The organism is Yersinia canariae (genome assembly GCF_009831415.1).
In the GTDB taxonomy this organism is placed as follows: Bacteria; Pseudomonadota; Gammaproteobacteria; order Enterobacterales; family Enterobacteriaceae; genus Yersinia; species Yersinia canariae.
In genome coordinates this window covers 749,729-807,399 of sequence record NZ_CP043727.1, presented here as the reverse complement: position 1 = coordinate 807,399, position 57,671 = coordinate 749,729, and the positions used below count along the sequence as shown (strand labels likewise).

The following is a 57,671-nucleotide window of genomic DNA, read 5'->3' as shown; positions in this document are numbered from 1 at the left end:
TCACTCTTTTATAACCCAGTTCAATATTTTGGAACCCAGAACTACAGCAAGACTAGATAACTCATAAAAACAATATAAAACAATAAATTACAATGTATGTTCAGTGCGGGCGATAATGTCATCCTGTGCATCCGGTGACAGTGCGGTGAAAAATGCCGAGTAACCCGCGACACGAACCACTAAATCACGGTAGCGATCTGGATGCTGCTTGGCCTCAAGCAAAGTCTCACGCGACACAATGTTATATTGCACATGCCAGCCCAGATACTCCTCAAAGAAGGTACGCAGCATCATCATCAACTTCTCGCGGTCCCGCGGATTATCTAACGTGGACGGATTCAATTTCTGATTGAGCAACACTCCCCCCAAAATCGAGGCGGTCGGTAATTTCGATAGCGAGTTAAACACCGCCGTTGGCCCGAGATGGTCAGTACCAGAGGCCGGGCTTGCGCCTTCCGCCAATGGGCTATGAGCTTTACGACCATCGGGTGTCGCCAGGGTGGCCGCACCAAATGGCACGTTGGCAGAAATGGATGACGTCCCAGCATAATAGGTGCCACCGATAGGGCCGCGACCAAAACGGGTATTGTGATATTGCTTCAACTCATCAATATAAGTCTGATAAGCCCGCACCAACAGTTGGTCGACATCATCAACATCATTGCCATATTTCGGCGCTGAATTAATCAGGTGCTGGCGTAGTTGCTCACCATTCAAGCCGGCAAAGTCATTGGCTAATGCTGTAGCCAGTTGTTGTTGGCCGATAAGTTGTTGTTCAAACACTAATTTCCTTACCGCTGCCAAACTGTTCCCCAAGTTGGCAATCCCGACTTGCAAACCAGAAACCCAGTCGTAGCGCGCCCCGCCTTGTTTGATACTTTTACCGCGCTCAATGCAATCATCTACCAGCGCTGAACAGACAATATCGTGGGCGTTCTCTTCCAATACCGTATCCACCACACACTCTATTTCGATGGATTTGCGGGTGTAATAGCGAATCTGCGCATCCCATTGCGCCATAACTTGCGCGAAATCGGCAAAGTTCCCCTTCGACAACCCCTGCTCTTGCGGCAAGAATATCTGACCGGAGGTCGCATCGCGGCCTTGCTCCAGCGCCGCCAACATCACTCTGGCAAAGTTGATGAAACTCATGCCAGTACAACGATAGCCCCACTTGCCGCCGACCGCAGTTTCAATGCATCCAATTGCTGCGTAATCATAGGCATCCTGTGGATCAACACCCAGTTTGATAAATTCGGGAATAACAATTTCATCATTATTGAAAGCGGGCATACCAAAACCACAGCGAATAACTTGCACACAAGCATCGAGGAAATCATCACTGATACCAGCATGATAGCGGACACTGAGATTTGGCTGGGTTGAACGTAGACGCCCACAAGATTCCAGCACCGCATAAGAGAGCGGATTGACCGCATCAATAGCTTTGCCCTGAACCAGTTTTTGCCCACCGATTGTGACGTTTTGGTAAAGCGGGCTGCCCGCGGATGCTTTGGAGTGTGAACCGGAGCGAATTTTGTTCACTTCCAGCAACTTAAGCCAACAGCTATGCAGCATTTCGATGGCTTTTTCGCGGCTGAGTGTGTTTTCTAACTCAACATCACGGCGATACCATGGGTACAGATATTGGTCGAGGCGACCAAAAGAAACCGAGTGGCCATTGGATTCAATTTGCAAAATCAACTGAATGAAGTAGCACAGTTGCAGTGCTTGCCAGAAAGTCTGCGGCGGCTGATGGGCAATTAATTCACAGTTTTCGGCAATAGTCTGTAGCTCAGCCCGCCGCCATTCGCGAGTTTCTTCCTCCGCCATTTTCCGGGCCACAGCACCATAGCGCTCAATATGTTCGCTCAGTGCAACCAGCGAGATATCAATAGCTTTCAGGAATTGCTCCTTATGCAGGTCACTCCAGTCTGTCAGTTGAAGGCGAGAACGGCGATCCGTAACTTTACTGCGTAGGCCATCCAGCCCTTTTTCCAACAATAACGGGAAGTTAACCGCCAGGTGCGCATCACCGGAGGTCATATTTCCTTCCGCTTTGATGATGCCGGTCGCCAGTAAAGCTTTTTGTTCGTCAGTAAACATGCCATAGCAGCGATCTTGCACTGTTTGGCCGCGCCACCACGGGCACAATTGATGTAATACTGCTTTGTCTTCTTCACTGACCGAGAAACCTGCTCCGGGCCGGTCGGCTAGTTCGTCAATTTCGTTTTCAATCCAACTCACTGTGTATTCAGGGAAAATCGGAGCGGCCCGCAATTGACTGGCCTGATTACCAATAATCAGCTCATCATTTTTAATCCAGACAGTGCGAAGCTGTAAGTGGTGGGCCAACGCCAGCGCACGCCGGACCGGCAGCGGTTTATCCTGATGCTGTTGATAAGCTTCGGTATAGTGCAAAGCTCGCTCAGTACAAACCGGCGGTTTTACAATATGAATCAGTGCATTTTTATGCTGTTTTGTCCGTTCGCTTAAGGTTACCAAATCGAGAGTCGTCATTGCGTCATCCTCTTAAAATTGCGGTTAGGCCCTTATCACGGGCATAACTTTCCGCGAAGGCCAGCAGAGCAGGTGAATCCAACGGTGTACTGGCAGCCAAATACTCTTCACCCAGCAGTGAATATTTGTTGATACCTAAGGTGTGATAAGGCAAAAAGTGGATTTCTTTCACACCAATCTCATCAGCAGCAAAATCGACAATCCCTTGTACCGAGCGGCGGTCAGCATTGAAATCCGGGATTAAGGGCACTCTCACCGTAATACGGGTGCCTGCCGCCGCTAATTTGCGGAAATTATCCATCACCCGCTTAGCTGAACCGCCGGTCCACTGCTGAAAACGGCGCTCATCTGTGTGTTTCAAATCCGCCAACATCAAATCAAGCCACGGCAAAGAACGGGCGATATAGCGCCATGGCGTATGCAAACAGGATTCCACCGCGGTATGGATGCCTTGCTGATGACAACGCTGTAATAATTCAGCGGCCACATCCGGCTGCATAAAAGGTTCGCCACCGGATAAAGTCACCCCACCGCCACTGCGCCGATAAAATGGCAAGTCGCGCAGTAATGTCTCCATGGTGGCATCAATATCAATTGGGTTGCCACATACTGTTAATGCCCCACTGGGGCAGCGAATGCTCAGTGCCTGAATGTCGTTTTCTGCCAACAACTGACGATGAATAACAACTTGATCATCAATACGTTGGATTGCTTGCGGGCAAGTCTGATGACACAAATCACAGCCGGATAAACACAGGCGCGGGTCAAATAACACCTCTGGATGACGTGAGCGGCTTTCTGGGTTTTGGCACCAGCGGCAGCTCAGCGAGCAGCCTTTGAGAAATACCACACTGCGAATACCAGGGCCGTCATGAGTGGAATAACGTTGTAAGTTGAAAATCATCTTATTCCTCCCCTAGGGTGTGATCTCGCCGCTATTGCCACAATAAGCTGCTGTTATTGATTGCCAGTATCTGCGTAATATAGGGAAAGAAAAATTGATGAAATTTGCCGCGGAGTTCCTCTTTTATGTCTGCCTCACGCCTGCAACAACAGTTTATTCGCCTCTGGCAACGTTTTAACGGTTTAGCCACAGAGACCACCTTGCAGGAGCTTGCTGACGTGCTCTGCTGCTCTCGCCGCCATGTGCGATCCTTACTGGGCAGTATGCAGCAAGAGGGGTGGCTGAGTTGGCAAGCGGAAGCTGGCCGTGGTAAGCGCTCACAACTAACCTTCCTCTATTCCGGCTTAGCGCTGCAACAGCAGCGGGCCGAAGAGTTACTCGAACAAGACCATATTGACCAACTGGTGCAGCTAGTTGGGGATAAGAAAGCCGTCCGCCAAATGCTGCTATCCCAATTAGGGCGCAGCTTCCGGCAAGGTAAACATATTCTGCGCGTGCTCTATTACCGGCCATTACACAACTTATTGCCCGGCACTGCACTGCGCCGCTCAGAGACGCATATGGTGCGGCAGATTTTTAATGGCCTGACGCGGATAAATGAGGAAAATGGGGAACTCGAGCCGGATTTATCTCATCACTGGCAGGCGATCAGTCCACTACACTGGCGCTTTTATTTGCGCCCCGCCATTCATTTTCATCATGGCCGTGAGCTGGAAATGAATGATGTGATTACCAGTCTGACCCGGTTAATCCCTCAGCCCTTGTTCTCACATATCACGGCGGTGCGTTCGCCCACGCCGTATGTGATTGATGTGCATCTCAGTACCCCAGATAGCTGGCTGCCGTGGTTATTGGGCAGTGTGCACGCCATGATCTTGCCGCAAGAGTGGGAAAATCAACCGGACTTCCGGCGACATCCTATTGGTACAGGCCCTTATTCGGTGATCCGGAATCACCACAGCCAATTGAAAATTCAGGCGTTCGACAACTATTTTGGTTTCCGAGCACTGATTGATGAGGTCAATATCTGGGTATTACCGGAGCTGTCTGAAGAGCTGGTTTATTCGGGAGTACAATTACAAGCTGACGATACCAGTAAAAATGAGCTCGAAAGCCGGCTGGAAGAAGGCTGTTATTTTTTGTTATTCGACCAACGGTCTCCCCAGACCAGCCATCCCGAGATCCGCCGTTGGCTCTGTGAACTGATAACCCCGGTGGCGCTGCTCAGCCACGCCGACCCTTTTTATCAGCGCTATTGGTCACCAGCTTATGGCATGTTACCGCGCTGGCATCACAACCGGCTCACCGCATTGGAACCGAAGCCAGAAGGTCTGACCGAGCTAACACTGACTTTTTACAGCGACCATTCAGAATTTGATGCTATCAGCCAAACTCTGACCCATTTGCTGGCCGCTCAAGGGGTGACCTTAAAAATACAAATAGTGGATTACACTGAGTGGTATCAGGGTGATGCGCAGAGCGACATTTGGCTTGGCAGCGCCAACTTTTATTTACCACTGGAGTTTTCCCTATTCGCCACCTTGTATGAACTGCCGCTACTGCAATATTGCCTGGACGAAGAATTAAACCAAGATGTTGAATTATGGCGAAATAACACCCTCCCCATGGCGGATTGGAGCCAACGATTGGTTAGCCAGAATCAATTCCACCCGCTGTTCCATCACTGGCTAGAATTATATGGGCAGCACAGTATGCGCGGGGTGCGCATGAACACATTGGGATGGTTTGACTTCAAATCAGCCTGGTTTACGCCGCCAGAGGGTTAAAGCCGCTTTCACCCGCCCAGATTAATCTCTACAATAGCGCCGTCTCAACGGGGTGCTAAATTGCAGCAAAACCGCCATTTAGCTGAGAGTAAACCCGTCGAACCTGATCCGGTTAACACCGGCGGAGGGATTTGAGAAAAATAACGCCGTATCATCATGATACTCATGTTATTTACTGCCTCAGATACCTTTGCCACCTTTATTTTTAAGGAGTGCAAAGTGTTTAAACGCATTATTCCCTGCTTGTTTTTGTTATCTGCGGCGGCCGTGGCGGCTGATAAACCGACACTGACAGTCTACACCTATGATTCCTTTGCTGCCGACTGGGGCCCTGGGCCGGCCATAAAAAAAGCCTTTGAAGCCGAGTGCGATTGCCAGCTTAAATTTGTCGCGCTGGAAGACGGTGTTTCGCTGCTAAACCGCCTGCGGATGGAAGGTAAAAATAGCCAGGCCGATGTCATTTTAGGGTTGGATAACAATCTGGTGCAGGCCGCAGAACAAACTGGATTATTTGTTCAAAATCAGGTGGATACCAGCAACCTGACTTTACCAGAAAAATGGCAGAATAAAACTTTCGTCCCATACGATTATGGCTATTTTGCTTTTGTGTATGACAAAAACAAATTGAAAAACCCGCCCAAAAGCCTGCAAGAATTGGTCGACAGCAAAGAGCCGTGGAAAGTCATTTATCAAGACCCGCGCACCAGCACACCTGGCCTCGGTTTAATGTTGTGGATGCAAAAAGTGTATGGCGATAAAGCCCCACAAGCATGGCAGCAACTGGCGAAGAAAACCGTCACCGTGACCAAAGGCTGGAGCGAAGCTTACGGTTTATTCCTTAAAGGTGAAGGAGATTTAGTGCTGAGCTACACCACCTCCCCGGCTTATCATCTGATTGAAGAAAAGAAAGACAACTATGCCGCTGCTGATTTTAGCGAAGGCCACTATTTGCAGGTGGAAGTGGCCGGTGTGGTCGCGTCCAGCAAACAACCCGAACTGGCACAGCGCTTTATGCAATTTATGGTCACCCCGGCATTCCAAAATAATATTCCGACCGGTAACTGGATGTATCCAGTGATAAAAATGGATTTACCGGCCGGATTTGACACCCTGACAGTGCCACAAAAAGCATTGCAATTTGATGCAAAAGACGTGGCTGATAATCGTGGCAAATGGATTAAAGCATGGCAATCCGCCGTCAGCCGCTGATACCCGCGTGGTTGTGGCCAGGGTTACTGGCCGCTTTGCTGATAGTCGGTGTCGCCTTGCTGGCGTTCACCGCTATCTGGCGTCATGCCCCTGAGGCCGACTGGCAAAGTATCTGGCATGACAGCTATTTGTGGCATGTGATTCGTTTCACATTCTGGCAGGCATTTCTCTCTGCACTGCTGTCCGTCATCCCAGCCATTTTTTTGGCTCGTGCCTTATATCGTCGCCGCTTTCCTGGCCGCCAACTGATGTTGCGCTTGTGTGCGATGACGTTGGTGCTCCCAGTGCTGGTCGCCATATTTGGCATCCTGACAGTCTATGGTCGTCAAGGGTGGTTGGCGGGGTTATTTGGCTGGCTTGGTGTGGAGTACCGCTTCTCACCTTATGGTTTACAAGGGATTTTACTGGCGCATATCTTTTTTAATATGCCGCTGGCGACCCGCTTGTTATTACAGTCACTAGAAAGCATTGCGGTTGAACAACGCCAGTTAGCCGCCCAACTGGGTATGAATGGTTGGCAGCATTTTCGTCTGGTCGAGTGGCCTTATCTGCGCCGCCAAATTCTGCCAACTGCCGCGCTGATTTTTATGCTGTGTTTTGCCAGCTTTGCCACCGTGCTTTCTCTGGGGGGCGGGCCACAAGCTACCACTATCGAACTGGCTATCTATCAAGCGCTCAGTTATGACTACGATTTGGGGCGCGCGGCATTACTGGCACTGATTCAACTGGGTTGCTGCCTGGGATTGGTGGTGCTGAGCCAACGGCTAAGCTCAGTGCTGGCGGTGGGCAATACCCACGGGCAAATCTGGCGCAGTCAGCAAGATAGCGCGTGGTCACGTATCAGCGACACACTGTTAATCGGAGCGGCATTATTATTGATGGTGCCGCCATTGCTGGCGGTCGTGATTGATGGCAGCAATAAAACAATATTCAGCGTGCTACAGCAACCGGCGCTGTGGCAAGCCTTCTTTACCTCACTGACCATCGCCATTGGGGCCGGATTATTGTGTGTCACCCTGACCATGATGCTGTTGTGGAGCAGTCGTGAATTGAAACTGCGCCAACACGCGGCTTACGGGCAAGCATTGGAAATCAGCGGGATGGTGATTCTGGCGATGCCGGGCATTGTGTTAGCGACCGGTTTTTTCTTATTGCTCAATGACACACTGGGTTTGCCGCAATCCCCTTATGCGCTGGTGATTTTGACTAACGCATTGATGGCCGTGCCCTATGCTTTAAAAGTGTTGGATAACCCGATGCGCGATCTGGCAGAGCGCTATACGCCGCTGTGCTTGTCACTGGATATTCGCGGCTGGCACCGTTTACGCCATATTGAACTTAGCGCGCTGAAACGCCCGCTGGCGCAAGCTCTGGCCTTTGCCAGTGTGCTTTCTATCGGGGATTTTGGTGTCGTGGCACTGTTTGGTAATGAGCATTTCCGTACCTTGCCATTTTATCTTTATCAACAGATAGGCTCCTATCGCAGCAATGATGGTGCTGTGACCGCCTTGCTGTTACTGCTGCTGTGTTTCCTACTGTTTACTCTTATTGAAAGACTGCCGAGCCGCCATGCTAAAGCTTGAGAAAATCACTTATTTGTATGACCACTTACCAATGCGTTTTGATGTGTGCATTCAGCCCGGTGAGCGGGTGGCCATTCTTGGCCCAAGTGGGGCGGGTAAAAGCACTCTGCTGAGCCTGATTGCCGGTTTTTTAGCGCCCGCCAGCGGCCGTATGTTGCTGAATAATCAAGACCATACCATAACGCCGCCCGCCCAAAGACCGGTGTCGATGTTGTTTCAGGAGAATAATCTGTTCTCACATTTGAATGTTGAGCAAAACATTGGGTTGGGATTGCACCCGGGGCTAAAACTCAATCATGAGCAGAAAGCACTACTCGGCCTGATAGCACAACAGGTGGGATTGGAAGAGTGCCTCGACCGACTGCCCGCACAACTTTCTGGCGGCCAGCGCCAGCGGGCAGCACTCGCCCGCTGTTTGGTGCGCAGCCAGCCCATCCTGCTGTTGGATGAGCCGTTTTCCGCGCTCGATCCAGCACTGCGCAATGAAATGCTGCAATTGGTCGAAAACGTCTGCGAAAATCGGCAATTGACCTTGCTGATGGTGTCACACAATCTGGATGATGCCGCCCGCATTGCCGAGCGCACTTTATTAGTGGTGGATGGGCGCATTTACTACGACGGCCCAACAGCAGCACTGGTCAATGGCAGTGCGCCAGAAGCCAGTGTGCTGGGCATTGCTGCCGCCCGGTAAATTAGCCGGCTAATACTTTCCACAACAGATGTCGATAAAGCGGCATTATTGGCTGCATATGTAGCCAGGTAAAACTGGCAATTGCCACGACAATAGAAAGCCCCGCCACCCAGCGCAAGCGGGCCAAAGGCAGCCATTGAGTCAAACGATCCGGGCTGCGTTTACCAAAACGCCACCAGCGCCATGACAACCACAATGCCAGCCAAATCAGCATCACCACCGCGAACAGCAGCCACTTAAACATGTAACTGTTGGCGCTATGTGGGATATCAATGGCAACGCCGGCCAGTATGCCGGGGAAGAAATAGACCGGCGGCCATGTCAGACAGCCAATCACATTCGGTAAGGCAAATTTTACCGGCGGTAAATTTAGCATCCCCGCGACCATCGGAACGATAGGTCGGGCCGGGCCAATAAAACGCCCCAGTAAAACGGTAGCCATACTGTGGTTATGCAAGGCGTGCTCGGTTTTATTCAACAGTGATTTATGTTTTTTCAAGAAAGACCAGCGATGCAGCGGCTCTTTAAAACGGCGACCAATAAAATACGAGGCCCAATCGCCCACCAGACAGCCCACCGTGGCGGCAGCCCAGGCAGAATAAAAGCCCACTTCTCCGCTGCCAATCAACGCGCCCACGCTGGTCATCATTACCGTGCCGGGCAGTAACATTCCCACGAGTGCCAAAGACTCAAGAAAAGTGACTAACATGACGACAAATAGCGTGAAAGCCAGAGATTGCGTCAGTAAATGTAATAAATAGGCTTCCATAAATTTGTCCGTTGGTTAACACCCAAAACTCAGGCGCGGGGGATTGTCCAGCCCACAGGGAAATGAGTCAATCAGCGAATTCTATGAATTAATAGTAAATCATCATTGAAATAGACAATTACTGTATAAATAACCATACTAACGAAACTAGATATCCCAGTGTGATTCATTTCTTTATTATAGGACAGCCGCGTGGCGCAACCCCGTCAGGGCTTCCTGCTCACCCGCCACTGGCGAGACACGCAGGCAGGCACCGAAGTTGAATTCTGGTTAGCGACCGATGAAGGCCCGCAGCAAATCCGGCTGCCGCCTCAACCCTCGGTGGCATTTATCCCGGCCGAACAACGGCAGCGGGCTGAAACCGTGCTACGTAACGAACGCCGCTGGCAACTGCGCCCTCTTGAACTGTCCGATTTCCACCAACGCCCCGTGTTGGGCCTGTATTGCACCCAACATCGCCAATTAATTCGCCTAGAAAAACTGCTCAGGGAAAGCGGTGTGAATGTCTATGAAGGTGACATTCGCCCGCCAGAGCGATTTCTCATGGAGCGCTTTATTACCGCGCCGGTTTGGTTTAGTGGCGAAGACAATGGCAACGGCCCGCTGCTCAATACTCAAATGAAACCTGCCGATGACTATCGCCCGGCTCTAAAACTGGTGTCACTGGATATTGAAACCAGCGAACACGGCGAGCTTTATTGCATCGGTTTGGAGGGCTGCGGCCAGCGGCAGGTTTACATGCTGGGGCCACCCAATGGCAATTTGGCGGATGAAACTGCGCTGGATTTCAATCTGGAATATGTCACCAGCCGCCCACTGTTGTTGGAAAAACTCAACCAGTGGCTGGAGATACATGATCCTGATGCCATTATCGGCTGGAATTTGGTGCAATTTGACTTGCGAGTCTTACAAAAACACGCCGACCGCTATCAAATTCCACTGCGCTTTGGCCGTGGCGCTAATGTGCTGGAGTGGCGCGAGCATGGTTTTAAACAGGGGCATTTCTTTGCCTCCGCCGCTGGTCGGCTGATTATTGATGGCATTGAAGCACTGAAATCCGCCACTTGGAATTTCCCGTCGTTCAGTTTGGAATCGGTCTCGCAAACCTTATTGGGCGAGGGTAAAGCCAGTGATAGCCCCTATCAGCGGATGGATGAAATCAACCAGCGCTTTGCCAATGATAAACCGGCATTAGCCCGCTACAACCTGAAAGACTGCGAGTTGGTGACACGGATTTTTGCTAAAACTGAATTGCTCAACTTCTTACTTGAGCGCTCAACAGTCACCGGGTTAGCAGCGGATCGCAGTGGCGGCTCAGTCGCGGCTTTTACCCATCTTTATGTGCCACGAATGCACCGTATTGGCTATGTTGCGCCCAACTTGGGCGAGTTACCGGAAGAGCACAGCCCCGGCGGTTTTGTGATGGATTCTCAGCCAGGATTGTATGACTCGGTATTGGTGCTCGACTATAAAAGTCTGTATCCCTCGATTATCCGCACCTTTCTGATTGACCCGGTTGGGTTGGTGGTGGGGATGTCCCAGCCTGATGAACAGCATTCGGTGCCCGGTTTTCGTGGTGCCTGGTTCTCGCGAGAAAAGCACTGCCTACCGGCTATTGTTAACCAAATATGGCAGGGCCGAGAAGCTGCAAAGCGTCAACAAAACAAGCCGTTATCTCAAGCATTGAAGATAATAATGAATGCCTTCTATGGCGTATTGGGATCCAGCGGTTGCCGTTTTTTCGACCCGAGACTAGCCTCATCAATCACTATGCGCGGCCACGACATCATGCGCCAAACCCGCGAATTGATTGAAGCACAAGGCTATCAGGTCATCTATGGCGATACCGACTCAACCTTTGTTTGGTTGAAAAATGCCCACAGTGAAGAGCAGGCATCGCGTATTGGCAAAGCGCTGGTGCAGCATGTTAATCAATGGTGGCAAACCCATATTCGTGAAACCTATGATTTACCCTGCGCACTGGAATTGGAATTTGAAACTCACTATCGGCGCTTTTTGATGCCGACCATTCGGGGCGCAGAGCAAGGCAGTAAAAAACGCTATGCCGGGCTGATTTCAACCCCCACGGGTGATCAAATGGTCTATAAAGGGCTGGAAACCGTGCGCACAGACTGGACACCGCTGGCCCAGCAATTCCAGCGCGAGTTGTACCTGCGGATTTTCCAGCAGCAACCCTATCAAGACTATGTGCGAGATTATGTCGCCCGAACGTTAAATGGCGAATTAGACGAGCAGTTAATTTACCGCAAGCGCCTACGCCGACGGCTGGATGATTATCAGCGTAATGTTCCGCCACATGCCAGAGCAGCGCGTCTGGCCGATGAGTTTAATCGCAAGCTTGGCCGACCGTTGCAATATCAAAATGGCGGCTGGATAAGCTATGTCATGACCACCGCAGGCCCCGAGCCTCTCGAAACCCGCCAATCCCCCATTGACTACGATCACTACCTGACACGCCAGCTACAGCCAGTGGCAGACGCTATACTTCCCTTTATGCATGATGACTTCACAACACTGATAACCGGTCAGATGGGGCTATTTTAATCGTGATTGCGCTGTTTTACAGGTGACGAAGCGCTCGCCATCCATTACCATAGCGCCCTTGCCAAAATTCGCATCCATCACATTTACATAACCGACTGGCCGTCATCATCCGTGTAACCGGATTCTGTCTTTTCAGACAGACTTGTCAGCCACGTAAACTGCGTGGGCGCTAAACTATTGCCAGCAATTTTATTTTTGTCTCTATAAGCACTTATTTTACAAAATTTTTTTACCAATAACTGTCCAACAAAAAAATCGAGCCGATAATTTATGCCTTTTACACTTGGTCAACGCTGGATCAGCGACACAGAAAGCGAACTTGGATTGGGTACTGTCGTTGCCATTGACGTACGCATGGTCACCTTACTGTTTCCCGCAACCGGTGAAAACCGCCTTTACGCCAGAAATGACTCGCCCATCACCCGCGTCATGTTCAATCCGGGTGATACCATCACTAACCACGAAGGCTGGCAGCTGAAAGTGGAAGAGGTCTCTGAGGAAAATGGGCTGATTACCTATATCGGCACCCGCCTGGATACCGAGGAAACCGGCGTTTCCATGCGTGAAGTTTTGCTCGATAGCAAACTAACCTTTAGCAAGCCGCAGGACAGACTATTTGCCGGTCAAATCGATCGTATGGATCGATTCGCCCTGCGTTTCCGCGCCCGTAAATACCAAAGTGAGCAGTTCCGTCTGCCCTGGAGTGGTTTGCGCGGTATCCGTGCCAGTCTAATCCCACACCAATTACATATTGCTTATGAAGTGGGCCAGCGCCATGCGCCGCGCGTATTACTGGCCGATGAAGTGGGATTGGGTAAAACCATCGAAGCCGGCATGATTATCCATCAGCAACTGCTGTCAGGCCGCGCTGAGCGCATCCTCATTGTGGTGCCGGAAAGTCTGCAACATCAGTGGCTGGTCGAAATGCTGCGCCGCTTCAATCTGCGCTTCTCACTGTTTGATGACAGCCGCTATTCCGAAGCGCTACTCGACAGCACCAATCCATTTGAAACCGAACAAATGGTCATTTGCTCACTGGATTTCGTTCGTCGGAATAAACAACGTCTGGAACAGTTGGCAGATGCATCCTGGGATCTGTTGGTCGTGGATGAAGCGCACCATCTGGCCTGGAGCGAAGAAGCCCCGAGCCGTGAATATCAAGTCATTGAGCAACTGGCAGAACATATCCCCGGCGTATTGCTATTGACCGCAACCCCCGAGCAATTGGGTCAGCAAAGTCACTTTGCCCGCTTGCGCTTGCTGGATCCAGACCGCTTCCACGATTACGAAGAATTCGTAAATGAGCAGCAAAAATATCGTCCAATCGCGGATGCCGTCACATTGCTGCTGGGCGGCGAACACTTAGCTGACGACAAACTGAATCTGCTAGGCGAGCTTATTAATGAGCAAGATATTGAACCGCTGCTGAAAGCGGCGAACAGCCAAAGTGAAGATAGCGAAGCCGCACGCCAAGAACTGGTAACAATGCTGATGGACCGGCATGGTACCAGCCGTATCTTGTTCCGTAACACTCGTAATGGGGTAAAAGGCTTCCCGCACCGTGTCTTGCACCAGATTAAGCTGCCATTGCCGACTCAGTATCAAACAGCGATTAAAGTGTCCGGCATTATGGGGGCCAAGAAAACCCTGGAAGCGCGAGCCAAAGATATGCTTTACCCAGAGCAAATCTACCAAGAATTTGAAGGCGAAAACGCCACTTGGTGGAACTTTGACCCACGAGTTGAATGGTTGCTTAACTACCTGATTGCCAATCGCGGCGAAAAAGTGCTGGTCATCTGCGCACAAGCCGCCACGGCATTGCAGCTCGAACAAGTGTTACGCGAGCGCGAAGCTATCCGTGCTGCGGTGTTCCACGAAGGTTTATCGCTGATTGAACGCGACCGCGCGGCGGCCTATTTCGCCTCTGAAGAAGACGGCGCACAAGTGCTGTTATGTTCAGAAATTGGCTCCGAAGGACGTAACTTCCAATTTGCCTGCCAATTGGTGATGTTCGACCTGCCCTTCAACCCAGACTTGCTCGAACAACGTATTGGCCGTCTGGACAGGATTGGTCAGAACCGTGAAATCCAGATCATGGTGCCTTATCTGGAAAATACCGCGCAGGCCATATTGGTGCGCTGGTATCACGAGGGTTTGGATGCTTTTGAACACACCTGCCCGACTGGCCGCACCATCTATGACAGCGGCTATCAAGAGCTGATTGGGTATCTGGCCACACCGAATGAGCAGGAAGGATTGGATGAATTTATTCACGCCTGTCGCCAACAGCATGAAGGGCTGAAACTCCAACTGGAGCAAGGCCGAGACCGCCTGCTAGAAATGCACTCCAATGGCGGTGAGCATGGGCAAGAACTGGCGCAAATCATTGCGGATCAAGATAATGACGTCAATTTGGTCAGTTTCGCGCTGAATCTGTTCGATATTGTGGGTATCAATCAAGAAGATCGCAGTGACAACTTGATTGTGCTGACGCCATCTGACCATATGCTGGTACCGGACTTCCCGGGCTTACCACAGGATGGCTGCACAGTGACATTCGATCGCGAACAGGCCTTATCACGCGAAGATGCTCAGTTTGTTAGTTGGGAACATCCGATCATCCGTAATGGTTTGGATCTGATCTTGTCAGGTGATACCGGTAGCTGCGCGGTTTCTTTGTTGAAAAACAAAGCATTACCAGTGGGTACTTTGCTCGCTGAGCTGGTCTATGTGGTTGAAGCACAGGCGCCGAAACACCTGCAACTGACTCGCTTCTTACCACCAACACCGGTGCGGATGCTGATGGACAGAAATGGCACTAATTTGGCGGCTCAGGTTGAATTTGAGAGTTTTAATCGCCAACTGAATGCCGTCAATCGCCACACCTCTAGCAAGCTGGTCAACGCGGTTCAGCAAGAAGTGCATGCCATGTTACAACAAGCAGAAGCACTGATTGAAGAGCAAGCGCGAGTGTTAATTGATGCGGCGAAACATGAAGCCGATGATAAGCTGAGTGCCGAACTGGCGCGTCTGGAAGCCCTGAAAGCCGTAAATCCGAATATCCGCGATGACGAAATAGAGGCTCTGGAACATAACCGTAAACTGGTGCTGGAAAACCTAAATCAGGCCGGCTGGCGTTTGGATGCCATCCGTCTGGTGGTAGTCTCACATCAGTAATCATTATTAATAACAACCAGTTACTTGGATATACCCTGCATTTCGAAAGATGCAGGGTATAAGTAATGGAGTAGTAATGGAACCCTATAATCCCCCCCGCGACCCATGGCTGCAAATCCTGTATCAGGATGAACACATCATGGTGGTGAATAAACCTAGCGGGCTACTTTCTGTGCCCGGCCGTGCTCCGGAAAATAAAGACAGCATAATGACCCGAGTTCAAGCTGATTTCCCTACGGCAGAATCCGTACATCGGCTAGACATGGCGACCAGTGGTGTGATGGTGGTTGCGTTGACCAAAGCCGCTGAGCGCGAGCTTAAGCGCCAATTTCGTGAGCGTGAGCCGAAAAAGTCTTATGTTGCACGGGTATGGGGCCATTTGGCACAAGATGAAGGGTTGATTGACCTGCCTTTAATTTGCGACTGGCCGAATCGTCCAAAACAAAAAGTGTGTTACGAAACCGGAAAATCCTCGCAAACTCAATATCAAGTGTTATCACGCGATGCTGACGGCAGTACGCGAGTCAAATTATCCCCTATCACGGGCCGTTCACATCAATTACGGGTTCATATGCTGGCGATGGGTCATCCGATCCTTGGCGACGGCTTCTACGCTCCCCCAGAGGCCAAAGCAATGGCACCCCGGTTGCAGTTACATGCGCAAGAATTATGTATTACTCACCCGGAATTTGGGACGGTAATGCATTTTAAATGCGAGGCAAGTTTTTAATATTTATTAATATGAGACTTTATGGGCCTTTTTATGACTCCATCAGGATATAGTCTCATTAACTATAAAGTATATAAGAATAAATATAATATTTTAAAGATATAAATAAGCACAATAAAAAAAGCACAGTGATAATATGCCTTCATTATAGTAAAATGAAGGTTTATTATGTTTAATATCGAACTTTGCACTAAGCCCTTTGAAAACTTAAAACCCAATGAAATTGATAAAATAAGAAGCCATATACATAGATTTGATCAAAATAGTGTGACAGCATTATCAGGATACTCAGTCAGTATGAATACCGACACACAAAACTGGCACTCTAAAAATAACACCCAAGCAGCAGAAAGAAAAAACGAAATTGCCAAGGCTCTTGAATCGAAAAATATTACTATCCAGCCCAAAAATGGAACACTTGAAAACGATAATGATATAACTTTTTATTTATCCAAAGAAAAAGGGAATTATCGATCTGAAATATCTAATTTTAGGCCAATCAAAATAGATGCAAAATCAACCTATTCTTTTGACTTTAAACCTGTATCTCTACCCAAGAGTCTAGTCCTATTCCAAGTAAGGGAACTGCATGGCAGTATGAAAAAATTAGGCGGGGACCGCCCTTCGTTTTCACTGCATATACAACAAAATGGCATGTTAGTGGCAACAACAAATACCGTCAATGAAAATGCAGTCACTACTGAGTCTAATACCAAAACTTATCAGAATGAGAATGCACTGCTAAAGAAAATTGAATTAGGCCAATATCACCACGTCACTATAGAAATAATAATGCATAGAGATTACCCATCAATTAAAGTCTCTATTGATAATGAAATGATATATCAACGTAACACTGACTTTGGTGCTTTGGATTCAATGACTTTCTATAACAAACTGGGAGTTTATGTTCCACAACAGCGGCGCACTGAGGGGCTAAATGATTCTGAAGTCAGTTTTGATAATATTAAAGAAACACATTACCAATATACTTCGCCAGAAATAACTGACGAAAATAATATTTGTCTGACTGTCTTAAAAAATGATAATTCATTACCCGATGCTATTGCGACTTTCGAGGCGAATCAAAATAATCTGATAAATGGAGAATTGTCCGGCATTGGGAAATTCTTAGTTATATTTGCAACTCCCTCTCTCATTTCTTCTCCAATCTTTTAATCGCGCTTTTGGTCTTTAAAAATGCAAAAGATGCCTGATAATCGGCATCTTTTGCATTAAATTATGAAGCTTTACTTAAATCCCTTCTCGCGCTTAATCAAATCATACGCAGCCTGAATCTCTTGGGCTTTTTGCTTCGCCATCTCCATCATTTCTGGCGGCAAACCTTTTGCCACCAATTTATCCGGATGATGCTCACCCATTAACTTACGGTAAGCACGTTTGATGGTCACACTATCATCTGTGCTGCTGACGCCCAGCACTTTGCAGGCGTCCTCTACTGTCGGACCATTTGGCGCTTGCTGGTAACCCCCCTGAGAGTATCCTCTCTGCTGGTCTTGCCAACCACCGCCACCGCCAAACTGACGCCCACCTTCAATCATGCTCAGGAACTGATCAAACTGACCACGAGAGATCCCTAATTCTTCAGCAATCACATACAGCACTTGTCGTTCATTAGGATGCAAAGAACCGTCAGCAAATGCGGCCTGCAACTGAATTTCCAGAAACATCCGAATTAAATCAAAACGACCAAAGCAAACACCGCGTAATTCCTGCAATCTTTCACGTAATGGGAACCCACTCTCTTTCCCCTCCCGAAACGCTTGTTGTGCAGCGGTTCGGGCTTCGCCATGCAATTGCATTCTATCCATCAATTGGCTGGCAAGTTGAATATCAACCTCCGTCACTCGCCCTTTGGCCTTGGTTAAATGCCCCATGACCTGAAAAGTGGCGCGGAAAAAAATTAATTGTCGTGTTTGTTGATCGGCAAAATAGCCGCGGCGCTTAGTGCTGCGCGCCTTGTCGACCATATGGCCAACAAGCAACCCCAAGATTGCACCCCAGCCGCCACCGGACAGAAAGCCCAGTATCAGACCGAGCAGTTTTCCCCAATACTGCATATACTCCTCAATTCATCATGCCGTCAGTCAAAATTTGCATTATCATACTCGGCATTCAGCTCAGCGCCTAACAGCGAGACGTGTAAGCGGCCGGATTTAACACTAGCGCAACTGTGATGAGTAATATAGTCTCAGACCGTTTGCCGGCATGATGCCCCCCGATGACGGAACACCAAAACCGCGTATGAAAAAAAGATTCCCAACACTGCTGGCCACATTGATATGGACGGCACTATATAGCCAGCACACTCTGGCTGACCTAGCCGAGCAATGCATGCTTGGCGTACCGACTTATGACCAACCTTTGGTCACCGGCGATCCGAATCAGCTACCGGTCCGTATTAATGCGGATAAAACCGAGGCTAATTATCCGGATAATGCCTTGTTCACGGGCAATGTGGTTGTCCAACAAGGCAATAGCACTCTGACGGCTAATCAGGTTGAACTGAATCAAGTACAGAAACCGGGTGAAGCTATCCCGCTTCGTACCGTCACGGCCACCGGTGACGTTAATTACGATGATCCGCAAATTAAGCTGAAAGGCCCCAAAGCTTGGTCAAACTTGAACACCAAAGATACTGATATGGATAAAGGCAAATATCAGATGGTCGGGCGTCAAGGGCGTGGCGATGCGGATTTAATGAAATTACGAGGTCAGAACCGCTATACCATTTTGGATAACGGGACTTTTACCTCCTGCTTGCCCGGTGATAATAGCTGGAGCGTAGTGGGCTCAGAAGTTATCCACGACCGCGAAGAGCAAGTTGCAGAAATCTGGAATGCCCGTTTTAAAATTGGCAAAGTACCGGTGTTCTATAGCCCGTACATGCAATTACCGGTTGGCGACAAGCGCCGATCAGGTTTTTTGATCCCTAATGCCAAGTACACCAGTAATAACGGCTTTGAATTTATGCTGCCGTATTACTGGAACATTGCGCCAAACTTCGATGCCACCATTACGCCTCATTACATGGAGCGGCGCGGTTTGCAGTGGCAGAATGAGTTCCGCTACTTGCTGGCCCCAGGATCCGGCACCATGGCGTTGGACTGGCTGCCCAGCGACCGCCTATACACCGGAGTCGATGGTAACGATAAAGATGCAACTCGTTGGTTGTACTACTGGAGCCATTCGGGTGTGATGGATAAAGTCTGGCGCTTCAACGTCAACTATACCCGCGTCAGTGACCCAACTTACTTTACTGATTTAACATCACAATACGGTTCGACCACTGACGGCTATGCCACACAAATTTTCAGTGTTGGCTATGCTAATGAGAACTGGAATGCCACTTTGGCCTCCAAACAGTTCCAGGTATTTAATAATGCCGGTAACAGTAATGCTTACCGCGCCCAGCCACAGCTGGACATGAACTATTACAAAAATGACATTGGGCCATTTGATTTACATATCTATGGTCAAGCAGCCAAATTCACCAGCGTCAATCCAGATAATCCGAAAGCTGACCGTTTCCATATCGAGCCATCAATTAATCTCCCTTTGTCCAACGGTTGGGGTAGCTTGAATACAGAAGCTAAATTACTGGCGACACATTATCAGCAAGATATTTCAGACGGCTTTGCCAATTATTATCAAAGCCAGAATGGTGGTGAAACTGCACCAAACTTAAAAGACTCAGTTGACCGCGTGATGCCGCAATTTAAAGTGGACGGTAAAGTGGTCTTTGACCGGCCAATGGACTGGGCAACGGGCTTCACACAAACATTAGAACCACGCGCACAGTATCTGTATGTCCCTTACCGGAATCAGGATGATATCTATATTTATGACACCACGCTGATGCAGTCGGACTACTCCGGTCTGTTCCGTGACCGTACTTATAGTGGTCTGGACCGTATAGCTTCAGCGAATCAAGTGTCTACCGGTTTAACTTCTCGCATTTATGATGATGAGCTGGTTGAACGTTTTAACGTTTCAGTAGGTCAAATCTATTACTTCAGCCGTTCGCGGACTGGTAACAGTGAAACCATCGATAACAGTGATGATACTGGTAGCTTGGTTTGGGCTGGTGATACATTCTGGCGGATTAGTGATCAACTGGGCCTGAAAGGCGGCGCACAGTATGATACCCGTTTGGGGAGTTTGACCCTGGGTAATGCGGTAATGGAGTATAGGAAAGACTCCGAGCGTATGATTCAATTGAATTATCGCTATGCCAGCCCGGAATATATTCAAGCAGCAGTACCGAACGTGAAAAGCCCGGGTTATCAACAGGGCATTTCTCAAATCGGGACTACCGCCAGTTGGCCGATTGCGGACCGCTGGGCATTGGTTGGCGCGTATTACTACGATACCAAAGCCAATCAGCCCGCAAGTCAATTGGTTGGCGTGCAGTACAACACCTGCTGCTGGGCCATTAACTTGGGTTATGAACGGAAAATTACTGGTTGGAACGCACAAAATGAAACCAGTAAATATGACAACAGAGTCAGCTTTAACATTGAATTACGCGGTCTGAGCAGTGACCATAGCTTGGGTACTGCACAGATGTTAGGCTCAGGTATCCTGCCTTATCAAAGTGCATTCTGATACTGTGTAACACACTGAATACAGTGAATTTTAACCCGCGAAAGCGGATTACATAAATGGAAAAGGTATGAAGAACTGGAGAACGCTTATTCTCGGATTGGTTGTCTGTGCCAATACCGCGTTCGCAGCACCACAAGAAGTTGATAAAGTTGCCGCTGTGGTTGATAACGGCGTAGTTCTACAAAGTGATGTCGACGGCCTGTTACAATCAGTGAAACTGAATGCGCAGCAAGCTGGACAACAAGTTCCGGATGATGCGACATTGCGTCATCAAATTCTTGAGCGCCTGATCATGGATAATATCCAATTGCAGATGGCCAAGAAGATGGGGATCACCATCAGTGACGAAGCGCTGGATAAAGCCATTGCTGATATCGCTGCGCAAAATCGAATGACATCAGCGCAAATGCGTAGCCGTTTAGCTGCCGATGGCCTCAATTACGACACCTACCGCGAGCAGATCCGCAAAGAAATGCTGACGTCAGAAGTGCGTAACAATGAAGTGCGCCGCCGTATTACTATTCTGCCGCAAGAAGTTGAGTCGTTAGCCAAGCAAATTGGCAACCAAACCAGCGGTGATGCAGAACTGAACCTCAGCCACATTCTGATCCCTCTGCCAGAAAACCCGTCTCAACAACAGGTTGATCAGGCTGAAGATCTGGCTAACAAATTAGTTTCCGATATTAAAGGCGGCGCTGATTTTGGTAAATTGGCTATCGCCAACTCCGCTGATTCACAGGCGCTGAAAGGCGGCCAAATGGGTTGGGGAAAACTGCAGGAACTGCCTTCTTTGTTTGCTGAAAAACTACAGTCAGCTAACAAAGGTGATGTTGTCGGCCCAATCCGCTCCGGTGTTGGCTTCCATATTCTGAAGGTCAATGATATCCGCGGTGCGGATAAAACCATTTCAGTTACTGAAGTCCATGCCCGTCATATTTTGCTGAAACCATCACCGCTAATGACTGATGATCAGGCCCGTGCCAAGTTAACGGCGGCGGCGGCTGAGATTAAGAGCGGGAAATCCAGCTTCGCCAACATCGCCAAAGAAATTTCTCAGGACCCAGGTTCTGCTGTGCAAGGTGGTGACTTGGGTTGGGCATCACCAGATATTTATGATCCCGCATTCCGCGATGCGCTAATGAAGCTGCAAAAAGGCGAAATCAGCGCGCCGGTTCATTCCTCTTTCGGCTGGCATTTAATTCAGGTTGTTGATACCCGTCAGGTAGACAAAACTGATGCAGCGCAGAAAGATCGGGCGTACCGTATGCTCTTTAGCCGTAAGTTTGCAGAAGAAGCTCAAACTTGGATGCAAGAGCAACGCGCCGCAGCTTATGTGAAAATTCTTGATGGTAGTGATGCAAAGCCACAATAATCGTATTGTTATCACCCCCGGCGAACCTGCCGGGGTGGGTCCGGATTTAGTCGTCGCCTTAGCGCAGCAGGATTGGCCTGTTGAGTTAGTGGTGTGCGCTGATCCGGCCATACTCCTTGCTCGTGCCAGCCAACTTAATCTGCCATTACAGCTACGCGAATATCAGCAAGATAAGCCTGCATTAGCGCAGCGTGCAGGAACACTGACTATTTTGCCCGTAAAAATAGCCACTGAGGTGATCCCCGGCCAGCTTGATATTCAAAACAGCCGCTATGTGGTGGAGACACTGGCTAAAGCCTGTGATGGTGCCATCAGTGGTGAATTTGCCGCATTGGTCACCGGCCCAGTGCAAAAAAGCATTATCAATGATGCAGGTATCCCTTTTATTGGGCATACCGAGTTCTTTGCTGACCGCAGCCACTGCCCACGGGTCGTGATGATGTTGGCAACAGAAGAGCTGCGCGTAGCGCTAGCAACCACTCACTTGCCTTTACTGGCGGTGCCTGGCGCCATAACACAGGCTAGCCTTCACGAGGTCATTACTATTCTTGATAATGACCTGAAAACCAAATTTGGCATTAGCCAACCACAGATTTATGTGTGCGGGCTTAATCCTCATGCGGGTGAAGGTGGTCATATGGGCCATGAAGAGATCGATACGATAATTCCTGCGCTCGATGCTCTGCGTCAGCAGGGGATAAACCTTATCGGCCCACTTCCCGCAGACACATTATTTCAACCCAAATATCTGCAACATGCAGATGCTGTTCTCGCCATGTACCATGACCAAGGGCTGCCGGTGTTGAAATATCAAGGGTTTGGTCGGGCGGTGAATATCACTCTCGGGTTACCTTTTATCCGCACATCTGTGGATCACGGTACCGCTTTAGAACTCGCCGCAACCGGTTCTGCCGATGTCGGCAGTTTCATTACGGCATTAAACTTAGCCATTAAAATGATAAATAACAGCAATGAATAATAGAGTCCACCAAGGGCACTTTGCCCGCAAACGCTTTGGACAAAACTTTTTAAACGATCAGTTTGTCATCGACAGCATTGTATCCGCTATCCATCCGGTTCCAGGGGAAGCGGTTGTTGAGATTGGCCCCGGTTTAGGTGCATTAACTGAGCCCGTAGCCGCCCGAATGGATCACATGACGGTCATCGAGTTGGACCGCGACTTAGCCGCGCGTCTGGCCAGCCATCCTCAGTTGAAAGACAAGCTCACCATTCATCAAGAAGATGCGATGAAAATCAATTTTTCTGAGTTGGCCGAGCGCGCTGGGCAGCCATTGCGGGTGTTTGGTAACTTGCCATACAACATCTCAACCCCGCTGATGTTCCATCTTTTCAGCTATACTGATGCGATACGTGACATGCATTTCATGTTACAAAAAGAAGTGGTTAACCGCTTGGTTGCTGGGCCTAACAGTAAAGCTTATGGTCGCCTGACTGTCATGGCGCAATACTATTGCAACGTCATCCCTGTGCTGGAAGTGCCGCCAACTGCGTTTACCCCAGCCCCGAAAGTGGATTCTGCTGTCGTGCGCCTGATCCCTCACGTCCAAATGTCGAATCGTGTGGGTGATGTTCGTATGCTTAGCCGCATTACGACACAAGCCTTTAACCAACGCAGAAAAACCGTGCGTAACAGCTTGGGTGACCTATTCACTCCAGAGCAGTTAATCGAATTAGGTATTGACCCAATACTTCGGGCAGAGAATATTTCGGTAGCGCAATACTGTAAGCTGGCTAACTGGCTTTCAGCTCAATCGACACCGCAAGAATAAGCAGGAGCACATTATGATTGAACAGCCCCGCGTTTGTGTACAGGTGCAAAGTATCTATATTGAAACCCAATCGATACCAGACGAGGAGCGTTTCGTCTTTGCCTATACCGTGACGATTCGTAATTTGGGCCGTTCAAATGTGCAACTTATGGGCCGCTATTGGTTAATCACCAATAGTAATGGCCGGCAGACAGAAGTTCAGGGCGAAGGGGTTATCGGCGAGCAGCCGCTAATCCTGCCAGGTAACGAGTTCCAATACACCAGCGGCGCTGTTCTAGAAACACCGCTGGGTACCATGGAAGGGCATTATGAGATGGTTGATCATCTTGGTCAGTCTTTCCGTACTGTGATTCCGGTGTTCCGTTTAGCGATTCCAGCACTTATCCATTAACCTGACCTCAACTATGTCTACTTACCTTATTGGCGATGTTCATGGCTGCCTCGATGAATTACTTGCACTATTAGCGCAGGTGAACTTTGATCCACAGCAGGATACCTTGTGGCTGACCGGTGATTTAGTTGCCCGCGGCCCGGCTTCACTGGATGTTTTACGTTATGTTCGCTCATTAGGGCCTGCCGTTCGTATGGTTCTGGGTAACCATGACCTGCATTTACTGGCAGTTTATGCTGGCATTAGTCGTAATAAGCCCAAAGACCGCATTACGCCGCTACTTGAAGCACCTGATGCTGACGAACTGATTAATTGGCTACGCCGCCAACCGGTTTTGCAGGTTGATGATGAGCTGAAGTTAATTATGGCTCACGCCGGTATCACCCCTCAATGGGATATCGAGACTGCTCAGATGTGCGCCCGTGAAGTCGAGGCCGTCTTAAGCAGCGACACCTACCCACTTTTCCTTGATGCAATGTACGGTGATATGCCCAACAACTGGTCACCAGAATTGATGGGGTTAGCACGTTTGCGTTTTAGCACTAATGCATTGACTCGCATGCGTTTTTGCTTCCCAAATGGGCAACTGGATATGATCTGCAAAGACACACCAGAGAATGCCCCGGCCCCCCTTAAACCCTGGTTTGAGCTACCGAGGCTGGTCAGCCCCGAATATTCAATCATCTTTGGTCACTGGGCATCACTGGAAGGAAAAGGTGTCCCCGAAGGGATTTACGGGCTGGATACGGGTTGTTGCTGGGGTGGCAATTTAACGCTACTCCGCTGGGAGGATAAACGTTATTTCACACAACCGGCCTTCAAAGTTGAAGCAGAAATAAATACCGTTGATGGCGTAGCTGAAACATCAGACGATCCCCCTAATTATCTGTAAAATACAATAATCATCTTAAAGGCGCATATTCATAATGCGCCTTTAATTTTACTACATTAATAAATCATCTACTTACACAAGAGTAGAAATACTGTATCAGACATCAATTAGCAGTGGCTTTTTTAGGTAAAAGAACCGGAATGTCAGACGTAATCGCGGCAATGGTGGCATCGGAAACACGATTAAATCCGCAGTTTTTAGCATTATCTGCACGACAAGTATAACTCGCGTAAGGTGCTGTATCTTCATTTTTAACCCAAGCGGGTTTATCTACTATAGAAATATATAATCCGTTATTAACCAGCACTTTGTTATCTCTTAATTTCATTTGCAAAATACCGGCATCAAGCTGATAGCTGCATTGTACTAATGTGCCAAGCGCCCGGTCATGTATGCCATGTGGAGAGTAAAATGCCTGAAGAAAACGAACTGTATTACCTTTATTTTCACCACCTTGCGCAGTTCCATACCAACGCTGATTATCTGATACATAAGCACTCAGCACCCGATGAATCTCATTCGACTCCGGACAGGCTGTTATTTCTAGTGCAGAAGCCATAGGTGATAATAAGAGCAAACAAGAAATTGCTATATTATTTATTTTCTCCATCTCATACCTCATTGATAATATCCGTAACCTAGAGTGACTTTCTGTGAAAATCCAACGAGAGCAGAGCGTAGCATTTGAAATGGGTAGTGAAAAACCTCCAAAAATAATAGTGCAATACTATTAACTAACATGTCATTTATTTAAAATAACAAAAAAGCCCATAAAAATGGGCTTTTAAAGTTCAATACGAGAATATATTAACTCACTTTTAGCGTCGTTCCAAAATCTCGAAACAATAACTGTGCGAATTAGCCTCGTCTGCATCATGGAACTCACTAAAAATACTTTCCCATTCATCTGGCTCATAATCTGGGAAGTGAGTATCGCCCCCAACTTCAGCATCAATGTGAGTGAGATACATGCGGTTAGCCCGGTCTAAGAACTGCTTGTAGACACGCCCACCGCCCATAACCATCACTTCCTCCACATCACCCGCTAAAGCAAGTGCATCATCAATAGAAGTTGCCCATGTCACTCGGTCATCAGTGCCCGGTTGGCTACTAATCACAATATTCAACCGCCCTGGCAGAGGGCGACCAATAGATTCGAAAGTCTTACGACCCATTATTACCGGTTTATTTAACGTGTTACGTTTGAACCACGCCAAATCAGCCGGTAAGTGCCATGGCATGGCGTTTTCCATACCAATCACGCGATCCGCTGCCAATGCAGCGATCAGGCTGATAATCATTATTAAACCCTGTAGGCTGCAAGAGCCAGTGCCGAAAAATTGCTGACACTATACGTAAAGCCGAATCCAGCGTCGATAGCGATAAGCAGGCTAATCACACATATAAGACGGCTCCTAGCCCGGCCAGAAAAACAGGAAAGAAAAAAACCTTATACACCAGGATGTTTGCGATATAACCATAATCCTGGCAAGGATAAACCAATCGACAACGCACCAACAATAAATGATGCTTTTAAGAAGTTGGTCATCATCGTGGACATTAAAGCCTCGCTGTAGCCCAAATGAGAAATTTCCACTACCGATATCATCGCGGTATAGGCAGAAATTCCCGGAAACATAGGAATAACAGCGGCAACAGTGAATACTTTCGGATGTGCCAGCAACCAGCGTGACCAATTAATCCCAATCATCCCGATCATGATTGAAGCGAGTAATGAAGCGGGTTCGATATCCATACCAAAATGAATCATCAACATGCGCGAACCATGTCCGACGGCGCCCAGCAATGCACAATAGCGTAGTGCCCGCACCGGCACATTAAATACCATAGCAAAACCCAGCGCCGGAATAGCAGCCAACACCATGTCTTGCAATAATGCCCAGAGTAAACTCATCACCACCCCCGCAATCCCCACATCGCCATTGCGAATATCACCCCAATACAGGTTGATAGCGTTAATAAACTCGCCATTGCCCAGCGAGCAAGGCCAGTATTAACATGCCCTTTAAACATATCGGCGACCGCATTTATTAGCGGGAATCCGGGAACTAACAGCAACACGCTAGCGGCCATTGCCACACTGGAAGCCTCTTGGAAAAATGGCAAACGCATCAATAACCCCGAAACGGATGTCGCGACAAACGCCGTGATACAGAAGTTAATCAGCGGGTTCATATGGCGAGCCGTTAAACTTTGGCGCACAAACATCGCCAATCCGCTGGCTAAGAAAGTGATAGTAAATGCATCCCAACCGCCACCATTTAACTTGCTAAAACAGCCACATGATAAAGCAACCATCACCACAACTAACCAGCGCGGATAACGCATCGGCTTAATATGCTCAAAGCGTTTTTCCACATCTTTTATATCTAACAAATGATGTTCCACCATAATCACAATATGCTGCACCTCCGTCACGACATGCATATTGATACCCCGGTCAATATTCTTGCGGGTGGATGTCAGGCAATTGCCTTGGCTGATGGTGGTTAACACCACAGCATTTGCGGAGATGGAGCTTTCAACACTGTCCATTCCCAACGCCATACCAAGACGGGCGGATAATTGCTCCACCAGCATACTTTCTGCCCCGTGTTGCAGTAGCAGCAACGCACATTTAATACACAACCGTGTAATTTCGCGCTGCTTCTGATCCGGTGCCTCACTACTTATTACATTATCCAAGCTCATATTCGTGCATCACTATCCGTCAAAAGAGTAAAAGATAAATGCAGGGAAACCTCAGTGGCGCTATTATCGTCAAACAGCACCACTTTCACTCGGTAATCCTTATGCTTGAAACCTCTTTATTTGTCGCGACAATTGCTACGTTGGGGATGCTCTCCCCCGGCCCCGATTTCTTTTTGGTGATTAAAAACGCCGCCCGCTATCGCCGCCCCGCAGCAATGATGACCGCGCTCGGCGTAATTTTGGGCGTTGCTACACATATGTCTTACTGCGTGGCGGGTCTGGCGGTAGTTATCACCACCACGCCCTGGCTGTTCAATTTTCTGAAGTATGCCGGTGCCTGCTATTTGATATGGATTGGTATTCAGGCACTGCTGTCGCGCGGAGAAAGTAAACTCAGCATCGATAACGCCACACAATCCCCCATTTCACTGAAAGCCGCCTTCTTGCAGGGATACCTTTGCAACTTATTGAATCCCAAAGCGACTCTCTTCTTCCTCGCCGTTTTCACACAAATATTACAGATTAACTCCGGCGTGGGTGAAAAACTGTGGTACGCCTCAATCATCTGGGTACTGGCCGTTATCTGGTGGCCTTTGCTGGTTATTCTGATTCAAAGTGCACCTGTGCGCCGTGGTTTGGCGAAAGCGCAAAAAGTTGTCGATAAATTACTCGGCGGCCTGTTGATTGGCTTGGGTATCAAAGTCGCGCTGAGCTGACTCTACTTGCTATTAACTATTTCAACTGCCATCCACTATCTACATAAGTGTTAGCCGTAACATTGATCTTCACCAATGTTGTTTATGAACAATATTATTGTTTATGAATAATACTGTTCTTGTGGTTAAAAGCCGCAATTCACTTAATAGCGAGCATAAAAAAGGGCGATGTTTCCATCGCCCTATTATTTACAACCAAAACTAACCTTTCATATTCTTAATCTTGGCATGCATCTCTTGTACTGAAATCACTTGATCGGTTGGGTCAGCATTCAATGCCATTGCTGTCGCAAAGCCGCCATTCAAGGTCGTGTCGTAATGCACCTTATATTGCAAAGCACTACGGCGGATCAGTTTGGAGTCTTCAATCGCCTGACGCCCTGCCGTGGTATTCACAATATAAGTGTATTCACCATTTTTGATACGGTCCTGAATATGCGGGCGGCCTTCATGCACCTTATTGACCAGGCGTGGATTTATTCCGGCCTCACCCAACACCACCGCAGTACCGTGTGTGGCATCCAGTTCAAAACCCTGTTTCAGCAATTTCGCGGCCAGATCAACCACCCGATGCTTATCACCCTCGCGAACAGATAACAGCGCACGGCCACTCTTTTTCATGCCGGACTGACTGCCCAACATGGCTTTCGAGAAAGCTTCTGCGAAAGTGCGGCCAACCCCCATGACTTCACCGGTAGAGCGCATTTCTGGCCCTAAAATCGGATCAACCCCTGGGAATTTATTGAATGGCAATACCACTTCTTTTACTGAGTAGTAAGGGGGAATAATCTCTTCCAGAATACCCTGCTGCGCTAATGTCTGCCCCACCATCACACGCGCGGCAATTTTCGCCAATGGCATGCTGGTTGCTTTAGACACGAATGGCACCGTACGAGCAGCTCGTGGGTTAACTTCAATCAGGTAAACTTCGTTATTCTTCACGGCAAACTGCACATTCATCAAGCCGCGGACACAAAGCTCAAAGGCCAGTTTTTCCACTTGCTGGCGCATAACATCCTGAATTTCCTTGCTCAGGGTGTAGGCTGGCAATGAACATGCTGAGTCACCGGAGTGAACCCCGGCTTGCTCAATGTGCTCCATAATGCCGCCGATTAACACGCGCTCACCGTCACAAATGGCATCCACATCCACTTCTACCGCATCATCAAGGAAGCGGTCGAGCAACACTGGCGCATCATTTGACACACTAACAGCATTTTGGAAGTAACGGCGCAGGTCAACTTCGTCATAAACGATTTCCATTGCGCGGCCACCCAATACATAAGATGGGCGCACCACCAGCGGATAACCCAAACCCGTCGCTTTTTCAACGGCTTGCTCGATAGTCGCTACTGTGGCGTTAGCTGGCTGCTTCAAGCCCAGACGGTTTACTGCCTGCTGGAAACGCTCGCGGTCTTCGGCGCGGTCAATAGCATCCGGGCTGGTGCCGATAATCGGTACACCGGCGGCTTCCAACTCACGTGCCAATTTCAATGGCGTCTGTCCACCGTACTGCACGATAACACCTTGCGGTTTCTCGATGCGGACGATTTCCAGTACATCTTCCAGTGTGACTGACTCAAAGTAGAGGCGGTCAGAGGTATCGTAGTCAGTAGAAACCGTTTCAGGGTTACAGTTCACCATGATGGTTTCATAACCGTCTTCACGCAGTGCCAGAGACGCATGCACACAGCAGTAGTCGAACTCAATCCCTTGACCAATACGGTTCGGCCCGCCACCCAGCACCATGATTTTTGGGCGGTCGCTGGTTGGGTTGGACTCACACTCTTCCTCGTAGGTCGAGTACATGTAGGCAGTATCGGTAGAGAATTCGGCCGCACAGGTATCAACGCGCTTATAAACCGGGTGCAAACCATATTTATAACGTAGCTTGCGCACTTCGCTTTCAGCCGCACCGACCAATTTTGCCAGACGGGCATCAGCAAAGCCTTTACGTTTCAAGTGCCGCATGAACTCTGCCGTCAGGCTGTTGATACCACATTCCGCCACGCTCTCTTCCAGACGAACCAGTTCTTCAATCTGCACTAGGAACCAGCGGTCAACGTTGGTCAGATTAAAGACGCCATCAACCGACATACCGGCACGGAATGCATCAGCGATATACCAGATACGATCAGAACCAGCTTCTTTCAATTCGCGGCGAATTTTGGTCAGCGCTTCAGGATCATCGAGGCTGACTTTAGGATCAAAACCCGTCACGCCAACTTCCAGACCGCGCAGTGCTTTTTGCAATGACTCTTGCTGAGTGCGGCCAATAGCCATCACTTCACCGACAGATTTCATCTGAGTTGTCAGGCGGTCATTGCTACCGGCAAATTTTTCGAAGTTAAAACGTGGGATTTTGGTGACCACATAGTCAATGGATGGCTCGAAGGAAGCCGGAGTGCGGCCGCCGGTGATGTCATTCATCAACTCATCCAGCGTATAACCCACCGCTAACTTGGCCGCAATCTTGGCAATCGGGAAGCCGGTAGCTTTAGACGCCAGAGCAGAAGAGCGGGATACACGTGGGTTCATTTCAATCACGATCAAACGGCCGTTTTTCGGGTTAACCGAGAATTGCACGTTGGAACCACCGGTTTCTACACCGATTTCACGCAATACTGCCATCGAGGCATTACGCATGATTTGGTATTCTTTGTCAGTCAGGGTCTGCGCCGGGGCAACGGTAATGGAGTCACCGGTATGGATGCCCATGGCATCGAAATTCTCGATAGAGCAGACAATGATGCAGTTGTCGTTTTTATCGCGGACAACTTCCATTTCATACTCTTTCCAACCAATCAGTGACTCATCGATAAGCAATTCTTTGGTTGGCGATAAATCCAGGCCGCGCTCGCAGATTTCTTCAAACTCTTCGCGGTTATACGCGATACCGCCGCCAGTGCCACCCATGGTAAAGGATGGGCGGATAATGCACGGGAAGCCGACATCAGCCGCAACAGCCAGCGCTTCTTCCATATTATGTGCGATACCCGAACGGGCGGTATCCAGGCCAATTTTCTTCATCGCGATATCAAAGCGACGGCGGTCTTCGGCTTTGTCAATGGCATCAGCGGTTGCACCAATCATGGTGACACCGAACTCAGCCAAAACCCCCTGACGTTCCAATTCTAATGCGCAGTTCAGCGCAGTTTGGCCGCCCATGGTTGGCAATACTGCATCTGGGCGCTCTTTTTCAATGATTTTGCGCACCACTTCCCAGTGAATCGGCTCGATATAAGTCGCATCTGCCATCTCTGGGTCAGTCATGATAGTCGCGGGGTTAGAGTTCACCAGAATAACGCGGTAACCCTCTTCACGCAGTGCCTTACAAGCCTGGGCACCGGAATAGTCAAACTCACAAGCCTGGCCGATAACAATTGGGCCTGCGCCCAAAATCAGGATGCTTTTTATATCTGTACGTTTTGGCATGGTATTCGCTCCTGATTATTTATTGGTGTGGCTAGCGGTCGCGCGATAAGCTTCAATCAGCTCGATAAAGTGATCAAACAGCGGGGCGGCATCATGCGGCCCAGGGCTGGCTTCAGGGTGACCCTGGAAACTGAAAGCTGCTTTATCGGTACGGTGAATCCCTTGTAAGGAACCATCGAATAAAGAAACGTGTGTGGTACGCAGGTTAGAGGGCAATGAAGTTTCATCAACCGCAAAACCGTGGTTCTGCGCGGTGATCATCACGCAATTGGCATCCAAGTCTTTTACCGGATGGTTGCCACCATGGTGGCCGAACTTCATTTTTACCGTTTTTGCGCCGCTCGCCAGTGCCAGCAATTGGTGACCTAGACAGATACCAAATACCGGAATGTCGGTGTCCAGGAAGCGTTTAATCGCCGCGATAGCATAATCACATGGCTCAGGGTCCCCAGGGCCGTTGGACAAGAAAATACCATCAGGATTTAACTTCAGAACATCTTCCGCCGGGGTCTGTGCCGGTACAACAGTCAGACGGCAACCTCTGTCAACCAGCATGCGCAGAATATTGCGCTTTACACCGTAGTCATAAGCAACAACATGGAATGGTAAGTCTTCAGGTTGCTTCGCCGCAGGTAAGTCCCCTTCCAGAGTCCAACTGCCTTGCAACCAGTGGTAAGCCTCTTTGGTGGTCACTTCTTTGGCCAAATCCATCCCTTTTAATCCCGGGAATGCTTTTGCTTTTTCCAGCGCCAATGCAGCATCAGACAAATCACCCACAATAATGCAGCCGTTTTGAGCGCCTTTCTCGCGCAGTAACCGTGTCAACTTACGCGTATCGATATCCGCAATCGCGACAATATTATGGCGTTTGAGATACTCAGCTAAGCCTTCTTCATTACGGTAGTTACTGGCAATCAGTGGCAGGTCGCGAATAACAAGACCTTGGGCGTGTACTGCGGAGGATTCTTCATCGGAGGCATTGGTGCCGACATTGCCGATATGAGGATAAGTAAGAGTGACGATCTGGCGGGAGTAGGAAGGATCAGTGAGGATTTCTTGATAACCGGTCATCGACGTATTGAAGACCACTTCCCCCACTGCCGTACCCTCTGCCCCGATGGCCCGACCGTGAAATTGGGTTCCGTCTTCGAGAACCAATAGCGCTGACTTAATCAAAACATCCTCCAAGGAATAAACAGTCACATTATCTGCATATTAATTCATATCTAGCGACCTAAATCAATGCAAAAACCGCCCTCAAAGCTAATTTTTGGCAAATTGGGCGCATTTTAATGATGAGTGACGCTCTTGTCTAGCCAAAGTGCCATTTTTTCTCTGTTTTTTACCGTTTTCATTAAAATGAGCGGATTATAGCGGTAAAAACACATGCTAACTTAACATAGTAAACGGTTGCGAGAGTGCGTGACTGAAAAAAATCGTTCTGGCGTGATGAAAATGAGTTCTGATACATAGCGGAGAGAATAAAAGACCAAAAATAGAGACAAAACATCACAAAACTGGCAATAAAATAAAAAATGTCGATCAAACGTGTTATTTATCATTTTAATAAAAAAGGACAATAAAATATTGTCCTGTTATCATATGATTATGATAAAAACAACCACATCACGGGTTGTGCTTTACACCTTTAAAGTTCATTCAAATTCAATACATCGCGCATATCAAACAACCCATTATCGCGGTCAGAGAGCCATATAGCAGATTTAACTGCCCCATTGGCAAAAGTCATGCGACTGGTGGCTTTGTGCGTAATTTCAACTCGCTCGCCAATATCAGCGAACATCGCCGTATGCTCCCCGACAATATCGCCTGCGCGCACAGTGGCGAAACCGATAGTGCCCGGTTGGCGTTCTCCGGTGTGGCCTTCGCGGCTATAAACGGCACAATCTTTCAGTGACCGACCCAAAGATTCCGCTATCGCCTCGCCCATCGCCAATGCCGTCCCGGATGGCGCATCAACTTTATAGCGATGATGGGCTTCAATAATTTCAATATCAGTGTAATCACCCATTACTTTGGCGGCCTTCTCCAGCAACTTAAGCACCACATTGACCCCAACACTGAAGTTAGCGGCGAACACAATGCCAATATCCGATGCGGCGGCACTGATAGCGGCTTTGCCAGCATCATCAAAACCCGTGGTACCAATAACCATGGCTTTACGATGTTTGCGGCAAATAGCTAAATGTTCCAATGTGCCCTCTGGGCGAGTAAAGTCGATCAACACATCAAAATGATCAGTTACTTTGGATAAGTCATCACTGACTGTGATATTTAGCAACCCCGTTCCGGCCAGTTCACCGGCATCACTTCCCACTAACGTGGAACCCACGCGCTCAACAGCAGCCCCCAGCACAACACCTTTGGTCTGTGTAATTGCCTGGATAAGCTGCCGGCCCATACGGCCGCCCGCGCCGACAACGGCAATACGAATTGTTGAATCAGTCATTAGTTCTCCCAATATTGTGTCATCTACCCTGACAAGGGTTCAGATTAGCCGTCCGCCATGGACTCTGCCAGCCTATTTAATTTGTATTAGAAAAAAATGATATACGCCCATTTTCATCAGTGAAACCACTTAATTATTTAGGGTAAAATACTCGGTAACACTTCATCTGGCATCCTGTGGATATTTCGCATATTCATGCAGTGCTGGCGAGATATATCCGTAAAAAAAGCAGCCACTTAGGGCTGCTTAATAGAGTTACGAATAGGTGCCGGAGATCAATCGATCTGCTTAACCTCAACACGTAATTCTTTGGGAACTTCAAAAACGATACTTTCTTCACGGCCACGCAGTTCTATAGACCCACCCGCGCCGAGGGCTTGCAAGCGAGCAATCACTTGCTGCACCAGAATATCCGGTGCAGAGGCACCAGCAGTGACGCCAATGCACTCCGCATTTTCTAGCCATGACTCTTGGATATCAGCCGCAGAATCAATTAGATAAGCCGATGTCCCCATTCTCTGTGCAAGTTCAGCCAAGCGGTTCGAGTTGGATGAGTTTTTCGAGCCAACCACCAAGACAACATCAGCATCATTTGCCAAATTCCTTACCGCTTCTTGCCGGTTGGTTGTGGCATAGCAAATATCATCTTTACGTGGGCCGATAATCTTCGGGAACCGTTTGTGTAAAGCGTCAATCACTGCGGCAGTATCATCAACTGACAAAGTGGTCTGAGTCATAAAACAGAGATTATTCTCGTCTTTAACATTCAGTTTCCAAACATCATCAGGTGACTCGACCAAATACATACCCCCTTTGGGATTATTGTATTGCCCCATGGTGCCTTCCACTTCCGGATGGCCGGCATGGCCTATCAGGATGGCTTCTTTCCCTTTACGACTGGCACGAGCAACTTCCATATGGACTTTGGTAACCAATGGGCACGTGGCATCAAACAACATCGTCAACTCGCGCGCGCGGGCTTCTGCACGAACAGCTTGTGACACGCCATGGGCCGAGAAAATCAAAATGGAGCCATCCGGCACCTCAGAGATATCCTCGATAAAAATAGCGCCGCGTTCCCGCAGACTCTCAACCACATAGCGGTTGTGCACCACTTCATGGCGCACATAGATTGGCGCACCATACATCTCGATCGCGCGTTCAACAATACTGATAGCCCGATCAACTCCGGCACAAAAGCCGCGTGGATTAGCCAGCAATATCTGCATGCGGAGCCTCCTGTTGGGGGTCAATCTCCAGCACTTCAATATCAAAGCTGACGATATGCCCAGCCAACGGGTGATTAAAATCAACAGTAATGGACTCTTCTGCCACTTCGCGCACCACGCCCGGCATTTCACTGCCATCACGGGTGGTAAACAGCATAATCGTGCCCGCATCCGGTACACCGGTTTGAGCAAAATCGCGCTGAGTGAAGTACTGAATCAAATCAGGACTTTCCAAGCCAAATGCATCTTCAGGCTGCAAGGTAAAAGTGTGTTTATCACCCACTTTCAGGCCTATCAACTGTTGCTCCAGCGCATCGGAAAGGCTGTTATCACCTAACCGGAATAGCGCAGGTTTCCCATGAATATGGGTAGACTCAGCTGTTGAGCCATCCTCCAGTTTCAAAGTGAAATGCACCAATACAGCACTACTCTCTTGTACAAAATAGTCTTGTACTTGATGGCCTTGTACATGTTCTGACATATCACTCACCTTTATGCATTGCCGTTTTTTCAGCCGGACTTAAAAAGCCTTCAAATATCACCAGCGCAGCACCGATACAGATGGCTGTATCGGCGATGTTGAATGTCGGGAAATGCCAGTTGTTGACGTGAAAATCGATAAAGTCGATCACCGCGCCATGCACCATACGATCAAATAAGTTACCTAATGCCCCACCGATAATCAGAGCATAAGCGCAATTTAGCAGACGTTGCTTGGCAGTAGACCGATACATCAGCACCATCAATAGAACTGAAATACCGATAGCTATCCCTGCAAAGAACCAACGCTGCCAGCCACTTTTATCGGCAAGAAAGCTAAATGCCGCGCCAAAATTCTGCGCATAGGTCAGGTTGAAAAAAGGAATCAGTGGCACGGACTCGTACAGGGCAAAGTGGGCCATAACCCACTGTTTGCTCCCGAGATCCACAATCACCACCAGCACAGCCAGCCATAACCAGCGCAATCCGGTCGAACAAATAGGTTTACTCATCAGGCGTACTTACGCTCTTCACCGTCTCCGGCAACGTTAGTGACACAGCGGCCGCACAGTTCAGCATGTTCCGCTACCAAACCAATGTCTTGTGTGTAATGCCAGCAACGCGGACACTTCTCACCATCAGCTTTATTAAAGGTAATCTTCAGCCCAGAAATCAGCTCACTTTGCTGTGCGTCATCACCCGCGTCGGCATAATCTGCAACTTTCGCAGCTGACGTCAGCAATACAAAACGCAGCTCATCTTGCAGGCTATTTAGGCGAGCGGCCAGTTCAGGAGTAGCAAACAGAGTCACGGCTGCCTCCAGTGAACCACCAATACGCTTGTCGCTACGCGCTTGCTCTAAGACTTTGTTCACTTCGCCACGGACTTTCAACAGCTCGGCCCAGAAAGTATCGTTCATACTCTCATCGCCTGCCAACCCAAACAGACCGTCATACCACTCTTCAGTGAAGACATATTGCGGACGTTCGCCTGGCAGTTGATTCCAGATTTCGTCTGCGGTGAATGACATGATTGGTGCCATCCAGCGAACTAATGCTTCGGCAATATGGAACAATGCAGTTTGGCAGCTGCGGCGGGCTATGCTATCGCCTTTCGCGGTGTACTGGCGGTCTTTAATGATATCGAGGTAGAAAGACCCCATCTCAACCGAACAGAACTGCATCAAGCGCTGCACCACCAAGTGGAAATCGTAATTTTCGTACGCTTCCATAATCTCGGCTTGCGCGGCTTGAGCGCGGCCCACAGCCCAGCGGTCTACTACGACCATATTTTCTGGATCGACCTGATGCAATGCAGGATCGAAGCCATTAAGGTTAGCCAGCAAGAAGCGCGCAGTATTTCGGATACGGCGGTAAGAGTCAGCTGAGCGTTTCAGAATTTCGTCAGAAACAGCAATTTCGCCCGTGTAATCGGTAGATGCTACCCACAGACGCAAGATGTCGCCACCCAGTTTATTCATCACATCTTGCGGGCTGATGGTATTACCGATGGATTTGGACATTTTGCGCCCCTGACCATCAACGGTGAAACCATGAGTCAGCACCTGACGATAAGGCGCTTTGCCCTTCATCGCGGTAGAAATCATCAATGAAGACATAAACCAGCCGCGGTGTTGGTCAGAACCTTCCAGATACATATCCGGGCTATGACCACCAAATTCTGGGCGGACGTCGACCACCGACGAATGAGTTGAACCGGAGTCAAACCATACGTCCAGAGTGTCTGGCACTTTGACGTAATCAGCGGCATCAGCACCTAAAATTTCAGCAGGGTCCAGATCCCACCACGCCTGAATACCGTCTTGCTCGACACGTTTGGCAACTTCTTCCATCAACTCAGTGCTGCGCGGATGAAGCATTTCAGTCTCTTTATGGACAAACAGAGACATTGGCACACCCCAAGTACGTTGGCGTGAAATGCACCAGTCTGGGCGGTTTGCCACCATAGTCTCAATACGCGCCTGGCCCCAATCCGGGATCCACTGCACGCCTTTGATCTCTTCCAGAGACTGCTTACGCAGGCCTTTTTGATCCATACTAATGAACCATTGCGGCGTAGCACGGAAGATAATTGGTGTTTTGTGACGCCAACAGCATGGGTAGCTGTGGACCAGTTTTTCAACTTTCAGCAATGCGCCTTTTTCACGCAGTAGCTCAACAATCACATCGTTAGCTTTAAACACAAACATGCCGTCCAACGTTGGGTAAGTCCCCGTCAGATAGCAGCCGTTCGGGCCAACCGGATTGGCAACTTCCAAACCGTATTTTTGACCAATAACAAAGTCATCCGGGCCATGACCAGGTGCGGTATGAACCGCGCCGGTACCGGCATCCAGTGTAACGTGGTCACCTAAAATCGCCGGAACATCAAAGCCCATAAACGGATGGCTGAAACGCAACAGTTCGAGATCAGCACCTTTACAGTTGCCCAATATCGTCCATTCGGTAATACCGACGCGTTTCATCACGCTTTCGACCAAATCAGCGGCCAAAATCAAGCATTCACCTTCCACTTGCACCAGCTGATAAATGTATTCGGCATTCAGTGAAATGGCGCGGTTCGCCGGCAAGGTCCACGGAGTGGTCGTCCAGATAACCAGTGAAACCGGGCCATTAACCGCCGACACATCAAATTTAGCGGCAACGGCGGCCGTATCAACCGCGTTAAAACGCACATCAATAGAAGGTGAGGTTTTGTCATAATATTCGACTTCAGCTTCAGCCAATGATGAACCACAGTCCGTACACCAGTGCACTGGTTTCGCGCCTTTGTGCAGATGGCCGTTATCGATGATTTTGCTTAATGCACGAATGATATTGGCTTCAGTTTTGAAATCCATCGTCAGGTAAGGATGGTCCCAATCGCCCAAGACCCCCAGACGGATGAAATCTTTCTTCTGGCCTTCAACCTGCTCAGCAGCATATTTACGACAGGCAGCACGGAACTCCGCGGCACTGACTTTTTCGCCCGGCTTACCAATTAATTGTTCAACTTTTAGCTCGATCGGCAGACCGTGGCAATCCCAACCTGGTATATAAGGTGAGTCGTAGCCAGCCATTCCTTTCGATTTAACAATAATATCTTTGAGAATTTTGTTAACAGAGTGACCAATGTGAATGTTGCCGTTCGCATAAGGAGGGCCGTCGTGCAAAATAAAGGTCTTTTTACCCTTCTTGGCCGTACGAATAATCCCGTACAGATCCTGCTCATACCAACGTTTCAGCATGTCAGGTTCACGCTTAGCCAGATCGCCGCGCATCGGGAACCCTGTTTCAGGCAGATTCAGGGTATTCTTGTAGTCACTCATTAGATTCTCGGTTCCGTTTCGGCTAGAAATATTAAACCGGTGTCTTTAGCCCGAAAAATGTTCGGGCCGTCACCACATCATTGGCGATTTGCTGCTTCAAAGCATCGAGCGAAGCAAAACGCTGTTCATTGCGCAGTTTCGCGCGAAGCACCACATCAATATGGCGCCCATAAAGATCCATAGTTACATCAAGCAGATGAACCTCTAGCTGCTGGCGAATACCAGCAACGGTCGGCCGAGTGCCAATATTGGCAACCCCGGGCAATGGCTTTGGACTCAGGCCATAAACATCAACCGCATACACTCCTTTTACTGGAGCAACTAAACGTTTTAACGGCAAATTCGCCGTGGGGAAGCCTATCGTCCGCCCCAGTTCGTCACCGTGAACCACTCGGCCAGAAATACTATACGGGTGACCCAGCAGTGTTTCAGCCAACACCAAATCATCATCAGAAAGTACCTGACGAATCGCTGTGCTGCTAATGCGCAGACCACCATCACAAAAGCTGTCGGTGCTTATCACATCAAAACCAAATTCAGCACCCGCTTGCTGTAATAGCTGAAAATCCCCCTGACGCCCTGCGCCAAAGCGGAAATCATCGCCAACAGTTAAAAACTTAACACCCAACTTCTCTACCAGCAACTGAGCAACGAAAGCTTGCGCAGTCATCGCTGCAAAACGCGGATCAAATTTAATGCACAATAAATAGTCAACACCGGCGTCAGCCAAATATCTGGCTTTATCACGTAAACGTGTTAATCGAGCCGGTGCTTTATCCGCTGCAAACAATTCCAGTGGTTGCGGTTCAAATATCATTACCATAACGGGCAGCCCCAAACGCCGACCTTCGCGCTTTAGCTGCTCCAATAAGGCTTGATGTCCGCGATGGACACCATCAAAGTTACCGATAGTTAGCACGCAACCATGGTGGCGTGCCCGGATATTATGTATACCGCGAATTAGCTCCATAGCTGGCTCAAAACAGTGGAAATCGCCGGATTATACCTTGTACAGCGGTTAAGGTTAACCCGCGATTGGTACCTTTAGCTGAAAGTCATACCATTTTACCAAAATTGCGCAGGTAAAATCCCTTTTACTGACTTTATCCTGTAGAATACGCACGCCGTCGAATACAGAAGCAGGCTGAGATTTTTACAAGAACCACCGTCGAATCCCTTCGAGGCAGTGAACTGTGGAATTTTCTTTCGAAAGACTGTATTCCGCAGCGCGAAGCTGGTAAAATCCCGCTCCATCACAACGTAGCAAGTGCCGCCCGTACAAACGGCGCTTATTTGCACAAATCCATTGACAAACGAAGGCTAAAAGGGCATATTCCTCGGCCTTTGAATTGTCCTCAATAGAATATATTTGGGAGTTGGACCTTGGCTAATATCAAATCAGCTAAGAAACGCGCCGTACAGTCTGAGAAACGCCGCAAGCATAACGCTAGCCGTCGCTCAATGGTGCGTACCTTCATTAAGAAGGTGTATGCGGCAATCGCAGCTGGCGATAAAGACGCAGCGCAAAAAGCATTTAATGAGATGCAACCAATTGTGGATCGTCAGTCCTGTAAAGGTCTGATCCACAAAAATAAAGCAGCACGCCATAAGTCAAATTTGGTCGCGCAAATCAACGCAATGCAGTAATTGCATTACGTTGGCTGCTTAGTAAAAAGACCGGCCTAGGCCGGTTTTTTTATATCTAAAATTTGGCTGGCTCATCAAATCGCAAAATTCATCTCGGCCATGGATAGTTGATGGCGGTGCCATTTACGGCTCGAATCAATTTGTCTAACCGCTAAAAAGCGCAGAAAAATCTTTGTTACATACCCGCTGCACCGCTGGATGTTGAATCATACGCTCGGCAAAAATAACGTAATACTCTTCCTGCACATTATCTAAACGGCCAATTTCGACAATTTCATCATCTTTCGCATAGGTATCTGCGGCATACAGTGTCGGTGCTACAAAAATGGCGTTGTTATAGATAGCAAACGCTTTCATTAACGCCGCATCATCAAATTCACCGAGGATTTCCACCTGTAACCCTTTGCTGTTAATCCAATTTAATAATTTGCGCCCCAACATTGAACGGCGACCAGGGACTAACAACCGCTTTTGTTGCAAACAAGCGGGGAAAGGCAAGTCCGGGACAGGCTGGCGACAATAAAAGCTGACACTGCATTCGCCGAGCTTTACAGAAAACAGCCCTTCTTGCTGACTGGAATCAACCGGACAATCAGACAGAATCATATCCAGCTTATGCTGGCTCAACTGCTCCAGTAGCATTTCATGGGTCGATTCAAAACAGCGTAAATGGATTTTTTCATGATCCACTACGGCAGTTTCCAGCACCTGACTCACTAAGCGCTTGGATAATGCATCAGCGACGCCGACATCAAATAGCAAGTTAGATTCTTTGCGATAGTTAACAATATCCAGCATTTCATGACTGAGCATGAACATCTTATCGGCATAGCGAAAGACCAATTGCCCTAACTCTGATGGCACCAGCCCACGCCCCTGGCGTTTAAATAATTTCCCGCCCAGACGTTCTTCTAATGCTTTAATTTGCCCGGTAATGGTTTGCGGCGTCAAAAATAAAGCTTCAGCAGCCCCCACGACGGAGCCTTCTTTACAAACCTGCCAAAAATAATAAAGATGATTGAAATTGATATGTGATATTCGCATGTTGTTATCTCCTTAACATATCGTCGAGCCAGATATGCCCGTCATACTTCAAGCTACATGTGCGTTAGCGGCACTCTCTCACCCAACTCATTGACCACTGCCAACTCGTCGGGATTTATTCGTTTGCCGCCTTTCTGCAACTCGAATTATTTAGGGTGTATATGGCCCCATGCACGACTAAACGTTCCTTGTTCTGAGACTTCACAAATGGTAAGCCTAGAAATCCATCAGGTAGAATGCCAGCACCTTTGCGAACGGTGCTGGCCATTCAAATATTAATCAATGAGTTACTTTTCTCTTCGCCGGTAAGGCCATGCGCAATAAGCTGTAGCCAACAATGGCTGCGGTCGTGGAGCCCAGCAATATGCCCAATTTTGAGTAGGTTGTCAGAGCAATATCTGCGCCGTCAAATGCCAGTGAAGCGATAAATATCGACATCGTGAAACCAATGCCGCACAACACGGACACAGCAAAAATCTGCTTAAAGTTGATTGCATCTGGCAGTTTAGCAACCCCTAACTTAACCGCTAGCCAACTAAACAGGAAAATGCCGAGTGGTTTACCAATAAACAGGCCGCTCGCAATCCCCAGAGGCAGTAACGATGTCAATCCAGAGAGTGAAACGCCTTGCAACGATACCCCCGCATTAGCAAATGCGAAGAGTGGCAGAATCAAGTAGGCAACCCATGGATGCAAACCATGTTCCAGTGATTCTGATGGCGACCGTTTATCTTTAGTGTGAAGCGGAATCATAAAGCCGACAATGACACCCGCTAAGGTCGCATGCACCCCAGATTTAAGAATACAGACCCACAGTACCAACCCGACCAACAGATAGGCCGATGTTTTCCCTACCCCACGCCAGTTCATATAGCCCAATAATGCAATGGCCGCGGCCGCGATCCCCAAGGCCGGCAAGGAAACCTCATGGGTATAAAACAGCGCAATAATAATGATGACACCCAAGTCATCAATGATCGCCAGTGCCAGCAAAAACACTTTCAGACTGGTTGGAACCCGGTTTCCCAGTAATGCCATCACACCCAATGCAAAGGCAATGTCCGTTGCCGCTGGAATTGCCCAACCTTGACGGGTAACTTCATCGGCCCCATTAAAGAGTAAATAAATCAAGGCCGGAGCCAACATACCGCCGAGGGCAGCAATCGCCGGGAAAACAGCTTTATCACGCCCAGCTAGTGAGCCTTCCATTAATTCGCGCTTAACTTCCAAGCCGACGACCAGGAAGAATATCGCCATTAGACCATCATTGATCCACAACAACAGCGGCTTACTGATGTCCAGTGACGCTATTTTTACAGATACCGGCACATCAAGAAAAGATTGATAAAACCCTTGTAGCGGGGTGTTAGCCATAAATAAGGCCACGATGGCGGCAAAGATTAAAATCAGCCCACCCGCAGCCTCTTGGCGCAAAAATTGACGAATCATGTTTGTCACAATGAATAACTCCTTACATCGGACAGTGAGCTTGTGCTCGGTAAATCAATTCATAAATTTTAGGACAACCATTAACTCGAGAAAAGTCGTTTTTATAGCAAGAAATGCTCGGAAAAACCGATTCATTGATAATCTACATCACATATTGCTATATCTGATGATGAAAAAAATCCCCGATGTTTATCGAGGATTTTAATTTTCATCTGTTTTATTAGCTGGTTAACAGCTAAACAGTGACTAGCGGGTTAGATCATCAAAGAATTTTTTCACGCCGTCTAGAAAGCTTTTAGAACGGGGGCTGTTTTTCTCACCCGCCGCGCCAACAAAACTTTCTTCCAGTTCGCGCAGTAATTGCTTCTGTTTTTCACTCAAGTGGACCGGCGTCTCGACGACAACACGGCACAGCAGGTCGCCCTGGCTACCACCACGAACAGATTTAACCCCTTTACCACGCATACGGAACAATTTGCCGGTTTGTGTTTCCGCTGGCACTTTCAACTTAACGCGGCCATCCAGTGTCGGTACTTCAATCTCGCCGCCCAAGGCTGCCATTGCAAAGTTAATTGGCACTTCACAATACAGATTGTTGCCTTCACGCTCAAAGATTGGATGCGCTTTAACCTGGACTTGAACATATAAATCACCCGCAGGTGCGCCATGTTCACCAGCTTCACCTTCACCACTTAAACGGATGCGGTCACCGGTATCAACACCCGCCGGAATTTTAACCGACAGAGTTTTTGATTTCTCAACACGACCATGCCCATGACATTTATTGCACGGGTCTTTAATAATTTGACCGCTGCCATGACAGGTAGGACATGCCTGCTGTACGGTGAAGAATCCTTGGCGCATATGTACCTGACCTGCCCCACGGCAAGTCGAACAAGTCACCGGAGAACTGCCGGGTTTAGCACCGCTACCGTGGCAAACATCACATTCATTTAGCGTCGGAATACGGATTTCTTTGGTCACACCCCGGACAGCTTCTTCCAGCGTCAGATCCATGTTGTAGCGCAGATCTGAACCCCGGGAGGCCCTTTGACGACGGCCACCACCAAAGATATCACCGAAAACATCACCAAAAATATCGCTAAAGTCTGCACCACCGCCACCAAAACCGCCGCCGCCCATGCCACCTTGTTCAAAGGCTGCATGACCATATTGATCATATGCTGCGCGTTTTTGTGGGTCGGTCAGAATTTCGTAAGCTTCCTTAACTTCTTTGAAATTTTCACCGGTATCGTTCTCGTCCTGATTACGGTCCGGGTGATACTTTACTGCCAGGCGTTTATAGGCCTTTTTGATTTCACGTTCATCGGCGCCCTTACTGACACCTAAAACCTCGTAATAATCTCTCTTCGCCATTCTCTTTTTTTCCTACCCTTAACATGCGTGCACGGGCGTAGAGTTTCCTCGACGCCCGTGCTGGTTTCCAGCAACAGTAAGGCCTACTACTGCTGTGCCCGCTTAAGGGCGATTATTTTTTGTCTTTCACTTCTTCGAATTCGGCGTCTACGACGTCGTCTTCTTTCTTGGCACTGGTATCACCAGCATCACCGCCTGCGGCAGCTTGCTGCTGTTGAGCCATTTCCAGCAACTTGCCAGAAACCTGCACCAGAGCCTGAGTTTTCGCTTCAATTTCAGCTTTATCTTCGCTTTTCAGCGCAGCTTCAAGTGCTTTCACTGCATCTTCGATTGTAGCTTTGTCTTCAGCTGGCAGTTTATCACCTGCTTCTTCCAACTGTTTACGAGTCCCGTGAATCAGATGGTCAGCTTGGTTACGAGTCTGAACCAGCTCTTCAAACTTACGGTCTGCTTCAGCGTTTGCTTCAGCATCGCGTACCATTTTCTGGATCTCTTCCTCGTTCAAACCAGAAGATGCTTTGATGGTGATCTTCTGCTCACGACCTGTATTTTTGTCTTTAGCAGACACATGCAAAATACCATCGGCGTCAATATCAAAGGTCACTTCGATTTGCGCCATGCCGCGAGGTGCCGCCTGGATACCGTCCAGATTGAACTGACCCAGAGACTTGTTATCCTGAGCACGTTTACGTTCACCCTGAAGCACATGGATGGTTACCGCAGACTGGTTGTCTTCCGCAGTAGAGAACACCTGGCTGTGCTTAGTTGGGATAGTGGTGTTTTTGGTGATAAGCGGAGTCATCACACCACCCATGGTTTCAATACCCAGTGACAGTGGAGTGACGTCCAACAGCAGAACGTCTTTCACTTCACCAGACAGAACACCACCCTGCACTGCCGCACCAATCGCTACAGCTTCATCTGGGTTAACGTCTTTACGTGGTTCTTTACCGAAGAAATCAGCAACTTTCTTCTGAACCATTGGCATACGAGTCTGACCACCCACCAAGATTACGTCCTGGATATCGGAAACAGACAGGCCAGCGTCCTGCAGAGCCACTTTCAGTGGTTCAATAGAACGGTTTACCAAATCTTCTACCAGTGACTCCAATTTTGCGCGAGTCACTTTGATGTTCATGTGTTTTGGACCGCTACCATCAGCTGTGATGTACGGCAAGTTAACATCAGTCTGCTGAGCAGAAGACAGCTCGATTTTAGCTTTTTCAGCGGCTTCTTTCAGACGCTGCATTGCCAGTGGATCAGTACGCAGATCCATACCCTGGTCTTTCTTGAACTCTTCAACCAGATAGTTGATCAGGCGGCTATCGAAGTCTTCACCACCCAAGTGGGTATCACCGTTGGTCGCCAGAACTTCAAAGGTTTTTTCGCCATCAACTTCGTCGATTTCGATAATTGAGATATCGAAAGTACCACCACCGAGGTCATAAACCGCGATAGTACGGTTACCGACTTCTTTATCCAAACCGTAAGCCAATGCTGCTGCGGTTGGTTCGTTGATGATACGTTTTACTTCCAGACCTGCGATACGGCCAGCATCTTTAGTTGCCTGACGCTGAGCATCGTTGAAGTATGCAGGTACAGTAATAACCGCTTCAGTTACTGGCTCACCCAGATAATCTTCAGCCGTTTTCTTCATTTTCTTCAGCACTTCAGCAGAGATCTGCGGCGGTGCAATTTTCTGGCCTTTAACTTCTAACCAAGCGTCACCATTGTCTGCTGCAACAATTTTGTACGGCATGATGTCTTTATCACGCTGTGCTTCTTCGTCCTGAAAACGACGACCAATCAAACGCTTGATGGCAAACAGTGTATTTTGTGGGTTAGTGACAGCCTGACGCTTAGCCGGTTGACCAACCAGAGTTTCACCATCTTGGGTATACGCGATGATAGAAGGCGTTGTGCGATCGCCTTCGCTGTTTTCCAGCACACGTGCTTTAGTACCATCCATAATTGCTACACAAGAGTTGGTAGTACCCAAGTCGATACCAATAATTTTACCCATCTAAAACGCCTCCACTAAAAAGTCATATTCGGTCAAGTTACTAATCTATATGTGGGCGAATTGTTTAATTTCAACTGCCCGTATTTTCATAATCAATGTTTTCATACCCAGCATTCTACTGACGCATGCTTCCGCTGATTCGTGATTAGTCCCTGCGGTTGGGAATAAGATGGGGCCAGGAAACGCAGCATCAAGGGGGCAGATGAAAAAAAAATACTTTTTATCACCCTCGAGATCATTGTTTCCAATCGCGTGGATCATTATGATGCCGCGCGCACTGAGGGAATAGACGACATTTTAGTCATTCAGGCGCTTTATACTTATTCGGATAATTATCCTTTTTTATTAGCATTCTGTTACTCGCAGAGGACTTATGAACACCACCAAGTTGGCGAATCCTGGCCCATTAGGCCTGATGGGCTTTGGGATGACCACCGTCTTGCTTAACCTGCACAACGCAGGTTTCTTTCCCCTGACCTCTGTAATTTTGAGCATGGGGATTTTTTACGGCGGTTTAGCACAAATTCTGGCGGGTATGCTGGAATATAAGAAGGGCAATACTTTTGCTGCCACTGCATTTACCTCATATGGTGCATTTTGGCTGAGTCTGGTCGGCTTGCTGATGTTACCGAAAATGGGTATGGCAGAGGCAACTGATGCACAATTCCTTGGCGTTTATCTCGGCTTATGGGGAATTTTCACACTGTTTATGTTCTTCGGCACCCTGCCTGCCAACCGTGCTTTGCAGTTTGTTTTCGGTAGCCTGACGCTACTGTTTGCATTGCTGGCGATTGGTAACTTTACCGGTAACCATTCACTGCTAGTTTTCGCTGGTTTCGAAGGCATCATCTGTGGTGCTAGCGCAATTTACCTGGCGATGGCGGAAGTATTGAACGAACAATATGGCCGTACAGTGCTACCAATTGGTGAGCCAAGCCCGCGTTTACAGGCGCAAGCTGTCGCTTAATTACAGAATACTTAAGCAGGTTATATTTAATAGCACTCTGAATATGAATATTCAGAGTGCTTTTTTATGCCTAATTATCACTTATGGAAATAGATTATTTGATAAAAATTAACTTTATAAAATAATTAAAAAGAATAATAAAAATAGATAAAGCCAACAAAAAAAACATAATATAAAATCACAAATCAGTAGGGAGCATAGAATAATAAAACTAAAAAAACGTAAGGGTGCAGCCATGAAAATAGTGATAAAAATATTAATCAGCATTATATTAATAATACCACAAATAGCCTATTCAAATAAAGCTAAAGTTTGTTTTTATGAACAGGCCGACTTTGGCGGAGAGTCATTCTGCGCGACCGAAAGTGAGTCAAGAACCAATTACAATGATGAGTTTGATAATAGAATAGAATCAATTTCCGTCCCCCCAGGCATGGTTGTTACTCTTTATGATGGCGTTAATTTTTCTGGCGAAAAAATGATATTGAAAAATGACATTAACTTACAGGAACTACAATTATCTAAGTTATATGAAAATATAAATTCATACGAGGTAGCACCCGCCGCCTGCTTTTATACCCAAGATAAATTTCAGGGTGACAGTATGTGTTTAGCATCAAACCAACAAATAGATTTACATCACGATCACGAGCCCCTAATAGAATCTGGCCGAGAAGTATTTCCTATTCATAATGACAGCATTAGATCAATAACAGTCCCCCATGGAATAACCGCAAAAGTATATAGGAATGACAATTTCAATTTACCATTTTTCAATCTAACAGAAAATATTACAGATAATTATTTGAAAGCCATTAATATGAGTGAATCAATAACCAGCATCAAAGTATCAGAAAAAAAAGGCCTTAACTGTGATCAACAGTGCGCCATTATGACTAGCCATAGAATAAAGCTTATTGATGTATTTGGCGAGTATTGGAATAACACGCGCTTGCAAAACAAGCAGGTATTATTAGTTTTTAACACTGTAGAACTCGGAGATGATGACAACTATGACATTGTACTATTTAACGGCCCTGGCATAAGTATAAACGAAAGACGGGTTATATTCTCTGACTATAGTATGATTAATAAGTTTTATTTTGAGCGCTATAAGCGCAGTGACAACCTCTCTTTTATTTTACAAATAAAAGGAGATACTATACAAACACAGTTTATTCAAACATTAAAAAATAACTTAGTGGATATATCACCCATCATCTCTTTTGATTGGCTTAATAGTATCACCATCTCACCAGAAATAATTATCACTAATTACAACAAAGACGTTCCCATAGTTATTGAAAAAACTATACTTACAGCAGATACCGGTGATAAAGACTGGGAAAAGAGAGACTTAACTCAAACAAGTAAAATAATATGTGCCTTCACTCCTTTCTTAAATATTTATAATTATATTATCCAAGGAAAATGCCAACAACTGGATGCTATCATATTCAACATAGATAGATATTTCAGTAGTAATACAAAAGGAAAAACATTACATATTGCAGGAAGCAGCACGCCACTTAAACCTCAACCAGTCACAAAAGAAGAACTATTAATACAAGAAGGCGGTGATGATCATATGACACTGGCTTATATTGACAATAGTAAAAGAAGTCAATCTTTAAGCCTTCCAGCTGTAGCAAAAACCTGTATGGTTTCAATTTACTCTTTAATGAGCACTCGTCCAACACGTCAAATAAGGCCCCACTGTATTAATTGGACATTAGATATCATGACTGACTTCACATTATTGTTTGGCAATAGTTTAGAAACCTGGAATACGGAATTTTTTGGCCGAATGATTGACTCTATAATCAGAACAGGGAGCATTGGCGTTGCAGTAGAAGATCAAGAACTGGAAGATAGATTAATCAAATCTATAAAAGAAAAAATAATAGAACAAACATTAGAGCAGACAAACAGCAATGCTCTCAGCTATATCAAAACCGCATTTGACTATGCTCAACTTAGCTACTTAACCTATAGTTTTTATTACTTGTCTGATGAGACACCATCTCAAGTTGAGCTCTTACCATTAGGTATTTACGAGTTACTCCTTGAGACTTTCATCTACAGGCAAACACTCCCGATAATCATTTCGCAAGGTGAATTAGTTGAGCAAAGCGACTTAGAATTCGAAGTAGAAATACTTCCAATACCGACGTTAGAAGAAGAAAAAAAGCTTTCAGATATTGAAGTTAAAAATGCTCAAGCTATGCGTAAAAAACTCAGTGAAACTGTTTCTCAATGGGGGTTGCAGTATCAAGGATTCAGTACCGAAGAAGATGCCAGCGCGGATGACAGTCAACATAAAAACGACAAAGGACTCAGAAAACTTCTCCGTGCCGGAGATATCGTGACGGGTATTATCAATCGCAGACTAGTCCTTCGCCGCCCAGGTGAAATATATGTGGTCGTAAAACTACAAGGAAGGATTATCGCCATTGTCGTCGCTGACCGTTTTAATAGCCAAGATAGAGTTGAGTTGGTCGCTTCTGCAACTCTGCCAGATTATGTTTTATTTCCCGACCGCGAAGGAACAGTAAGAGGAGCAGGCACAGCTGCGGTTAGAGAACTAAGCCGATATTTACAACAACAAGGTGCCAGAATATTATTTTCTGAGGTTATTTCTCAGCCTTCAGCTCGCGTCAAACAGAAAGTCGGTTTTAACTTTAAGAGTGAATTTTAGGTTTATTAGTCAAAAAAATAGCCCATTAATTTATGGGCTATTTTTGTCGATAAGTTTGATTGAATGACTTTCTTACTCAGCCAGAACCTTCTTTGGCAAATGTACTTTCACATCACTATTAATATCATTGCGTAGATAAATACCTAACATCAATCCCACCAGTGATAACAACAACATGTAATACGCCGGGGCCATAGGTGTCACTTTCATCAATAATGTCACCAGAATAGGTGTTAATCCGCCAAAAATGGCGTACGCGACATTGTAGGAGAAAGAAATTCCAGTAAAGCGAACCTCTGCCGGGAAAGCACGCACCATCACATAAGGCACTGCGCCGACAATACCAACACAGAATCCAGCCAACATATAATGAGTAAATAATTGGCTCGGATCAGTTAAATTGGCGTGATAAAACGACCATGTTGATACCGCTAACATCAGGCTGCCCACAATGAAAGTTTTACTGGAGCCAAAACGATCAATCGCCAGCCCGGCAACAACACAACCAAAGACCAGCGCGACAATCGCCAAACTATTCGCCTGCAATGCTAGCGCGGGCAAAACACCAAACTGTTTCTGCAAATAAGTCGGTGTCATCAGGATAACAACCACGATACCGGCAGACAGTAACCAAGTCAGCAGCATCGAAACAAACACTTCTTTCTTATGATTGACCACAACAGATTTCAGTGGCAATTCATCAGCCAGCGTTTTGCGCGCCTGCATTTCTTTGAAGATGGGGGTTTCCTGTAACCAACGGCGTAAATACATGGCAAATAAGCCGAAAATCCCACCCAGGAAGAATGGAACACGCCAGCCACCATCTAAAATGGCCTGATGACTTAAAGCCGTGTTCATCGCAGTTGCCACCAGTGACCCCAGCAATATCCCTGCGGTTAAACCCGCCGTTAAAGTACCGCAAGCAATGCCGATACGCCGGCGTGGTACGTGTTCAGCAACAAAGACCCATGCACCAGGAACTTCACCGCCGATTGCCGCACCTTGCAATACGCGCATTAACAACAACAGCAGTGGGGCTGCAATGCCGATAGAGGCATATGTCGGCAGCATACCAATCGCCAATGTTGGCAATGCCATTAACAAAATACTCAAGGTAAACATTTTCTTACGGCCAACCAGGTCACCAAAATGCGCCATGATAATGCCGCCCAGAGGACGTGCCAGATAGCCCGCAGCAAAAATACCGAATGTCTGAACTTGGCGCAGCCACTCCGGCATATCTGTTGGGAAGAATAGATCACCAATCACCGCTGCAAAAAACACGAAGATGATGAAATCATAGAATTCTAATGCTCCGCCTAATGCGGCCAAGGTCAGTGTTTTATAATCTTGCTTATTCAACCGACGATTATGATTATGTTGTTGGGCAACATGGGGTTGGGATAAGCCATTTTGAGTTGATTCGTGTTCTTGAGGCATATGACACCGTAGTAAACCAGAGTAGGGGAAGAAAAATATTTCCAACATTTTGTAAAGTAAACATGACTATACCGTACAAAATTCCCCACACTCTTATAAATGGCATATTATGTTGTAAAAAGTTTTAATTTAGTTATTTATATCGAGAATGGCACTCTTGGGACGAAAAGCCGCTACCACTTCAGCATTGGTCTCTATATAAGGCCCATCGAGTAGTTGAATACAATACGGCACACTGGCAAAAATACCCGCGACCACCACCTTAGACTCAGCATCCTTTACCCCTTCAAGGGTTTCTTTGATGGATTTAGGCTGCCCCGGTAAGTTGATAATCAATGCCTGTTTACGGATAACGCCAACCTGACGGGATAATATAGCGGTAGGGACAAAATGAAGGCTGATTTGACGCATTTGCTCGCCAAAACCCGGCATTTGTCGATCAGCAATAGCCAAAGTGGCATCGGGCGTAACATCACGTCTTGCCGGCCCGGTTCCGCCGGTGGTCAATACCAAATGGCAACCCATTTCATCGACTAACTCACACAAGGTTTGTTCAATCAAAGTTTGTTCATCGGGGATAAGGCGGGTTTCTATTTCAAAGGGGGTGGTTAACGCGCTCGCCAACCACTCTTCCAGTGCTGGAATACCTTTATCCTGATATACCCCACTTGATGCGCGATCTGAGATGGAGACTAAACCTATACGTAATGTATTCATGAGACTACCTCGACGAAAAGCCCGTTATCTATGGCGAATAATAGCATACCCGATGTTATTGGAACTGCTGTTAGGCTCAGATTGCCGGCAATAAAAAAGGCGGCTTTCGCCACCTTTTCGTCAAATAACTGCGGAGAATCAATCACCACAAGTCATATTACAGCAGGTCTGAGATCATTTTCTCAAGTTTGCCCTGGTCGACAGCAAATTTGCGAATGCCATCAGCCAGCTTATCAATCGCCATTGGATCCTGATTGTGCTGCCAGTAGAACTCAGCTTCAGTCAGTGGCGTAGGTTTAGCTTGAACTTCACCGGTATAAACCAGTTTACGTTCTACTGGGCCTTCGCTTTCTGCCAATTCTTTCAGCAGGGAGGGGGCGATAGTCAGGCGGTCACACCCAGCCAACTCAATGATTTCACCCAGATTACGGAAGCTTGCGCCCATCACCACAGTTTTATAACCGTGTTTTTTGTAATATTGGTAAATCTCGGTGACGGAAACAACACCTGGATCTTCATGTGGCGCGAACTCTTTTTTGTCGCCATTGGCTTTGTACCAGTCAAGAATACGGCCAACAAACGGAGAGATCAGGAACACATCTGCTTCAGCACAAGCGCGCGCCTGAGCAAAGGAGAACAGCAGAGTCAGGTTGCAGTTAATGCCTTCTTTTTCCAGCTGTTCCGCAGCGCGGATACCCTGCCAGGTAGAAGCCAATTTGATAAGAATACGGTCATTACTGATACCGGCTTCGTTATACAATTTGATCAAACGTTTAGCTTTCGCCACGCTAGCCGTAGTGTCATATGACAGGCGAGCATCAACTTCAGTAGAAATACGGCCAGGGATCAGTTTCAGAATTTCCAAACCAATATTGACGGCCAGTTTGTCAGTCGCATCAACAATTTGCTGCGCATGATCACTGCTTTGTTCGCGTGCCCAAGCAATAGCTTCATCGATAAGCTTGCGGTATTCAGGAATTTGGGCAGCATTCAGAATCAGTGATGGGTTGGTGGTTGCATCTTGCGGCTGATACAGTTTCATTGCCGCGATATCCCCAGTATCTGCTACTACAGTGGTGATTTGGCGTAGGGAAGTAAGTTTATCGGTCATGTTGTCGTTTCTCATCGTTTGTGCATGAACTTTTGGCATGTCGCAACTGTTATCTCTTTCGAAATGACACTTCATTTCATTCGTAATGTTAGCCATTTCGCAATATTAGCGATTTCGACACTCTACCTTGTCTTGATAATAACATGCGTAAGCCTTGGTGCAAGGCAGTTAAACTGATTAAAAAAAGCGCAAACGAGCAGTATTGGGTTCGCAACCGTTTTCGCCTTTTAAAACAGCCAGAAACCGGCAGGTTAATAGCAATTTCATCCATTCTTATCGTGCTGAGACGATTTAGCTAAACTATATTCTCTATCGACTCATCTACCAACCTATCTTAGCAATCGCCCAATCTTCTTTTTGCTGATGCCGACTTTTTGCTACAGTGTCTTATCTGGATTAACAGGATGTCGTTATGCTTATTGTAATTTCCCCGGCTAAAACCCTTGATTATCAAAGTCCGTTAGCAACCAAGCAGTTTACTCAGCCAGAAATGTTGGATAAGTCACAACAGCTTATCGAGATCTGCCGTGAGCTGACACCAGCCCAAATCAGCAGTCTGATGAGGATTAGCGACAAACTCGCGGGGCTAAATGCCGCCCGTTTCAGCGAATGGCAGCCGGACTTCACACCAGAAAATGCACGTCAGGCAATCCTGGCCTTTAAAGGTGATGTCTACACTGGGATGCACGCGCAGGATTTCAGCGCTGCTGATTTTGATTTTGCCCAGCAGCATCTGCGCATGCTTTCTGGCCTCTATGGGGTATTGCGCCCGCTAGACTTAATGCAGCCTTATCGTTTAGAAATGGGAATTAAGCTGGCTAACCCGCGCGGCAAAGATCTCTATTCATTCTGGGGCGACCAGATAACCGAAAAACTGAATCAGGCACTGGAGCGGCAAGGTGATAACATGCTGATTAACCTAGCTTCTGATGAATACTTTAAGGCCGTCAAGCCCGCCAAATTGGCAGGTTCGCTGATTAAACCGGTCTTTTTGGATGAGAAAAATGGTAAATACAAAATTATCAGCTTCTATGCCAAAAAAGCCCGTGGGCTAATGAGCCGCTTTATTATTCAAAACAAGCTAACCAAACCAGAGCAACTGGTTGATTTTAATCTGGAAGGCTATGAGTTTGATGATGGGCTGTCGGCAAAAAATGAATGGGTCTTTAAGCGGGCGGAACAGCACTAAAAATAGTCACGGAGCCAATCAAATGGCCCCGTGTGCATTTAATTACTTAGGTAATGCCATCAAGAAAGTGCGTAATTGCGCAAAATCTGCTGGTAAATCATGGGATAGCAGAGGTAATTGCGCACGTACCGCCAAAGGTTTCGGCAGCGGCAATTCCTGTCCCAGAATCTCTTCGACACTCTCTTTAAATTTCGCTGGATGGGCCGTTCCGATGAACAACCCAAATTCCCCGTCCTGCAATTGATCACGTAGCACACGATAAGCAATGGCGGCATGTGGCTCAGAGATATACCCCAAATCTGCCAGCTCCCGCATGGTGTCTTTGGTGACTTCATCACTGACTGCGCCGTGACCTAACTCTTTCAATTGCCAGATTTTACGGCGATAAAGCTCTTCTACACGCGGCCAGTTATTCGGCTGGCTGACATCCATCGCATTCGATAATGTCGCGACCGTCGGCTTCGGCTGCCACTGACCATTAACCAGGAAACGTGGCACAGTGTCGTTAGCATTGGTCGCCGCGATAAAGCGTTTTACCGGTAAACCTAAGGATTTAGCCAGCAGACCAGCGGTCAAATCGCCAAAGTTGCCACTGGGTACGGAGATAACCAACTGGTTACGTGCTTCTTGCGGCAACTGGGCTACAGCTTCAAAATAATAGCAAATTTGCGCCAGCAACCGACTGATATTAATAGAGTTCGCCGAGTTAAGGCTCAGGGCCTGTTTGAGATCTTCGTCATCAAAAGCTTGCTTAACCAGAGCCTGACACGCGTCAAAATCACCCTCAATGGCCACCGTGTGGATATTGCCACCCAGCGTACAGAACAATTTCTCTTGTAGCGGGCTGATTTTGCCGCGCGGGTAGAGGATAACCACACGAACATTTTTCAGACCATAAAATGCATGAGCCACCGCAGCCCCAGTATCACCGGAGGTTGCCGTTAAGATGGTCACCGGCTGATCCTCTGCGACTTCGGCCAGCATCTGCGCCATAAATCGGGCACCGAAGTCTTTAAAGGCCAATGTCGGGCCGTGGAACAGTTCCAGAGCGGCGATATCATTCTCGACCTGAGCAACCGGCGCTGGGAACTCAAAAGCGGCCTGAACGCGTTTGGTTAATACTTCCGGTGCAATTTCATTGCCAATAAAGGCAGACAAAATACGGCTACTGCGAGTGACAAAATCCAGATCCAGCAGTTTATCGATTTCCGTCAGTTCAAACTCTGGCAACTCCAGCGGGAAGAAAAGCCCCTGCTGCTTGCCCAGGCCCTGTTTGATCGCTTGCGCGAAGCTGACCTGCTCGTTGTGATCTTTAAGGTTATACAGTTTCATGCGTTATCCCAGTAGTCGTGCGCCTGCGGTATCCAGACGGCAAATATGAACAAAACCTTCGTCGTTTTGCAGGTAGTGATTTTGTAACCAACTCGCCATACGCTGCGCGGTTTCTGTATCGTTACACACGGCAAATAGCGTTGGGCCGGAACCGGAAATGCCACAAGTCAGTGCGCCAATATCCTGCGCGGCTTGCCTGGCCGCAGCAAAGCCCGGCAAGAGTTGTGTGCGGTAAGGTTCGGCAATGACATCTTTCATCATTTTAGCGGCCAAATCTGGCTGCTGGGTGTGGCAGGCGTGGATGAACCCAGCCAAATTACGCCCATGGGCAATGCAATCCTGGCGGCGATACTGTGCCGGTAAAATAGCGCGGGCTTCAGCTGTCGAGACTTTAATACCCGGATAAGCCATAACCCACAGCCAATCATCAAAACCGGGAACATTCTGGCTGATATAGCCGGGCTGCTCGAGAATCAGTTGCATCCCGCCCAGATAACACGGCGCAACATTATCAAAATGCACACTACCGGATACCCGCCCTTCCAGCTCACCCATCATGCCCAACAGTGTCACTTTATCCAGCGGCTTGCCACAGAACTCATTCATCGCCATCAAACCGGCTACCACAGAACAGGCACTGGACCCAAGCCCAGAGCCAATCGGCATGTTTTTTTCCAAAACCATTGCCACGGGGATCTCTTTGCCCATTTCCTGACAAAAACGCTCCCAGCACTGATAAACGATATTTTCTTTTGGGTCATCGGGCAACTTGCTGACGAAACGCCCCTCGTTACGCAAGCTAAAACTATCTGCCGCTGTCGCACTGACACAATCGCCAAGCAGAGTGCCGTCTACCGGTGAAACCGCAGCCCCTAGCACATCAAACCCAACGCTGACATTGCCAATCGATGCCGGAGCATAGATTTTAACCATATTTAAACTCCCAACTTCCATGATAATGTGCGTAAAAGATCAGCGAATACCCCAGCGGCAGTCACATCATTACCCGCGCCATATCCGCGAAGTACCAACGGAATTGGCTGATAATAATGGGTATAGAAAGCCAACGCGTTCTCACCATTTTTTACTTTATACAGAGGATCATTACCGTCTACGGCATCCATTCGGACGATACAACGCCCTTCTTCGATAACTCCGACATAACGCAACACTTTGCCTTCCTCAGCAGCATTTGCCACCCGACGCGTAAACTCACCATCCAATGACGGCAGACGCGCGAGGAAGCTGTCTACATCGCCAGTTGCATCAAAACTAGCGGGCAGAACTGACTCAACCTC

Annotated in this window: 45 protein-coding genes and 1 riboswitch (1 of these 46 cut by a window edge); of the genes, 19 read left to right on the top strand and 26 right to left on the bottom strand. The window is 47.8% G+C overall.

Going from position 1 to position 57,671, the window contains the following annotated elements; genetic code table 11:
* Positions 1-87: 87 nt before the first annotated feature.
* Positions 88-2,520 carry a formate C-acetyltransferase/glycerol dehydratase family glycyl radical enzyme gene (locus F0T03_RS03775; protein ID WP_145556549.1) on the bottom strand — a complete coding sequence of 811 codons (2,433 nt, stop codon included), beginning with the start codon at positions 2,518-2,520 and terminating at the stop codon, positions 88-90.
* Between the two features lie 4 nt (positions 2,521-2,524).
* Positions 2,525-3,424: a glycyl-radical enzyme activating protein gene (locus F0T03_RS03770; RefSeq protein WP_159677259.1), complete on the bottom strand. Its 900-nt coding sequence runs from the start codon at positions 3,422-3,424 to the stop codon at positions 2,525-2,527.
* Positions 3,425-3,549: 125 nt separating this feature from the next.
* On the opposite strand from F0T03_RS03770, the gene sgrR reads away from it, so the two are divergent.
* The 4 genes from sgrR (at position 3,550) to thiQ (ending at position 8,694) form a co-directional block, all read left to right on the top strand.
* Entirely contained in the window at positions 3,550-5,211 is a 1,662-nt protein-coding gene (sgrR, locus tag F0T03_RS03765) for an HTH-type transcriptional regulator SgrR (RefSeq protein WP_159677258.1), read from the top strand.
* A gap of 38 nt (positions 5,212-5,249) precedes the next feature.
* Positions 5,250-5,359, top strand: a riboswitch (TPP riboswitch).
* Between the two features lie 71 nt (positions 5,360-5,430).
* A complete protein-coding gene (thiB, locus tag F0T03_RS03760) occupies positions 5,431-6,420 on the top strand; it encodes a thiamine ABC transporter substrate binding subunit (RefSeq protein ID WP_159677257.1) in 990 nt (329 codons plus the stop codon).
* Positions 6,396-8,003: a thiamine/thiamine pyrophosphate ABC transporter permease ThiP gene (gene thiP, locus F0T03_RS03755; protein ID WP_159677256.1), complete on the top strand. Its 1,608-nt coding sequence runs from the start codon at positions 6,396-6,398 to the stop codon at positions 8,001-8,003. The genes thiB and thiP overlap by 25 nt, the downstream gene beginning before the upstream one ends.
* A complete protein-coding gene (gene thiQ, locus F0T03_RS03750) occupies positions 7,990-8,694 on the top strand; it encodes a thiamine ABC transporter ATP-binding protein ThiQ (RefSeq protein WP_159677255.1) in 705 nt (234 codons plus the stop codon). Before thiP ends, thiQ begins: the two co-directional genes overlap by 14 nt.
* 1 nt (position 8,695) lies before the next feature.
* On the opposite strand, the gene F0T03_RS03745 is transcribed toward thiQ, so the two are convergent.
* Positions 8,696-9,463, bottom strand: a complete 768-nt coding sequence (locus tag F0T03_RS03745; RefSeq protein ID WP_145556555.1) for a DedA family protein — start codon at positions 9,461-9,463, stop codon at positions 8,696-8,698.
* Between the two features lie 192 nt (positions 9,464-9,655).
* On the opposite strand from F0T03_RS03745, the gene F0T03_RS03740 reads away from it, so the two are divergent.
* From F0T03_RS03740 to F0T03_RS03725, 4 genes are all read left to right on the top strand, one after another.
* Positions 9,656-12,028, top strand: a complete 2,373-nt coding sequence (locus F0T03_RS03740; protein ID WP_159677254.1) for a DNA polymerase II — start codon at positions 9,656-9,658, stop codon at positions 12,026-12,028.
* Positions 12,029-12,298: 270 nt separating this feature from the next.
* Positions 12,299-15,205, top strand: a complete 2,907-nt coding sequence (gene rapA, locus F0T03_RS03735) for an RNA polymerase-associated protein RapA (RefSeq protein ID WP_159677253.1) — start codon at positions 12,299-12,301, stop codon at positions 15,203-15,205.
* 76 nt (positions 15,206-15,281) lie between these two features.
* On the top strand, positions 15,282-15,935 hold the full coding sequence (rluA, locus tag F0T03_RS03730; protein WP_159677252.1) for a bifunctional tRNA pseudouridine(32) synthase/23S rRNA pseudouridine(746) synthase RluA: 654 nt from the start codon (positions 15,282-15,284) through the stop codon (positions 15,933-15,935).
* A gap of 168 nt (positions 15,936-16,103) precedes the next feature.
* Entirely contained in the window at positions 16,104-17,114 is a 1,011-nt protein-coding gene (locus F0T03_RS03725) for a polysaccharide lyase (protein WP_246169925.1), read from the top strand.
* Positions 17,115-17,185: 71 nt separating this feature from the next.
* On the opposite strand, the gene djlA is transcribed toward F0T03_RS03725, so the two are convergent.
* Positions 17,186-18,016 (bottom strand): co-chaperone DjlA, encoded by an 831-nt coding sequence (gene djlA, locus F0T03_RS03720; protein ID WP_145556796.1) that lies wholly within the window; start codon positions 18,014-18,016, stop codon positions 17,186-17,188.
* Between the two features lie 184 nt (positions 18,017-18,200).
* Between djlA and lptD the strand changes: the two genes are divergently transcribed.
* From lptD to apaH, 6 genes are all read left to right on the top strand, one after another.
* Positions 18,201-20,564, top strand: a complete 2,364-nt coding sequence (gene lptD, locus F0T03_RS03715; protein ID WP_145556795.1) for an LPS assembly protein LptD — start codon at positions 18,201-18,203, stop codon at positions 20,562-20,564.
* 67 nt (positions 20,565-20,631) lie between these two features.
* Positions 20,632-21,936 carry a peptidylprolyl isomerase SurA gene (gene surA / locus F0T03_RS03710; protein ID WP_145562112.1) on the top strand — a complete coding sequence of 435 codons (1,305 nt, stop codon included), beginning with the start codon at positions 20,632-20,634 and terminating at the stop codon, positions 21,934-21,936.
* Positions 21,920-22,915, top strand: coding sequence for a 4-hydroxythreonine-4-phosphate dehydrogenase PdxA (pdxA, locus tag F0T03_RS03705; protein ID WP_145556799.1), 996 nt, complete (start codon positions 21,920-21,922; stop codon positions 22,913-22,915). Before surA ends, pdxA begins: the two co-directional genes overlap by 17 nt.
* Positions 22,908-23,726: a 16S rRNA (adenine(1518)-N(6)/adenine(1519)-N(6))-dimethyltransferase RsmA gene (gene rsmA, locus F0T03_RS03700; RefSeq protein WP_145556793.1), complete on the top strand. Its 819-nt coding sequence runs from the start codon at positions 22,908-22,910 to the stop codon at positions 23,724-23,726. The genes pdxA and rsmA overlap by 8 nt, the downstream gene beginning before the upstream one ends.
* A gap of 13 nt (positions 23,727-23,739) precedes the next feature.
* A complete protein-coding gene (apaG, locus tag F0T03_RS03695) occupies positions 23,740-24,117 on the top strand; it encodes a Co2+/Mg2+ efflux protein ApaG (RefSeq protein ID WP_145556792.1) in 378 nt (125 codons plus the stop codon).
* Positions 24,118-24,130: 13 nt separating this feature from the next.
* Positions 24,131-25,009, top strand: a complete 879-nt coding sequence (apaH, locus tag F0T03_RS03690) for a bis(5'-nucleosyl)-tetraphosphatase (symmetrical) ApaH (RefSeq protein ID WP_145556791.1) — start codon at positions 24,131-24,133, stop codon at positions 25,007-25,009.
* A gap of 103 nt (positions 25,010-25,112) precedes the next feature.
* Here apaH and F0T03_RS03685 read toward each other — a convergent pair whose 3' ends face one another.
* The 4 genes from F0T03_RS03685 to F0T03_RS03670 all read right to left on the bottom strand — a co-directional run bounded on the left by F0T03_RS03685 (position 25,113) and on the right by F0T03_RS03670 (position 27,721).
* A complete protein-coding gene (locus F0T03_RS03685; RefSeq protein ID WP_159677251.1) occupies positions 25,113-25,619 on the bottom strand; it encodes a DUF3757 domain-containing protein in 507 nt (168 codons plus the stop codon).
* A gap of 208 nt (positions 25,620-25,827) precedes the next feature.
* Positions 25,828-26,307: a type 3 dihydrofolate reductase gene (folA, locus tag F0T03_RS03680; RefSeq protein ID WP_208787106.1), complete on the bottom strand. Its 480-nt coding sequence runs from the start codon at positions 26,305-26,307 to the stop codon at positions 25,828-25,830.
* A gap of 152 nt (positions 26,308-26,459) precedes the next feature.
* Positions 26,460-26,924, bottom strand: coding sequence for a threonine/serine exporter (locus tag F0T03_RS03675; RefSeq protein WP_162526865.1), 465 nt, complete (start codon positions 26,922-26,924; stop codon positions 26,460-26,462).
* Positions 26,924-27,721: a threonine/serine exporter family protein gene (locus F0T03_RS03670; protein WP_145556787.1), complete on the bottom strand. Its 798-nt coding sequence runs from the start codon at positions 27,719-27,721 to the stop codon at positions 26,924-26,926. Before F0T03_RS03670 ends, F0T03_RS03675 begins: the two co-directional genes overlap by 1 nt.
* Positions 27,722-27,822: 101 nt before the next feature.
* Here F0T03_RS03670 and F0T03_RS03665 point away from each other — a divergent pair, with 101 nt between their 5' ends.
* Positions 27,823-28,437: a LysE family transporter gene (locus tag F0T03_RS03665; protein ID WP_145556798.1), complete on the top strand. Its 615-nt coding sequence runs from the start codon at positions 27,823-27,825 to the stop codon at positions 28,435-28,437.
* 201 nt (positions 28,438-28,638) lie between these two features.
* Here the strand turns inward: F0T03_RS03665 and carB are convergent, their stop codons facing one another.
* From carB to ribF, 8 genes are all read right to left on the bottom strand, one after another.
* Positions 28,639-31,872, bottom strand: coding sequence for a carbamoyl-phosphate synthase large subunit (carB, locus tag F0T03_RS03660; RefSeq protein WP_159677248.1), 3,234 nt, complete (start codon positions 31,870-31,872; stop codon positions 28,639-28,641).
* Positions 31,873-31,887: 15 nt separating this feature from the next.
* Positions 31,888-33,048: a glutamine-hydrolyzing carbamoyl-phosphate synthase small subunit gene (gene carA / locus F0T03_RS03655; protein ID WP_159680655.1), complete on the bottom strand. Its 1,161-nt coding sequence runs from the start codon at positions 33,046-33,048 to the stop codon at positions 31,888-31,890.
* Between the two features lie 472 nt (positions 33,049-33,520).
* Complete coding sequence (gene dapB, locus F0T03_RS03650; protein WP_145556785.1) at positions 33,521-34,342, bottom strand: 4-hydroxy-tetrahydrodipicolinate reductase; 822 nt, start codon at positions 34,340-34,342, stop codon at positions 33,521-33,523.
* 275 nt (positions 34,343-34,617) lie between these two features.
* Positions 34,618-35,571: a 4-hydroxy-3-methylbut-2-enyl diphosphate reductase gene (gene ispH, locus F0T03_RS03645; protein ID WP_145556784.1), complete on the bottom strand. Its 954-nt coding sequence runs from the start codon at positions 35,569-35,571 to the stop codon at positions 34,618-34,620.
* Complete coding sequence (gene fkpB / locus F0T03_RS03640) at positions 35,552-36,052, bottom strand: FKBP-type peptidyl-prolyl cis-trans isomerase (RefSeq protein WP_145556783.1); 501 nt, start codon at positions 36,050-36,052, stop codon at positions 35,552-35,554. Before fkpB ends, ispH begins: the two co-directional genes overlap by 20 nt.
* Before the next feature lies 1 nt (position 36,053).
* Positions 36,054-36,563, bottom strand: a complete 510-nt coding sequence (gene lspA / locus F0T03_RS03635; RefSeq protein WP_145556782.1) for a signal peptidase II — start codon at positions 36,561-36,563, stop codon at positions 36,054-36,056.
* Positions 36,563-39,379 carry an isoleucine--tRNA ligase gene (gene ileS / locus F0T03_RS03630; protein WP_159677247.1) on the bottom strand — a complete coding sequence of 939 codons (2,817 nt, stop codon included), beginning with the start codon at positions 39,377-39,379 and terminating at the stop codon, positions 36,563-36,565. The genes lspA and ileS overlap by 1 nt, the downstream gene beginning before the upstream one ends.
* A 31-nt stretch (positions 39,380-39,410) precedes the next feature.
* Positions 39,411-40,349, bottom strand: a complete 939-nt coding sequence (gene ribF / locus F0T03_RS03625; protein WP_159677246.1) for a bifunctional riboflavin kinase/FAD synthetase — start codon at positions 40,347-40,349, stop codon at positions 39,411-39,413.
* 413 nt (positions 40,350-40,762) lie between these two features.
* Here ribF and rpsT point away from each other — a divergent pair, with 413 nt between their 5' ends.
* A complete protein-coding gene (rpsT, locus tag F0T03_RS03610; protein ID WP_002220715.1) occupies positions 40,763-41,026 on the top strand; it encodes a 30S ribosomal protein S20 in 264 nt (87 codons plus the stop codon).
* A gap of 144 nt (positions 41,027-41,170) precedes the next feature.
* Here rpsT and nhaR read toward each other — a convergent pair whose 3' ends face one another.
* The 4 genes from nhaR to dnaK all read right to left on the bottom strand — a co-directional run bounded on the left by nhaR (position 41,171) and on the right by dnaK (position 46,919).
* Entirely contained in the window at positions 41,171-42,070 is a 900-nt protein-coding gene (nhaR, locus tag F0T03_RS03605; RefSeq protein WP_145556779.1) for a transcriptional activator NhaR, read from the bottom strand.
* Between the two features lie 279 nt (positions 42,071-42,349).
* Entirely contained in the window at positions 42,350-43,528 is a 1,179-nt protein-coding gene (nhaA, locus tag F0T03_RS03600) for a Na+/H+ antiporter NhaA (protein WP_159677245.1), read from the bottom strand.
* Between the two features lie 237 nt (positions 43,529-43,765).
* Positions 43,766-44,896 carry a molecular chaperone DnaJ gene (gene dnaJ, locus F0T03_RS03595; protein WP_145556775.1) on the bottom strand — a complete coding sequence of 377 codons (1,131 nt, stop codon included), beginning with the start codon at positions 44,894-44,896 and terminating at the stop codon, positions 43,766-43,768.
* 112 nt (positions 44,897-45,008) lie between these two features.
* Positions 45,009-46,919 carry a molecular chaperone DnaK gene (gene dnaK, locus F0T03_RS03590; protein WP_145556773.1) on the bottom strand — a complete coding sequence of 637 codons (1,911 nt, stop codon included), beginning with the start codon at positions 46,917-46,919 and terminating at the stop codon, positions 45,009-45,011.
* A 373-nt stretch (positions 46,920-47,292) separates the two neighbouring features.
* On the opposite strand from dnaK, the gene satP reads away from it, so the two are divergent.
* Both satP and F0T03_RS03580 read left to right on the top strand, forming a co-directional pair.
* The gene (satP, locus tag F0T03_RS03585) at positions 47,293-47,886 is read left to right on the top strand and encodes an acetate uptake transporter (protein ID WP_159677244.1); all 594 of its coding nucleotides are present in this window, start codon (positions 47,293-47,295) and stop codon (positions 47,884-47,886) included.
* A 235-nt stretch (positions 47,887-48,121) separates the two neighbouring features.
* A complete protein-coding gene (locus F0T03_RS03580; protein ID WP_159677243.1) occupies positions 48,122-50,584 on the top strand; it encodes a peptidase inhibitor family I36 protein in 2,463 nt (820 codons plus the stop codon).
* A gap of 72 nt (positions 50,585-50,656) precedes the next feature.
* Here F0T03_RS03580 and F0T03_RS03575 read toward each other — a convergent pair whose 3' ends face one another.
* From F0T03_RS03575 to tal, 3 genes are all read right to left on the bottom strand, one after another.
* Positions 50,657-52,024: an MFS transporter gene (locus tag F0T03_RS03575; protein ID WP_145556171.1), complete on the bottom strand. Its 1,368-nt coding sequence runs from the start codon at positions 52,022-52,024 to the stop codon at positions 50,657-50,659.
* 129 nt (positions 52,025-52,153) lie between these two features.
* On the bottom strand, positions 52,154-52,741 hold the full coding sequence (gene mog / locus F0T03_RS03570; RefSeq protein WP_145556172.1) for a molybdopterin adenylyltransferase: 588 nt from the start codon (positions 52,739-52,741) through the stop codon (positions 52,154-52,156).
* Between the two features lie 157 nt (positions 52,742-52,898).
* The gene (tal, locus tag F0T03_RS03565; protein WP_145556173.1) at positions 52,899-53,852 is read right to left on the bottom strand and encodes a transaldolase; all 954 of its coding nucleotides are present in this window, start codon (positions 53,850-53,852) and stop codon (positions 52,899-52,901) included.
* A 412-nt stretch (positions 53,853-54,264) separates the two neighbouring features.
* Here tal and yaaA point away from each other — a divergent pair, with 412 nt between their 5' ends.
* Positions 54,265-55,041 carry a peroxide stress protein YaaA gene (gene yaaA / locus F0T03_RS03560; RefSeq protein WP_145556175.1) on the top strand — a complete coding sequence of 259 codons (777 nt, stop codon included), beginning with the start codon at positions 54,265-54,267 and terminating at the stop codon, positions 55,039-55,041.
* A gap of 42 nt (positions 55,042-55,083) precedes the next feature.
* Here the strand turns inward: yaaA and thrC are convergent, their stop codons facing one another.
* The 3 genes in view from thrC to thrA are tightly spaced (at most 3 nt apart) and all read right to left on the bottom strand, a layout consistent with a single transcriptional unit that may run on beyond the window.
* Positions 55,084-56,373 (bottom strand): threonine synthase, encoded by a 1,290-nt coding sequence (thrC, locus tag F0T03_RS03555; RefSeq protein ID WP_159677242.1) that lies wholly within the window; start codon positions 56,371-56,373, stop codon positions 55,084-55,086.
* Positions 56,374-56,376: 3 nt separating this feature from the next.
* A complete protein-coding gene (gene thrB, locus F0T03_RS03550) occupies positions 56,377-57,306 on the bottom strand; it encodes a homoserine kinase (RefSeq protein ID WP_145556177.1) in 930 nt (309 codons plus the stop codon).
* Between the two features lie 2 nt (positions 57,307-57,308).
* A protein-coding gene (thrA, locus tag F0T03_RS03545) for a bifunctional aspartate kinase/homoserine dehydrogenase I (RefSeq protein WP_159677241.1) crosses the window boundary here: on the bottom strand, positions 57,309-57,671 show its 3' end. 2,097 nt of this gene lie beyond the right edge of the window; the window shows 363 of its 2,460 coding nt (coding positions 2,098-2,460); its start codon lies beyond the right edge, outside the window — the gene reads right to left on this strand; its stop codon occupies positions 57,309-57,311.

Excerpts from the sequence above, each read along its gene's own strand:
- djlA (WP_145556796.1), bottom strand. The coding sequence starts at position 18,016 with ATGCAGTATTGGGGAAAACTGCTCGGTCTGATACTGGGCTTTCTGTCC.
- F0T03_RS03770 (WP_159677259.1), bottom strand. The coding sequence starts at position 3,424 with ATGATTTTCAACTTACAACGTTATTCCACTCATGACGGCCCTGGTATT.
- rsmA (WP_145556793.1), top strand. The coding sequence starts at position 22,908 with ATGAATAATAGAGTCCACCAAGGGCACTTTGCCCGCAAACGCTTTGGA.
- pdxA (WP_145556799.1), top strand. The coding sequence starts at position 21,920 with ATGCAAAGCCACAATAATCGTATTGTTATCACCCCCGGCGAACCTGCC.
- F0T03_RS03670 (WP_145556787.1), bottom strand. The coding sequence starts at position 27,721 with ATGAGCTTGGATAATGTAATAAGTAGTGAGGCACCGGATCAGAAGCAG.
- surA (WP_145562112.1), top strand. The coding sequence starts at position 20,632 with ATGAAGAACTGGAGAACGCTTATTCTCGGATTGGTTGTCTGTGCCAAT.
- tal (WP_145556173.1), bottom strand. The coding sequence starts at position 53,852 with ATGACCGATAAACTTACTTCCCTACGCCAAATCACCACTGTAGTAGCA.
- lspA (WP_145556782.1), bottom strand. The coding sequence starts at position 36,563 with ATGAGTAAACCTATTTGTTCGACCGGATTGCGCTGGTTATGGCTGGCT.
- nhaR (WP_145556779.1), bottom strand. The coding sequence starts at position 42,070 with ATGCGAATATCACATATCAATTTCAATCATCTTTATTATTTTTGGCAG.
- yaaA (WP_145556175.1), top strand. The coding sequence starts at position 54,265 with ATGCTTATTGTAATTTCCCCGGCTAAAACCCTTGATTATCAAAGTCCG.
- rapA (WP_159677253.1), top strand. The coding sequence starts at position 12,299 with ATGCCTTTTACACTTGGTCAACGCTGGATCAGCGACACAGAAAGCGAA.
- rluA (WP_159677252.1), top strand. The coding sequence starts at position 15,282 with ATGGAACCCTATAATCCCCCCCGCGACCCATGGCTGCAAATCCTGTAT.
- F0T03_RS03580 (WP_159677243.1), top strand. The coding sequence starts at position 48,122 with ATGAAAATAGTGATAAAAATATTAATCAGCATTATATTAATAATACCA.
- dnaJ (WP_145556775.1), bottom strand. The coding sequence starts at position 44,896 with ATGGCGAAGAGAGATTATTACGAGGTTTTAGGTGTCAGTAAGGGCGCC.
- F0T03_RS03745 (WP_145556555.1), bottom strand. The coding sequence starts at position 9,463 with ATGGAAGCCTATTTATTACATTTACTGACGCAATCTCTGGCTTTCACG.
- mog (WP_145556172.1), bottom strand. The coding sequence starts at position 52,741 with ATGAATACATTACGTATAGGTTTAGTCTCCATCTCAGATCGCGCATCA.
- F0T03_RS03775 (WP_145556549.1), bottom strand. The coding sequence starts at position 2,520 with ATGACGACTCTCGATTTGGTAACCTTAAGCGAACGGACAAAACAGCAT.
- F0T03_RS03725 (WP_246169925.1), top strand. The coding sequence starts at position 16,104 with ATGTTTAATATCGAACTTTGCACTAAGCCCTTTGAAAACTTAAAACCC.
- sgrR (WP_159677258.1), top strand. The coding sequence starts at position 3,550 with ATGTCTGCCTCACGCCTGCAACAACAGTTTATTCGCCTCTGGCAACGT.
- fkpB (WP_145556783.1), bottom strand. The coding sequence starts at position 36,052 with ATGTCAGAACATGTACAAGGCCATCAAGTACAAGACTATTTTGTACAA.
- thrB (WP_145556177.1), bottom strand. The coding sequence starts at position 57,306 with ATGGTTAAAATCTATGCTCCGGCATCGATTGGCAATGTCAGCGTTGGG.
- carB (WP_159677248.1), bottom strand. The coding sequence starts at position 31,872 with ATGCCAAAACGTACAGATATAAAAAGCATCCTGATTTTGGGCGCAGGC.
- F0T03_RS03675 (WP_162526865.1), bottom strand. The coding sequence starts at position 26,924 with ATGAGTTTACTCTGGGCATTATTGCAAGACATGGTGTTGGCTGCTATT.
- F0T03_RS03665 (WP_145556798.1), top strand. The coding sequence starts at position 27,823 with ATGCTTGAAACCTCTTTATTTGTCGCGACAATTGCTACGTTGGGGATG.
- thiP (WP_159677256.1), top strand. The coding sequence starts at position 6,396 with ATGGCAATCCGCCGTCAGCCGCTGATACCCGCGTGGTTGTGGCCAGGG.
- lptD (WP_145556795.1), top strand. The coding sequence starts at position 18,201 with ATGAAAAAAAGATTCCCAACACTGCTGGCCACATTGATATGGACGGCA.
- dnaK (WP_145556773.1), bottom strand. The coding sequence starts at position 46,919 with ATGGGTAAAATTATTGGTATCGACTTGGGTACTACCAACTCTTGTGTA.
- ispH (WP_145556784.1), bottom strand. The coding sequence starts at position 35,571 with ATGCAGATATTGCTGGCTAATCCACGCGGCTTTTGTGCCGGAGTTGAT.
- satP (WP_159677244.1), top strand. The coding sequence starts at position 47,293 with ATGAACACCACCAAGTTGGCGAATCCTGGCCCATTAGGCCTGATGGGC.
- F0T03_RS03685 (WP_159677251.1), bottom strand. The coding sequence starts at position 25,619 with ATGGAGAAAATAAATAATATAGCAATTTCTTGTTTGCTCTTATTATCA.
- apaH (WP_145556791.1), top strand. The coding sequence starts at position 24,131 with ATGTCTACTTACCTTATTGGCGATGTTCATGGCTGCCTCGATGAATTA.
- thiQ (WP_159677255.1), top strand. The coding sequence starts at position 7,990 with ATGCTAAAGCTTGAGAAAATCACTTATTTGTATGACCACTTACCAATG.
- thrC (WP_159677242.1), bottom strand. The coding sequence starts at position 56,373 with ATGAAACTGTATAACCTTAAAGATCACAACGAGCAGGTCAGCTTCGCG.
- ribF (WP_159677246.1), bottom strand. The coding sequence starts at position 40,349 with ATGGAGCTAATTCGCGGTATACATAATATCCGGGCACGCCACCATGGT.
- dapB (WP_145556785.1), bottom strand. The coding sequence starts at position 34,342 with ATGACTGATTCAACAATTCGTATTGCCGTTGTCGGCGCGGGCGGCCGT.
- apaG (WP_145556792.1), top strand. The coding sequence starts at position 23,740 with ATGATTGAACAGCCCCGCGTTTGTGTACAGGTGCAAAGTATCTATATT.
- F0T03_RS03575 (WP_145556171.1), bottom strand. The coding sequence starts at position 52,024 with ATGCCTCAAGAACACGAATCAACTCAAAATGGCTTATCCCAACCCCAT.
- ileS (WP_159677247.1), bottom strand. The coding sequence starts at position 39,379 with ATGAGTGACTACAAGAATACCCTGAATCTGCCTGAAACAGGGTTCCCG.